This window comes from Alkalibacterium sp. AK22, assembly GCF_000585255.1.
Taxonomy (GTDB): domain Bacteria; phylum Bacillota; class Bacilli; order Lactobacillales; family Carnobacteriaceae_A; genus Alkalibacterium.
Genome location: NZ_JANL01000007.1, coordinates 1 through 48,330, shown reverse-complemented (window position 1 = coordinate 48,330; position 48,330 = coordinate 1). Strand labels below are relative to the sequence as shown.

The 48,330-nt window shown below is 46.3% G+C and carries 38 protein-coding genes; 14 read left to right on the top strand and 24 right to left on the bottom strand.

Going from position 1 to position 48,330, the window contains the following annotated elements:
• Positions 1–152: 152 nt before the first annotated feature.
• The 10 genes from ADIAL_RS01190 to rpsF form a co-directional block, all read right to left on the bottom strand.
• Entirely contained in the window at positions 153–1,448 is a 1,296-nt protein-coding gene (locus ADIAL_RS01190) for an adenylosuccinate synthase (RefSeq protein ID WP_034298943.1), read from the bottom strand.
• 194 nt (positions 1,449–1,642) lie between these two features.
• Positions 1,643–2,716, bottom strand: coding sequence for a PTS fructose transporter subunit IIC (locus ADIAL_RS01185; protein WP_197017736.1), 1,074 nt, complete (start codon positions 2,714–2,716; stop codon positions 1,643–1,645).
• Between the two features lie 52 nt (positions 2,717–2,768).
• Complete coding sequence (locus ADIAL_RS01180) at positions 2,769–3,080, bottom strand: PTS fructose transporter subunit IIB (protein ID WP_034298938.1); 312 nt, start codon at positions 3,078–3,080, stop codon at positions 2,769–2,771.
• A 15-nt stretch (positions 3,081–3,095) separates the two neighbouring features.
• Positions 3,096–3,560 carry a PTS sugar transporter subunit IIA gene (locus ADIAL_RS01175; protein WP_034298935.1) on the bottom strand — a complete coding sequence of 155 codons (465 nt, stop codon included), beginning with the start codon at positions 3,558–3,560 and terminating at the stop codon, positions 3,096–3,098.
• A gap of 474 nt (positions 3,561–4,034) precedes the next feature.
• Positions 4,035–5,399 carry a replicative DNA helicase gene (dnaB, locus tag ADIAL_RS01170; RefSeq protein ID WP_034298932.1) on the bottom strand — a complete coding sequence of 455 codons (1,365 nt, stop codon included), beginning with the start codon at positions 5,397–5,399 and terminating at the stop codon, positions 4,035–4,037.
• A 150-nt stretch (positions 5,400–5,549) separates the two neighbouring features.
• A complete protein-coding gene (gene rplI / locus ADIAL_RS01165) occupies positions 5,550–5,999 on the bottom strand; it encodes a 50S ribosomal protein L9 (protein ID WP_034298929.1) in 450 nt (149 codons plus the stop codon).
• 23 nt (positions 6,000–6,022) lie between these two features.
• Positions 6,023–8,017 carry a DHH family phosphoesterase gene (locus tag ADIAL_RS01160; RefSeq protein WP_034298926.1) on the bottom strand — a complete coding sequence of 665 codons (1,995 nt, stop codon included), beginning with the start codon at positions 8,015–8,017 and terminating at the stop codon, positions 6,023–6,025.
• Between the two features lie 177 nt (positions 8,018–8,194).
• Complete coding sequence (gene rpsR / locus ADIAL_RS01155; RefSeq protein ID WP_034298923.1) at positions 8,195–8,428, bottom strand: 30S ribosomal protein S18; 234 nt, start codon at positions 8,426–8,428, stop codon at positions 8,195–8,197.
• 25 nt (positions 8,429–8,453) lie between these two features.
• Positions 8,454–8,996 (bottom strand): single-stranded DNA-binding protein, encoded by a 543-nt coding sequence (gene ssb / locus ADIAL_RS01150; protein ID WP_034298920.1) that lies wholly within the window; start codon positions 8,994–8,996, stop codon positions 8,454–8,456.
• A gap of 56 nt (positions 8,997–9,052) precedes the next feature.
• Positions 9,053–9,352: a 30S ribosomal protein S6 gene (gene rpsF, locus ADIAL_RS01145; RefSeq protein ID WP_034298918.1), complete on the bottom strand. Its 300-nt coding sequence runs from the start codon at positions 9,350–9,352 to the stop codon at positions 9,053–9,055.
• A gap of 262 nt (positions 9,353–9,614) precedes the next feature.
• Between rpsF and ADIAL_RS01140 the strand changes: the two genes are divergently transcribed.
• Positions 9,615–11,102, top strand: a complete 1,488-nt coding sequence (locus tag ADIAL_RS01140) for a carbon starvation CstA family protein (RefSeq protein ID WP_034298912.1) — start codon at positions 9,615–9,617, stop codon at positions 11,100–11,102.
• 101 nt (positions 11,103–11,203) lie between these two features.
• Here ADIAL_RS01140 and gyrA read toward each other — a convergent pair whose 3' ends face one another.
• The 6 genes from gyrA to dnaA all read right to left on the bottom strand — a co-directional run bounded on the left by gyrA (position 11,204) and on the right by dnaA (position 20,502).
• Positions 11,204–13,726: a DNA gyrase subunit A gene (gyrA, locus tag ADIAL_RS01135; RefSeq protein WP_034298909.1), complete on the bottom strand. Its 2,523-nt coding sequence runs from the start codon at positions 13,724–13,726 to the stop codon at positions 11,204–11,206.
• A 45-nt stretch (positions 13,727–13,771) separates the two neighbouring features.
• Entirely contained in the window at positions 13,772–15,718 is a 1,947-nt protein-coding gene (gyrB, locus tag ADIAL_RS01130; RefSeq protein WP_034298906.1) for a DNA topoisomerase (ATP-hydrolyzing) subunit B, read from the bottom strand.
• 1 nt (position 15,719) lies between these two features.
• Positions 15,720–16,841, bottom strand: coding sequence for a DNA replication/repair protein RecF (gene recF, locus ADIAL_RS01125; RefSeq protein ID WP_034298903.1), 1,122 nt, complete (start codon positions 16,839–16,841; stop codon positions 15,720–15,722).
• Complete coding sequence (gene yaaA / locus ADIAL_RS01120) at positions 16,841–17,131, bottom strand: S4 domain-containing protein YaaA (RefSeq protein ID WP_442853019.1); 291 nt, start codon at positions 17,129–17,131, stop codon at positions 16,841–16,843. The genes recF and yaaA overlap by 1 nt, the downstream gene beginning before the upstream one ends.
• Before the next feature lie 710 nt (positions 17,132–17,841).
• Entirely contained in the window at positions 17,842–18,981 is a 1,140-nt protein-coding gene (gene dnaN, locus ADIAL_RS01115; protein WP_034298900.1) for a DNA polymerase III subunit beta, read from the bottom strand.
• A 186-nt stretch (positions 18,982–19,167) separates the two neighbouring features.
• Complete coding sequence (gene dnaA / locus ADIAL_RS01110) at positions 19,168–20,502, bottom strand: chromosomal replication initiator protein DnaA (RefSeq protein ID WP_034298897.1); 1,335 nt, start codon at positions 20,500–20,502, stop codon at positions 19,168–19,170.
• Positions 20,503–21,081: 579 nt separating this feature from the next.
• Between dnaA and rpmH the strand changes: the two genes are divergently transcribed.
• The 7 genes from rpmH to treC all read left to right on the top strand — a co-directional run bounded on the left by rpmH (position 21,082) and on the right by treC (position 28,975).
• Positions 21,082–21,222: a 50S ribosomal protein L34 gene (gene rpmH, locus ADIAL_RS01105; protein ID WP_034298896.1), complete on the top strand. Its 141-nt coding sequence runs from the start codon at positions 21,082–21,084 to the stop codon at positions 21,220–21,222.
• A 148-nt stretch (positions 21,223–21,370) separates the two neighbouring features.
• The gene (rnpA, locus tag ADIAL_RS01100) at positions 21,371–21,715 is read left to right on the top strand and encodes a ribonuclease P protein component (RefSeq protein ID WP_034298895.1); all 345 of its coding nucleotides are present in this window, start codon (positions 21,371–21,373) and stop codon (positions 21,713–21,715) included.
• Positions 21,716–21,800: 85 nt separating this feature from the next.
• Positions 21,801–22,646: a YidC/Oxa1 family membrane protein insertase gene (locus ADIAL_RS01095; RefSeq protein ID WP_034298894.1), complete on the top strand. Its 846-nt coding sequence runs from the start codon at positions 21,801–21,803 to the stop codon at positions 22,644–22,646.
• 75 nt (positions 22,647–22,721) lie between these two features.
• A complete protein-coding gene (jag, locus tag ADIAL_RS01090) occupies positions 22,722–23,645 on the top strand; it encodes an RNA-binding cell elongation regulator Jag/EloR (RefSeq protein WP_034298893.1) in 924 nt (307 codons plus the stop codon).
• Positions 23,646–24,182: 537 nt separating this feature from the next.
• Positions 24,183–25,457 (top strand): bifunctional folylpolyglutamate synthase/dihydrofolate synthase, encoded by a 1,275-nt coding sequence (locus ADIAL_RS01085; protein WP_081757602.1) that lies wholly within the window; start codon positions 24,183–24,185, stop codon positions 25,455–25,457.
• A gap of 238 nt (positions 25,458–25,695) precedes the next feature.
• Positions 25,696–27,153, top strand: coding sequence for a PTS system trehalose-specific EIIBC component (treP, locus tag ADIAL_RS01080; RefSeq protein WP_034298892.1), 1,458 nt, complete (start codon positions 25,696–25,698; stop codon positions 27,151–27,153).
• Between the two features lie 169 nt (positions 27,154–27,322).
• A complete protein-coding gene (gene treC, locus ADIAL_RS01075) occupies positions 27,323–28,975 on the top strand; it encodes an alpha,alpha-phosphotrehalase (protein WP_034298890.1) in 1,653 nt (550 codons plus the stop codon).
• Positions 28,976–29,275: 300 nt separating this feature from the next.
• Here the strand turns inward: treC and treR are convergent, their stop codons facing one another.
• The 6 genes from treR to ADIAL_RS01045 form a co-directional block, all read right to left on the bottom strand.
• Positions 29,276–30,001 carry a trehalose operon repressor gene (treR, locus tag ADIAL_RS01070; protein WP_034298888.1) on the bottom strand — a complete coding sequence of 242 codons (726 nt, stop codon included), beginning with the start codon at positions 29,999–30,001 and terminating at the stop codon, positions 29,276–29,278.
• 221 nt (positions 30,002–30,222) lie between these two features.
• Entirely contained in the window at positions 30,223–30,939 is a 717-nt protein-coding gene (locus ADIAL_RS01065) for an MIP/aquaporin family protein (RefSeq protein ID WP_034298886.1), read from the bottom strand.
• A complete protein-coding gene (glpO, locus tag ADIAL_RS01060; protein ID WP_034298883.1) occupies positions 30,936–32,774 on the bottom strand; it encodes a type 1 glycerol-3-phosphate oxidase in 1,839 nt (612 codons plus the stop codon). Before glpO ends, ADIAL_RS01065 begins: the two co-directional genes overlap by 4 nt.
• A 24-nt stretch (positions 32,775–32,798) precedes the next feature.
• Positions 32,799–34,304, bottom strand: a complete 1,506-nt coding sequence (glpK, locus tag ADIAL_RS01055) for a glycerol kinase GlpK (RefSeq protein ID WP_034298880.1) — start codon at positions 34,302–34,304, stop codon at positions 32,799–32,801.
• 182 nt (positions 34,305–34,486) lie between these two features.
• Positions 34,487–35,974, bottom strand: coding sequence for a helix-turn-helix domain-containing protein (locus ADIAL_RS01050; protein WP_034298877.1), 1,488 nt, complete (start codon positions 35,972–35,974; stop codon positions 34,487–34,489).
• A complete protein-coding gene (locus ADIAL_RS01045; protein ID WP_034298946.1) occupies positions 35,964–37,298 on the bottom strand; it encodes an NAD(P)/FAD-dependent oxidoreductase in 1,335 nt (444 codons plus the stop codon). The genes ADIAL_RS01050 and ADIAL_RS01045 overlap by 11 nt, the downstream gene beginning before the upstream one ends.
• A 279-nt stretch (positions 37,299–37,577) precedes the next feature.
• Between ADIAL_RS01045 and ADIAL_RS01040 the strand changes: the two genes are divergently transcribed.
• Positions 37,578–38,771, top strand: a complete 1,194-nt coding sequence (locus ADIAL_RS01040) for a hypothetical protein (protein ID WP_034298874.1) — start codon at positions 37,578–37,580, stop codon at positions 38,769–38,771.
• A gap of 159 nt (positions 38,772–38,930) precedes the next feature.
• Here the strand turns inward: ADIAL_RS01040 and ADIAL_RS01035 are convergent, their stop codons facing one another.
• Positions 38,931–39,983 (bottom strand): LysM peptidoglycan-binding domain-containing protein, encoded by a 1,053-nt coding sequence (locus ADIAL_RS01035; protein WP_034298871.1) that lies wholly within the window; start codon positions 39,981–39,983, stop codon positions 38,931–38,933.
• 167 nt (positions 39,984–40,150) lie between these two features.
• Positions 40,151–40,591: an aminoglycoside 6'-N-acetyltransferase gene (aac(6'), locus tag ADIAL_RS01030; protein ID WP_034298868.1), complete on the bottom strand. Its 441-nt coding sequence runs from the start codon at positions 40,589–40,591 to the stop codon at positions 40,151–40,153.
• A gap of 240 nt (positions 40,592–40,831) precedes the next feature.
• Here aac(6') and ADIAL_RS01025 point away from each other — a divergent pair, with 240 nt between their 5' ends.
• The 5 genes from ADIAL_RS01025 to mnmG all read left to right on the top strand — a co-directional run bounded on the left by ADIAL_RS01025 (position 40,832) and on the right by mnmG (position 48,024).
• The gene (locus tag ADIAL_RS01025) at positions 40,832–42,133 is read left to right on the top strand and encodes an ABC transporter substrate-binding protein (RefSeq protein ID WP_034298865.1); all 1,302 of its coding nucleotides are present in this window, start codon (positions 40,832–40,834) and stop codon (positions 42,131–42,133) included.
• A gap of 4 nt (positions 42,134–42,137) precedes the next feature.
• Complete coding sequence (locus tag ADIAL_RS01020; RefSeq protein WP_034298862.1) at positions 42,138–43,004, top strand: carbohydrate ABC transporter permease; 867 nt, start codon at positions 42,138–42,140, stop codon at positions 43,002–43,004.
• A gap of 1 nt (position 43,005) precedes the next feature.
• On the top strand, positions 43,006–43,830 hold the full coding sequence (locus tag ADIAL_RS01015) for a carbohydrate ABC transporter permease (protein WP_034298859.1): 825 nt from the start codon (positions 43,006–43,008) through the stop codon (positions 43,828–43,830).
• A gap of 771 nt (positions 43,831–44,601) precedes the next feature.
• Complete coding sequence (gene mnmE / locus ADIAL_RS01010; RefSeq protein WP_034298856.1) at positions 44,602–45,990, top strand: tRNA uridine-5-carboxymethylaminomethyl(34) synthesis GTPase MnmE; 1,389 nt, start codon at positions 44,602–44,604, stop codon at positions 45,988–45,990.
• Between the two features lie 141 nt (positions 45,991–46,131).
• Positions 46,132–48,024 (top strand): tRNA uridine-5-carboxymethylaminomethyl(34) synthesis enzyme MnmG, encoded by a 1,893-nt coding sequence (mnmG, locus tag ADIAL_RS01005; RefSeq protein WP_034298853.1) that lies wholly within the window; start codon positions 46,132–46,134, stop codon positions 48,022–48,024.
• The last annotated feature ends 306 nt before the right edge of the window (positions 48,025–48,330 follow it).

The following is a 48,330-nucleotide window of genomic DNA, read 5'->3' as shown; positions in this document are numbered from 1 at the left end:
ATTCTTTTAGACATGGCAAAAACTCCCTTTATAGTGTCAGAGAATTTTTATTATTTCTCTGTCTACTATAAGGGGAGCATATCAGGAAATACCGCCTCGGCCTTTTTTTGTGATCTCAAACCCTTGTGGGGTCTATCATGTCTGAAAATAAATCAGTTGATGGGTGCCCAGACATTTTCCAAAATATTGGTCTGATCGCGGTCCGGTCCAACAGAGAAAGTCGATACACGGACGCCTGTCAGTTCAGCTACCCGTCTGATGTAGTTGCGGGCATTTTCAGGCAGTTCCTCCAGCGTGCGACACTGAGTCACGTCTTCGCTCCAGCCTGGAAGTTCTTCATAGATAGGCGTGCATTCACTCAGTTCCTTCAAGCTTGCAGGATAATGCAGGATTTTCTCCCCATTACGCTCATAGGCTGTACAGATTTTGACCGTCTCCAGCCCGGAAAGAACATCGATCGAGTTCAGAGACAAGTTGGTTATGCCGGAAACACGCTTGGAATGGCGCATGACCACACTGTCAAACCAGCCGATCCGTCTTGGACGGCCCGTCGTCGTTCCGTATTCCTTCCCAGTATCCCGAATCTGCTGACCGATATCATCATGCAGTTCAGTTGGGAAAGGCCCGTCGCCTACACGTGATGTATAGGCTTTACACACACCGACTACTTTCTCAATTTTTGATGGACCCACGCCGCTTCCGATCGTTACTCCGCCAGCAACCGGGTTGGAAGACGTAACAAAAGGATACGTCCCTTGGTCGATATCCAGCATGACGCCCTGAGCCCCTTCAAACAAGACTCGCTTACCGCTGTCCAGCGCATCATTCAGCACAACCGATGTATCACAGACATACTGCTTGAACTGCTGGCCGAATGCATAATAGGTCTCGAAAATATCGTCAAAGTCCAAAGCCTCTGCGCCATACACATTCGTGAAGAACTTGTTTTTCTCCTCCAGATTGATGCGCAGACGTTCTCTGAAAATATCCTTATCCAGCAAATCAGCAATTCGAATACCGACACGTGACGCCTTGTCCATGTAAGCCGGTCCGATTCCTCTAATCGTGGTCCCGATTTTGTCGGCGCCTTTTGAGTCTTCCTGGAGTTGGTCCAGCTTAATGTGATACGGCAGGATCACGTGTGCGCGGTCCGAAACACGCAGATTCTCAGTTGAAACGCCTCTGTCATGAAGGTATTTCAGTTCCTTGACCAGTGATTTAGGGTTAATAACGACCCCGTTTCCGATCACACTGATTTTATCCTGGGCAAAAATCCCCGACGGGATCAGGTGCAGCTTATAAGTGACTCCATCAAAAATAATGGTATGTCCTGCATTATCTCCACCTTGATAGCGTGCAATTACTTCCGCACTTTCACTGAGAAAGTCCGTGATTTTACCTTTACCTTCGTCTCCCCATTGCGTACCAACTACTACGACCGATGTCATGTATCCACCTCTTCTATTTTTTTAACACAAAAGAGAATGCCCTGAACGTCTATACAAGTATACAAATAAGCGGAAACTCATTTGTTTACTTTTAAGTACAGACGGAGGCATTCTCCTAACATTGATTGGTTTTGTTTTAGCAACGTTCACTATTTTACCATAGATCAAGTATAAATGAAGGCTTTATTTGACATTTATAATGTGATTTCGAAATCCAGCTCGTCTTCTCCGGCTTCAACCGTTGGGATGGTCTCATCGACCGGCTTCTTGACCAGTACCTGTGTAGCTACCGAAATCCCTGTCCCAATGGCAATTGCAGCAATAAAGATGCCCAGATTACTTGCCATCGGCATGCCGAACACACCGGATACTCCCGCTGTTGAAACGCCAAAGCCCATCATAATGGCTCCGCCGATGGAGGCACCGAGCATATTGGCTCCGATGACGCGAATCGGATCACGGAAAGCATAAGGCAAGGTTGATTCAGTGATGCCGACTAGGCCGGACAAAATCGATGCCGGAGCCATCTCAATCTCAGACTTGGTAAATTTATTACGGGCAATCAGTGAAGCAATCCCCACCGATAGTGCTGGAACCATGATGCCCGGGAATACCGCTGCATTGACGACAAATCCCAGCCCACTCGGGTCATTCCATACGGCAAAGACAAAGGTAATAGCAATCTTTCCAATCGGTCCACCCATATCAAAAGCACACATAGCGCTGAGGATTGCTCCCAGAATGAAGGCATATTGAGGCGCCTGAGACAGAGCAATCAAGTTGTCGATGATAAAGTCATTGAGTGCCCCCACAATCAGTGCCACCGGATAAGCCATCAGCAGATACAATAAGCCCCCGACGAGTACAGGAATGAACAGCGTTTTCTTGATGGATTCCAGGAAATCCGGAACTTTGAGTTTTCTCATGTAGATGACTGCATAACCGGCAATCAGTCCAGCCAGGATAGCGCCTAGAAAGCCGCTAGCAGATGTTCCCTCGACAGGGGGGTGTGCGGCCACATAGCCGCCAATAAAGCCAGGTATAATAGCTGCCTTGTCTCCTATGGCGTAAGCCATGTAAGCTGCAAATACGGCCGGTACAAGGTTGATCATTGTCCAGGCAAAACCATTCAGAGTCGTGACTGCCGGTATTTCAGCAGAAGCCGACTGGGCAATCATACCCGTCAGAGCAATGGTCATACCAGAAAAGACGATGAGCGGCAGCATATAGGATACACCCGTCATCAGTGCTTGTTGAAATTTTTTCATGGTCTTTACCTCTATTCTGTTTTTGTTCAGGTTGGCCGACTGTTTCATGCTGTCAGCTTTCCAGTTTTTCCTCTATCCGTTTGATTACACCGTTCGCATTTTTTATAGCTGTAGAAACTGGGATGGTCACTTTCTTAACTTGATCGAACCGTTCCATTTTAGCAAGCTTGATGTCAGTCGCTAAAATTAAAATATCTGCTGCCTTGAGATCTTCAGGTGTCAAAGCATCTTCAATCCCCGTTGCTCCTTGCGTTTCCACTTTGATGTCGTGGCCACGCTTTTTTGCAGCATCCTCAATTGCGCGCTTGGCCATGAAGGTATGCGCAACTCCTGTAGCACAGGCTGTTACAGCAACAATGTTCATGCTATCCTCTCCTTTCTATCTGCCGCTGAAAATACCGGAGACCACTGATACAAGGTCTTCGTTTGATTCAGCCTTTCTCAGATAATTTTGAATCTCTTCGTCCATCAAGTTATATGACAGCTGAGAGAGCAGCTTCAAGTGACTCTGTGCACCACCTTCCTTAGGCACGATGAGCATTATGAGTATATCGACCTGTTCATCGTCCATCGCTTCCCACTCCACAGGATCAGCCAGTTTCACCACCGCTACTAACGGGTCACTCAGATCAGATGACTTGCCATGTGGAATAGCGAATCCGTTTCCAAAACCTGTCGTACTTAAAGCTTCACGTTCGAGCACTTCTTTCAGCACCTCTGAAGCATCAAATACGGATCCACTTTTGTCTCTCACTTCTTCAATCACTGTCTGCAAAACGTCTTTCTTGCTGCCTTTGACCTCCACTGCCACACTGGCATAAATGGACGGCTGGTTTAAATCCACATTGATCACCCCCTAATTCAATTTCTCTTATTATAACAGTTTAAAATTAGATTAAAAACTACTAATGTAAATTAATTAGCGGCTCTCTCTGTGAACTGAACGCTCAGATGTTGCTGATGTCCGGGTTTTAATCCACTCTTTTTATCCTACCGTGCAGCTGGGCAATCTGATTATACCTTTGCGTGCTGATAGGTTTTGTATCCCCTGACTACTGTATCTACGCACTCATAAAAACAGCATAGTCCTTGTTTCTTTCGCCTCCAGCTGCCTCCAGTCAGTCCAGCTTGCCTTCTTGTCCAGCAATGTAGCTGTTCATGCTGACCGTTATCTAAAGGACAACTTCTATCCAAAGTGTCTTCATTTTGCTTCATCCTTTTTCTGTAGTTCTTCTTTATGCTTATTTTATCCTAAGCAGCCAAAAAAGCAGCTGATTGACTCATCCTTTAGAAAAGAAGAGGGCATCAGCTGCTTATTTCAGGAAATTTGATTTTCAGGGTAGTAAGACAGGGAAGAGAATTTATTGAATTCTTTGATGAACAACAGCTTAGCTGTTCCTCTTGCCCCTGAACGGTTTTTCTCCAGAATGACTTCGACGACATTGTCTTCTGTCTCGTCGTCGTCTTCCTCATCTTCATTTCGGTAATAATCATCTCTGTAAAGAAACGCCACAATATCGGCATCCTGCTCAATCGAACCGGACTCCCGGAGGTCACTGAGGATTGGACGTTTGTCCTGTCTCTGTTCCACACCACGAGACAGCTGGGACAATGCTACGACTGGAACAGACAGTTCCTTTGCCAATTTTTTCAGCTGTCTGGAAATTTCAGATACTTCCTGCTGACGACTTTCCTTTCCCGAACCCTCAATCAGCTGTAGGTAATCAATCACGATCAGACCGAGCTTGCCTTTTTCCTGCTTAAGTTTTCGGCATTTGGCACGAATCTCTGCTGTCCGGATTCCTGGAGTATCATCAATATATATGCTGGCTTTCGATAAACTTCCCATCGCTACAAACAGTTTTTCAAACTCTTCTTCAGTCAATTGACCTGTCCTCAGATTGGACGCATTGATTGTTCCTTCAGCACAGAGCATTCGGTTGACCAGCTGCTCGGCACCCATCTCGAGACTGAAGATTGCGACCGTCTCGTCTGTCTTAGTCCCGATATTTTGAGCAACGTTCAAAGCAAAAGCTGTTTTACCCACACCAGGTCTGGCTGCGAGAATAATCAGCTCATCCTCGTGCAGGCCGGCAGTCATTTCATCCAGTGCTTTATAACCTGTTGAAATACCAGTGATATCATCATCGTTTTGAAACAGTTCATCGATATTGTTGATGGTGTCTCTCAAGACTGACTCAATCGATACAAAGCCACTGCGACTTCTTTTCTCAGAGACTTCAAGAATCTTACGCTCCGCTTCATCCAGCAAGTTGGGCACATCGTCTGCTTCCTGATAGCCTTTGGATGCAATATCTGTGGCTGTTTGAATAAGTTTGCGCAGGATCGACCGTTCTTCCACAATTTTTGCGTAATACTCGACATTGGAGGCAGTCGGAACCATACCGGCAATTTCCGCCAGATAAGGCGTTCCTCCAATATCTTCCAGTAGACTTTTCGATTCCAGACTGTTGGCGATAGTCACGACATCGATGGCTTCATTGCGTTCATTCAGCTCTGCCATGACCTGGAAAATCAGCTGATGAGCCCGTCGGTAAAAGTCACTAGACTCAATATACTCCATTGCCGGTATAAGGGCTTCGGGATCAAGCAAAATCGACCCCAGAACGGACTGTTCCGCTTCTATATTTTGTGGCGGCAAGCGGTCTCCTAACATTTCCATTTGTGTTGCTCCTTTGACTGTTTACTGTTCTCCTATTTTACATCATCTATCGGGCAATGTATATAAGGGAACACTTGTTCATTTTTTATTGTTTCACGTGAAACAACGAAGAGATGGTCCACATTCAGGACCATCTCTTCATCACCAGGCTTATTTAATTTCCAGCACTCTGACAATTAATTCTGCCGAAACTTCACGGTGCAATTTTACTTCAAGTTTCTGCGTCCCGACTGCTCGCATAGGCATGGACTGAACAATCTTACGCTTGTCCACTTTGATGCCCCACTGCTTTTCAAGTTCTTTGGCAATCTGCTTGGTTGTAACAGAGCCGAACAGGCGACCGTCTTCTGCCGCTTTTTCTCTAATCTCGAGCGGATTCTTTTCAATCAGTTCTTTCTGTTCCTTGGCTTCATCAAGAATTTCTTGCTCTTCACGCTTTTGCGCTCTTTTCTTCATGTTCAGTTCCTGTTTAGCTCCTGAGGTTGCTTCTTTGGCGAGCCCTTTTTTCAGCAGAAAATTGTTCGCATAGCCATCCGGCACGTTTTTGATTTCACCTTTTTTACCTGTTCCCTTAACGTCTTTTAATAGAATAACTTCCATCGTATCGTCTCCTTCTCTACAATTTAATCGAGTTGAGCTTGTATTACTTCTTTTAATTCTTCTATTATTTCCGAAACGGTCTTACCGTCAATCTGTGTCGCAGCATTGGACAGATGTCCGCCTCCCCCCATCTGTTCCATAATAACCTGTACATTGATTTTACCCAAGCTTCGGGCACTGATTCCCACCATATCTTCTGAGCGGCGGGTTACGACAAAGGCCGCCTCAATTCCCGACATGCCAAGCATCGTATCAGCAGTCTGCGCAGAGATGACGGGCGGATAAATCTCTTCTTCGTCTCCTCGGGCTATTGCTATGCCATTCTTGACAAAATCGATTGTTTCAATCAGCCGGCCTCGCTGCAAGTAATTTTCAGGGTCTTCTTTAAGCAAACGCTGAATCATAGTCGAGTTAGCTCCAACTGACTGCAAGTAACTGGCTGCATCAAATGTCCGTGAGCCGGTTCTCAGGCTGAAATTATTTGTATCAACCACAATTCCGCCCAGCATGGCTGTCGCTTCGATCCGGTTGATTGGATCACCGTCTGACGAAACATACTCAAAGAGCTCAGTAATTAGTTCAGCTGTAGATGAGGCATAAGGCTCAATATAAACAAGCAGCGGATTTTCTGTAAACTCTTCGCCTCTTCTGTGGTGATCAATGACAATATTCTTGCGTGTCTTTTTCAGCAGGTTGGGAGCAATGGAAAGGACGGGCTTGTGGTGATCGACCAGAATAACTAGGTCGTTCCCACTGATACGTTTTTCCGCTTCGGTGGGAGAAACGATATTCTTGTTCACTTGCTCGTACTTTTTGATTTCTTCCATCAGTTTGCTGACATCCGTACTGAGGTCCTCCTGGTCAACCACAACGCTGACTGTTTTCTTCAGCATCATGGCAATCCGTGCAATCCCCAGGGAGGAGCCTATGGCGTCCAGATCCGGATTCTTATGTCCCATGACAAACACCTGATCGCTGTCTTTGATCTGCTTCTGCAGCGCCTGACTGATCATTCTCGAACGTACCCGGGTACGTTTTTCCATGGGATTCGTCTTGCCTCCATAGTAACGCGGTTCCTCATTTACTGCCTTGACGATTGCCTGATCCCCACCTCGGCCTAAAGCCAAGTCAAGGTTATTCTGAGCCAGATCAGCCAGCTTATCAAAGGTTTCTTCACCGTAAGCCATGCCTAAGCTGATGGTCAGTGGCAGGTTGCGCTTGGATGTCCGCTCTCTTATATTGTCGATGATGTTGAATTTCTCTTTTTCCAGTCTCTCCAGCTCTTTACGGTTCAATAAAAGGAAATACTTGTCGCTGGTTACCCGCTTGTAGAAAATTCCATGCTGACGTCCCCAGTTAGAGAAATACGTAGTCAGCATGCTGTCAAAACCGGATACACCCCGGTCATCCAGTCCTGATGTAATTTCATCATAGTTGTCCAGAAATAGCCAGCCAACGACTGGTCGGGCTTCTTCATACTCTTCTTTGATGGTTGCATAGTCAGTAATATCCATCAAATAAAGAGCATAAATATCTTTCTGTACGGTAACCTGATAAATTTTTCCATGCCACTCAATCAGCGCATGGTCAGATTCGTCGGAGGCATAAATGTCTTGCAAGTCCGGCTGAATATCTTTTAGGTTCTCACCCAGTACATTATCTTCTTTGGAAAGCTGTGTCTGCATATAAGGATTGAGCCACTCGATGTTGCCTTCCTCACTTAACAGAAGGATTCCCATCGGCATCTTGATCAGTGCTTCCTGTTCTCCCCGCTTGATTCGGTAAGAAAGGTTCAGCACATAGCTGTTCAGCTCCCTGACATAAACATTGCCTAGCCGCCAGATAACAACAAGCGTGACAATGAAAAAGACCAGCATAACAAAGCCCAGCCAGAGATAGGCAGTAAAGCTCAGCACAGTCATGATCAACTGAGTGGACAAGGCCAAAATCAGCAGCAAGCGCAAAGAGGAATTATCCATAAATTTGGGAAGATTATCTTCCTGAAGTTTTATCTTCATAGGGTCTCCTTTTGACTCGATTTATTACTCTATTTTATCATTTTTGCAACCGGTATTCCACGATTCAAAAAGAAAACTGGGTAAAAGCTTACCTAACCATATACTTCCCAGCAAGCTGCTGTGAAAGTAAAAGAGCTGCGACAGTTATCCTGTCACAGCTCTGTGTAGTGTTTAAGTTTAGTCTTCAGTAACAAATGGCAACAAGCCCATGATACGTGCGCGCTTGATTGCTTTTGTCAGCTTACGTTGATTTTTTGCATACGTTCCTGTTACACGACGTGGTAAAATCTTACCTCTGTCTGAAATAAAACGTTTAAGCAAGTCGATATCTTTGTAATCGATGTACTCGATATGATTTGCTGCAAAGAAATCTACCTTACGGCGCTTCTTTCCGCCTCTGCGTCCAGCCATGTTATAGTCCTCCTTTTATCTTGAATCAAAATGGTAAATCATCATCTGAAATATCGATGGAGTCGTTATTGCTTTCAAACGGGTCTTCATCGAAATTGGCGTAATTGCTTTGTTTGTTTCTTGGAGCCTGATTCTGGTTGTTTTGTTGAGAATAATTACTGCTGCTGTTTTGAGAATAGTTTGATGAGTTGGAATATCCACTACCGCCAGTGTTCGCTCCCTCATTCTGTGCACGTTTTTCAGTGACAGACTTAGGTTCGAGCATTTGGAAGTTCTCACAAACGATTTCTGTTACATAGACTTTTCTGCCTTCGTTATTCGTGTAGTTACGGGTCTGGATACGACCAGTGACACCTACCAACGAACCCTTACGGGTAAAATTGGAGATGGTCTCCGCAGTCTTTCTCCAGGCAACGCAGTTGACAAAGTCTGTTTCACGTTCTCCTTGAGCATTGCTGAAGGGACGTTCTACAGCCACTGAAAACGTAGCGACTGCGATTCCGCTGCCAGTATAACGAAGTTCAGGATCTCTAGTTAATCTTCCCACTAAAACGACATTGTTAATCAATCAAAGGTCTCCTTTCATCAAACGAGCAATTACTTTGCTGTTTCACGTGAAACAAATTAGTCTTCCAAACGGACGATCATATGACGCAAAATGTCGTCATTGATACGTGCCAGACGTTCGAATTCATTGATTGCCGCTGCATCGTTAGACTGCAGGTTTACCAGACGGTAAGTACCTTCGCGGTATCCTTTGATTTCGTACGCAAAACGACGTTTCGCCCAGTCTTTTGATTCAGTTACTTCAGCACCGTTGTCTTTCAGGATGTTTTCGAAGCGCTCAACAAGAGCTTTCTTACCATCTTCATCCAGATCAGGACGGATAATATACAATAATTCGTACTTAGCTGTTTGACTCATCTTTGACTGTCACCTCCTTGTGGTCTTTGGCCCTTTACTGAAAAAGAGCAAGGAGAGTATTCTCTTATATAGAGTACTCACTCCGAAATAGTATAGCATAGAGATGATGACAAGGCAAGTTTCTTTTGACTTTAAACGACAATAGTCATTAAAATATAGCGAAAATTCGACAGAGCAAAGTAAACGCTTTCTTTTTGCGTATATTAAGCTATAATCGATTCTGTTCTTTTACATACACCATACACTTATTGGAGGGATGATCTTGCTTACATTTTTACTGGGAATTGCCACACTTGTTTTAGGCTATGTGTTTTACGGAAAGTTCATTGAACGAAATTTTGGGATCGAACACAAGAGACGAACACCTGCTTTCGAGCTGGCTGACGGAAACGATTTTGTGGTTTTAGGTACACGAAAAAATGCGCTGATTCAGCTACTAAACATTGCCGGAACGGGACCTATTTTTGGGCCCATTATGGGTGCTTTGTATGGGCCCGTCGCCTTTATTTGGATTATTTTTGGTAATATCTTTGCTGGAGCCGTACATGATTTCATGCTCGGCATGATTTCTTTAAGAAATGAAGGCGCTCATTTGCCGGAACTAGCAGGCCGTTATCTGGGCAAAGCCATGAAGCATGTTGTCAATGCCTTTGCAGCTTTACTGCTGCTTCTGGTTGGCACAGTTTTTGTAACGTCTCCCGCTAACTTACTGGCTAATCTAACTCCAGGCTGGCTGGGAGCCGGTGTCTTGACCCTGCTCATTTTTGGTTATTATATATTAAGCACTCTCCTGCCGATTGATAAACTAATTGGTAAAATCTATCCTTTCTTCGGTGCCTTATTAATCATTAGCACTTTTGCTATCTTTATCTCACTTATTGTCAGAGGGGAAGCGATACCTAACTTGACATTAGATAACGTACGTAATATGCATCCAGCTGGAGTGAGCTTGTTCCCGGGAATCTTATTTACGATTTCTTGTGGAGCGATGTCCGGTTTTCATGCTACGCAAACACCAATCATTTCACGCACACTTGATAGTGAATCCGATGCACGCTTTGTTTTCTACGGTATGATGACCACAGAAGGGGTAGTGGCTATGATCTGGGCTGCGGCTGCGATGGCATTATACGATGCTCCAGCTTTGAGTGGTGTCATTGCTGAAGGAACAGCCTCCTTGGCAGTAGAGCAGATTGCTCGTCATTACCTTGGTGCAATTGGTGGAACCTTTGCGATATTGGGCGTGATTATCCTGCCTATTACGTCCGGCGATACAGCTTTCAGAAGTCTGCGTATGATTATTGCTGACTACTTGAATATTGCTCAAAAAGCGGTATCCAAGCGTCTGCTGATTACTATTCCTATCTTTATGATTTCCATCGCCTTAACCTTTATGGATTTTAACATTTTATGGCGCTACTTCAACTGGGCAAATCAGTCGACAGCAGCAATTGCCCTGCTGGTTTCAACGCGTTACCTTTACCTGAAAGACAAAAATTATCTTGTCACTTTAGCGCCTGCATCGTTCATGCTGTATGCTGTAGTAGTTTATATTTTAAACGAACAAATTGGCTTTGGACTGAACTATAATCTGTCCCTGGCTGTTGGCCTTGCGATTACCACCGTTTTACTGTTGGTATTCTGGCAATCTGGCTTGAAGCAAAAAAATCAACTGCATGCACGGCACGTCTTGCTCAACGATCACTTGCCGATCAAAGAACTTCGAGCGATTCGTCAGCAGTCAAGGTAAGGCAGTAAAAAAAAAAAAAGATCCGCTGAAATCTATTTGAGATTTCAGCGGATCTTTTTTGGGAACTTGTGTGCTGGTTTCTTACACGTTGCCCTGCCTACTTAACTTTCTTCAGAAGGATCTGATTCATCTTGATTACTGGTTTCTTCACCGTTATCTTCTTCATTCAGCGGTTCATCCACTTCTATTTCATCGTCCACTTCAACTTTGGCTAAAGTAGACACAAAGTTTCCTTCTTCAAGCTTCATGAGGCGAACCCCTTGTGTCGCACGGCCAGTCTGGGAAATATTACTGGAGTTAAAGCGGATAATCACGCCACTCTTCGTAATCAGCATGATATCTTCCATGCCAGTCACTGTCTTCAGACCAATCAGTGGTCCATTTTTCTCTGTAATATTGGCTGTCTTGACTCCCTTACCGCCTCGTCCGCGGATAGCATATTCAGATGCCGGCGTACGCTTGCCGTAGCCGTTTTCTGTAATAATCAGCACTTCAGCATCCGCACTCAGCTTGTCCATGCCGACCACATAATCGCCCTCTCTCAAACGCATACCACGTACGCCGGAAGCTGAACGACCCATGCTTCGGACCTCATCCTCGTGGAAACTGACTGCATAGCCCTGTCTGGTCCCAATCACGATATGGTCTTCACCGTGAGTAACGGACACATCAATGAGCTCATCATCATCTCTGAGGACAATAGCTTTCAAACCATTATTTCTTATATTGTCAAATTCAGAAAAAGCTGTACGCTTAACGGTTCCCAGTCTGGTTGTGAAGAACAGCTGGTCCGTCTCTTTGCTTTCTCCTCTGGTATTGATGATAGCCTGAATCTTCTCATTGTTGTCGATACCAAGGAAGTTGATTGCCGGAATGCCTTTGGCTGTCCGGCCGTATTCCGGTATCTCATATCCTTTGGCCTTGTAGACCTTACCGGTATTAGTAAAGAACAGCAGCAAATCATGCGTGGAACAAGTCAGCAGGGTCTCAACAAAGTCGTCCGTATTGGTTCCCATACCTTTGACGCCGCGTCCACCCCGGTTCTGTGCCTTGAATTCACTGATTGCCATACGTTTCATGTAGCCATTGTGGGACAAAGTAATCGCAATTTCTTCTTCTTCAATCAGATCTTCGTCTTCGATGCTCAAAGACTCCCCGATTAGCAGCTCCGTGCGGCGGTCATCGCCATGCTTGTCGGCAATTTCCTGAAGCTCTTCTTCAATGATTTCGTTGACACGCTCAGGACGCGCTAAAATGTCCTTCAGGTCGCTTATCGTTTTCAGAAGGTCTTGATATTCTCCTTCGATTTTTTCACGCTCTAGGCCTGTTAAACGAACCATACGCATGTCCAGGATTGCCTGAGACTGTCGATCACTTAGACCAAACTGTTCGATCAGGGCCTGTTTGGCCAGATCAGCTGTCTGGGAGCCTCTGATAATGGCAATAATCTCGTCGATATGGTCCAGCGCAATCCGCAGCCCTTCCAGAATATGCGCCCTGGCTTCGGCTTTGCGTTTGTCGAACTCGGTACGTCTGCGAATAACAGTCCGCTGATGCTTCAGGTACTCGCGCAGGATGTCTTTCAAGCCCAGTGTTTTAGGAATACCGTCAACGATTGCCAACATGTTGAAGCCGAATGATGTCTGCATGGGTGTCATTTTGTACAGGTTGTTCAAAATAATGCTGGCAGACACATCTCGTCTGACATCGATAACGACACGCATGCCTTCTCGGTCTGATTCATCATTCAGATCTGTGATTCCTTCAATCCGTTTGTCTCGAGCCAGCTCGGCAATCCGCTCAACCAGTTTAGCCTTGTTGACCAGGTAAGGCAGTTCATCGACGATAATTCGCTCCTTGCCATTGGGCTGGACTTCGATACGGGCTTTGGCGCGGATTTTAATGGACCCGCGTCCGGTCTCATAAGCTTTTCGGATACCCGATTTACCCATGACCATGGCCCCGGTCGGGAAATCCGGTCCCGGGAGAGCTTCCATCAGATCAGCGATAGACGCTTCTTCGTCTTTCATCATGATGCGGCAGGCATTGATCACTTCTCTCAAGTTATGCGGTGGAATATTTGTGGCCATCCCGACTGCGATTCCGGAAGCCCCATTAACTAGCAGGTTGGGGAAGCGCGCCGGCAGAACATCTGGCTCCCTTTCCGACCCGTCATAGTTGTCATGATAATCGACCGTATCTTTGTTTATATCTCTAAGGATTTCCATTGATATTTTACTCATGCGGGCTTCTGTATAACGCATAGCCGCCGCACTGTCTCCGTCAATCGAACCAAAGTTTCCGTGACCGTCTACCAGCGGATTGCGGTAACTGAAATCCTGGGCCATTCGGACCATCGATTCGTAGATAGCCGAATCTCCGTGCGGGTGGTATTTACCCATAACGTCTCCGACGATACGGGCTGATTTCTTATAGGCTTTATCCGGGGTCATACCCAGTTCGTTCATACCGTAAAGGATACGGCGGTGTACAGGTTTCAATCCATCTCTGACATCCGGCAGAGCACGGGATACGATAACGCTCATCGCATAGTCCAGAAAGGACTTTCTCATTTCACTGGATAAATTGATCTTGTCAATACGTGCTTCTCTTTCTTCAGCCAAGTCGTGCTTCCTCCTTCAAACTCTTTCAATGCGTGATGGGTCTGATTAAATATCGATATTTTCAACGTACTGGGCGTTGTCCTCGATAAAGTCTCTTCTCGGTTCCACTTTTTCACCCATCAGCATGTCAAAGACCAGGTCGGCTTCGATCGCATCTTCGACCGTCACCTGCAGCAGGCGGCGATTTTCAGGGTTCATAGTCGTGCTCCACAGCTGCTCCGCATCCATCTCTCCCAGACCTTTATAACGCTGGATCGACGGCTTCGGTGTAGCCGGGATTTCCTTGAGATATTCGTCCAGTTCTCTGTCAGAGTCCAGATAAACCTCTTTTTTACCCTGCTTGACCTGATAAAGAGGCGGCTGGGCGATGTAGACAAAGCCGGCTTCAACCACTGGTCTCATATAGCGGAAAATCAGTGTCAGCAGCAGCGTGCGGATATGTGCTCCGTCCACGTCTGCATCTGTCATAATGATCAGTTTGTGGTAGCGGGCTTTGTCGATTTGGAATTCCTCACCAAAGCCGGTTCCCATTGCTGTAAAAAGCGAACGGATTTCCTCATTGGCCAGGATCCGGTCGATTGACGCTTTCTCAACGTTCAGGATTTTACCCCTGATTGGCAGAATCGCCTGAAACAATCGGGATCGTCCCTGCTTGGCGGAGCCTCCCGCTGAGTCTCCCTCAACAATAAAAATCTCAGACTGTGAAGGATCCTTGGATGAACAGTCAGCCAGTTTACCCGGCAGGTTGCTGATTTCCAGTCCACTCTTCTTGCGGGTCACCTCGCGGGCACGCTTGGCTGCCATTCTGGCTTTAGCGGCTAAGAGTGCCTTGTCAACAATTTTTTTGCTCGTTTTAGGATTCTCCATCAAAAAGCGATCAAAATGCTCGCTGAACAATCGGTCAGTGATTGTTCGAACTTCGGAGTTACCCAACTTGGTCTTAGTCTGCCCTTCAAACTGGGGATCGGGGTGCTTGATGCTCAAAACGACTGTCAGGCCTTCTCTGACATCTTCTCCGGTGACATTGTCTTCATTTTCCTTGATCAGTTTATTGCGGCGGCCATAGTCATTAACAATACGGGTCAGGGCTGTCTTGAAGCCTGATTCGTGCATGCCACCCTCATAGGTATGGATATTGTTGGCGAAACTCATAATATTCATGTGATAGCCATCGGTATGCTGCAAGGCCACTTCAACTGTGATCCCTTCCTGCTCGTCCTCCAGGTAGATCGGTTCGTCGTAAAGAGCCGTTTTACTCTGATTCAGGTACTCAACGTAGCTCTTGATTCCACCGTCATACTGGTAATCCAGACGGACAGGCTCTTCTTCTCGGCGGTCTTCAATTGAGATTGCCAAGCCGCGGTTCAAAAAGGCCAGCTCACGGACACGGGTGGCCAGCTTATTGAAGTCATAGACCGTTGTTTCCTGGAAGATTTCATCATCCGCCTTGAAGCGCACCTCAGTACCGGAAAGATCCGTCGTGCCAATTTCTTTCAGGTCATACATGACTGCTCCACGTTCATAGCGCTGATTGTAAATTTTGCCGTTTTTGTGGACATCCACTTCAAGATATTCAGACAGGGCATTGACGACTGAGGACCCTACGCCGTGCAGGCCTCCGGAGACCTTGTAGCCGCCTCCGCCAAATTTTCCTCCGGCGTGCAAGACGGTAAATACCGTCTCTACTGCCGGACGGCCCGTTTTAGCCTGGATATCAATCGGAATCCCCCGACCGTCGTCCTTGACGACGATGACATTGCCTGGTTCAATAATAACTTCGATGCTCTCAGCGTGCCCTGCCATGGCCTCATCGATGGAGTTGTCCACGATTTCCCATACCAAGTGGTGCAGGCCTTCCGAACTGGTCGAGCCGATGTACATTCCCGGACGCTTGCGGACGGCTTCCAGACCCTCAAGGACCTGAATCTGACTGGCGTCATATTCTTCTCTTAATTCCACTATTTCTTTAGGTGTCAACTGTTCATCTGCCACTCTATTCACTCTCCATTTCGATTTGACCACTGCGCACATTGAAGATACGCGGATGATGAAGCAACTCTTTCTTGATGCCGTCTAAACTCGTTGTTGTTAGGAAGGTCTGGACCTTGTCCTGAATCGTTTTCAGTAGATGGGTCTGCCTTTCGTCGTCCAGTTCGCTTAAGACATCGTCAAGCAGAAGGACAGGATACTCTCCTGTCATTTCGTGCATCAGATCGATCTCAGCCAGCTTCAGGCTCAAGGCGGTCGTTCGCTGCTGTCCCTGCGAACCATAAGTCTGGACATTCCGGTTATTGACGTAAAATTTGATATCGTCTCTGTGAGGGCCGTAAAGGGTCGTTCCCTGTTCATATTCCCTCTGCTTGTGCTTGTCGTACTGGTCCAGCAAATCCTGCATTAGCTGTTTCTTGTCTTCCTGCGAGGTCACAGAAAAAGAGGACGCATAATCCAGCGTCAACGTTTCTTTTCCCTGAGAAATATCAAAGTGGATCGGCTGAGCCCAGCTCTCCAGTCTTTTGATAAAAGAAAAACGCTGAGCCAGCAGTTCTGCGCCTTCTGCAGCCAGCTGCTCATTCAGTATGCTCAAGTAGGTCTCATCCAGCCTGCCGCCGCGGCGATTCTGCTTGAGATAAGCATTTCTCTGCTTGAGTATTTTCTGGTATTCCACTAGATGGTACAAATAAATCGTATTCATCTGGCCCATTTCCATGTCCAGAAACTTCCGCCTAACTGACGGTGATCCCTTGACCAGATTCAAATCTTCCGGAGCAAATAAAATAATGTTCAACGAGCCAATGTAGCGGCTCAGTTTTTTCTGCTCCAAGTGATTCAGCTTGGCTTTTTTCCCTTTTTTCGAAAGAATGATTTCCAGAGGATAGCTGCCACCCGATTTTTCTACCGAGCCCGCTACCCTGGCAAAATCCTGGTCCCAGCCAATCAGTTCCCGGTCATTGGCTGTTCGGTGACTTCTGGTCATGGCCAGGACATAGATACTTTCCATGATATTCGTCTTTCCCTGGGCATTTTCACCAAGAAAGACATTGATCTGTTCTGAAAAAGTGACGTCCGCTTCCGCATAATTTCGGTATCCTTTCAGGGACAACTTTTCTAGAAACATTACTCGTCTCCGGCTTCTGTCTGCTTGATGACGTAAGTGCCGAATCCTTCCACTTTAACAACGTCTCCTGGATATAATTTTCTGCCCCGTCGGTTGTCTGCTTCGTCATTTACCCAGACCGTATAATCCATGAGAAATGGCTTAGCCATACCTCCGCTGGATATGATCGTCGAGTGTTTCAAAAATTGTCCTAATGTGATGACTGACTTGTCGATTTCTATGATTTCAGACACTCTAATCGGCTCCTTTAAAAAATGAAAGACGTGGACAAAATCATCCACGTTCTGCATAGTTTCTCCTCTTATATTATACCTTATTTAAGAACCTTAAACAAATTTTTATCGTAAAATAGCCTTTCTCGTCGATTTTAGCTCTAAAATGACAAATCCTTCATAATGGTCCAAATCTGCTTTAAATCGTCAAATTTTGAATTTTCAGGTAGACAGTCCTTTTAAACAGCCGGCAGACAAATAGAAAAATAGCCAGTTACCGTAGACAACGTGGCTGTGAACTTAGATACTGTCCTTCTACCTTTCAATGGTGTGTAAGAAAAATGGTTTTGCCTGTTGTGTTGAAACGAAACAAAGTCCTGTAAATAATGAGCTGAATCACTGATTTTAAATCCGGGCATTCCTGACTCAGTAGCTTCTTCTCACCCAGCAAGTCGAATGGCTTCTGCTAAGCACAGTTAGTCGCTCCTTTATTTCAGTTAATCAGCAGATACTCTACAGGAACACTCACGCTCGACAAGCTAATGAGGGTGTCTGCTGCCTCCGTCAGAAGGACCGTCCGCTTAGGAATACTTTAACGCTCCCACATTTGCTTGCTTTACTTATCCACCTGTTTACATAAAGACCTCTTTCTTTTTACCGTGATAAACTTTCCACAGCTGCTTTAGCTACTGCCTAAAACTCCTTTTTTATCCACATAGCCTTTTTTATCTGCACAAAAAAAAGCTCCGGCACTCAGACCGGAGCTTTTTGCATAGTGATTGATTTGATCAGTTTGATGTTCGGATTGGCGTGATTAACTGGATAAACTCATTTTTATCTTCACTCGGTACCAGTACAAATGGGCGAAGCGTTGATATCAGTTTCAACTTGATGTCGACCGGTCCAAATGTGGTCAAGGCTGCTTTCAGATAGTCCGGATTAAAGGAAATCTCCATATCTTCTCCGTCAATTGACTGCGTAGATACCATTTCATTGACCCGTCCAACTTCAGGCGAGTTTCCAGTGATTTCCACTTGGCCGTCTTTGACGGTCAGCTTGACCACATTGTTTTTCCCTTCATGTGACAGCAGAGATGCACGTTCTACAGCACCTAACAGGACCTGTGCCTCCAAGGCTACCTCCGTTGACGAACTGTCCGGAATCAGACGGTCAGTATCCGGATAGTTTCCTTCCAAAAGTCGGGAATAAAACAGTGTATCTTCCGTTTTAAACAAAATCTGGTTTTCTGCAATGGCAACTTCAATCTCTTCCAAACTGTCATCTAAAAGTCGGGTCAGTTCCTGTAGACTCTTGCCTGGAATGACCAGATTATGAGACAGGCCCTGAGTCCCTTCGATGGGAATCACACGCTGACTGAGACGATGACTGTCAGTAGCAACAGCTTTCAGTTTACCTTCACTGATTGTCAGATGAATACCGGTCAGAATGGGACGGCTTTCATGCGTGGAAACCGCAATAACCGTCTGCTTGATGATTTTTTTCAATAAGTTGACCGGTAAGGTAAAGGACTGGTCTGTATCGATTTCAGGCAAATGCGGGTAGTTTCCTGCATCCAGTCCATTAATGATAAAGGAAGAGGACGCCGACGTGATTGCTGTCTGGACGTGGTCTTTCACTTCTACAGTAAAGGTTTCGTCAGGTAGCTTGTTTACGATATCGCTGAAAAAACGAGCCGGCTGAAGGACAATCTGTCCTTTGCCTGAGACTTCCAGATCCGCCTGCTCATCGTCTGTGCGTATAAATGTTTCTATGGAAATGTCTGAATTGCTTCCAGTCAGCTGTACACCGTCTTCAGATGCAATCAGTTTGATTCCCGTTAAAATGGGAATCGTCGAACGGGATGAAACAGCGAGCTGTACATCTTTTAATTTTTTCAAAAAAGCTTGTCGATTGACAGTAAATTTCATAAGCATCCTCCGTTGATTAAGTGAGTGACCTATTATAATTATATAGTATATAAATTCTTAGTAATAGTAGTAGGCCCTGTGTATAGTGTGGAAAACGGCAAAAACCTTTAGAAGCGATAGTTTTCCACTTGTGGACAAGTTGTGCATAAAGCTGTGCGCATCTTTGCTGCTTATCCACAGGTCGTCTTACAGACTTTTCTTTATTTCATCAATCTGGTCTCTGAGTTCACCGTCTGTTTCTGCATCCAGTGCCTTTTTTATTTTTTCATGAGCATGAATGACTGTGGTGTGATCTTTGCCACCAAATTCCTTTCCTATCTTAGGAAGAGATGTACTGGTCAGCTCTCTTGAAAGATACATGGCAATTTGTCTGGGGATCACAATCTGACGGACCCGTTTTTTACCCTTAAGGTCGGTCAGCGAGATCTGGTAATACTTGCAGACACGCTGCTGGATATCAGCAATCGAGATATTCTGCTTACCGTCATGTTTGATCATGCTTTTTAAAGCATCTGCAGCCAGACTGGTCGTGATATCATTTCTTTGGATCGCTGAATAGGCCTGTACACGGACAAGTGCGCCCTCCAGTTCACGAATGTTGGAGTCAATCTGTCCAGCAATGTAACTCAGTGTATCGTTAGGGATTTCAAGCCCTTCTGCATTGGCTTTTTTACGTAAAATAGCAATCCGAGTTTCTAGATCCGGAGGCGTGATATCAACAGACAATCCCCAGGCAAAGCGCGAAACCAGGCGCTCTTGCAGTTTAGGAATTTCGTTAGGCAGCCGGTCACTGGTCAAAACAATCTGCTTGCGGTCATCGTACAGGGCATTGAAGGTATGGAAAAATTCTTCCTGAGTCCCTTCCTTGTCTGCAAAAAACTGGATGTCATCGACCAGCAGCAAGTCGACATTACGATACTCTTGGCGGAATTTTTCCTGAGTCCGGTTTTGAATCGAGTTAATAAAATCATTGGCAAAATTTTCGCTGGACACATACTTTATTTTGGCATTGGGATTGATTTGAAGCATTTGATGGCCAATAGCATGCATCAAATGTGTTTTCCCTAATCCTACTCCTCCATAGAAGAAAAGTGGATTGTAAATAGTTCCTGGTTCTTCAGCTACAACCAGTGCAGCAGCGTGAGCCATCTGATTCCCTTTACCGATAACAAATGTATCAAAGGTATATTTGCTGTTGAGTGTGCTGGAAACAGGCTGGGTATCAAATGCTTGAATAGCCTGATGTTCTTCTTGCTCTTCGTGAACAGCCTGCTCTTCAGTGGTTACGAAGAGAGGTGAAATTTCTCTGCCGAGAAATTCATATAAAAATTCAACGACCCGGGTGGACAAGTTATTTTTCCAGTACTCCTTGTGTAGGGTCGACGGAACTTCGATTGTGACAGAACTGTCTGTGATGCGGACGAGGTTCGCACTCTGAATCCAAGTGTCAAAACTGACTTTTGACAGGGATTCTTTAAATTTTTCCTGTAGATAATTCCAAGCCGAATGTAGATCGTCCATTATTTTCCTCCTCGCCGATAAGATTCATTTTTCATTTTAGCACGTCTTCCAGCAGTTTTCCACAATAGGTTTTAGATGTTAATAAACTATCCTCAGGATGTAAAGAAGGTTATCCACAAGCTCGAATGAAATGTGAATTAATATAAAAAAAAGATGAATATAAACAAGTTCTGTGGATAACATTACCAAAACAGATGCGATAATGCCAGCTTTATATTGAGTTATGCACAGAACAAAAAAGGGTGTTGACAAGTTTTGCAAACAGCCTGTAGAGATGTGGAAAACTTGTTGATAGAGATGTGCACAAAGAATGAATATAATATCTTTATCAAAGGGGTGTGGATATCTTTTTGGGACAAGTCCAGCTGTTATATAATAGGTGAATCCCAGGATGGGAAGGGTGAAAAGACAAATTAAGAACAAAATGAGTCGAAAATAAAAGCAAAATATCCGGAAGCTCTTGACAAATCATCAAATGTTTTCTAAACTAATATAGTCTGTCTAGGTACAATCAAGCAGTCACTTATTTATGCTTATTTAAGTCAGAGGACTAAGGAAAGATTCAGGAGGTGTTTCTCAATGGCACAAGGACTAACATACCAACCAAAAAAACGTAAACGTCAAAAAGTACATGGATTCCGCAAACGTATGAGCACAAAAAACGGACGTAGAGTCTTAAAAAATAGACGTCGTAAGGGAAGAAAAAGAATTTCCGCTTAATGACGACAGGCGACGGCAGCTTCTTACTGAAAGCTATAGTGAGAGCACGTTGCCTTTTTTTTATAGTTTGAAATAAGGGATGCAATGAATTCAGGCTTTAAGCGAAGTCTGACAGCCGGTTGTAGACCACATAGAAAGATGGGTACGGATGAAAAAAGCTTATAGAGTCAAAAAAGAAGCGGATTTTCAAAAAGTCTTTCATGGAGGCCGCTCGATGGCCAACAGGCAATTTGTAATCTATGCCATTGAAAAAGAGGGACAGGCACATTTCCGTGTGGGTTTGTCGGTCGGTAAAAAGATAGGTAACGCAGTGAAGCGTAACGATATTAAACGTAAAATCAGACATGTGCTGATTGAGCTGGATCAGGAAGACAAAGTCAGAGAAGATATTGACTTTGTAGTGATTGCAAGAAAGCCGACGGGAAGTATGACTTTTCATGAAATGAAAAAAAGTCTGCTCCATGTGATGAACAAAGCCAAGCTGCTCAAATAAGGCGTTTGAACAGAAACATCTACAGGGGTCAATTCTTATAGGGCCTTTTAATGTAGAAACATAGTTTTAGAAAAGAGGAAAACACGTGAATGTATTAAAGAAACGTAAGCGATTGCTATTGACCCTGGCTATGCTCAGTCTGGTCGTATTTTTGTCTGCCTGCGGTACAGAGCCGGTCACATCAGATAGTACAGGTATTTGGGAAGGCGTCATTATTTATAATTTTGCCCGGGCAATCATCTGGGTGTCCAATCTCTTTGGAGAAAATTACGGAATAGGAATCATTGTGGTTACCGTCATCATCCGGGCAATGCTCATTCCATTCACCCATTTTCAGCAGAAAAATATGCAGCAGATGAATGAGATCAACCCGCAGATGGAAGAACTCAAGCAGAAATATTCTGCCAAGGATGCAGCTACTCAGGAGAAACTTAAAGAAGAGCAGCAGCGTCTGTACAGTGAGGCAGGCGTCAATCCCTATATGGGCTGCTTGCCGCTGCTGGTTCAGATGCCGGTCTTTATCGCACTTTACCAGTCAGTGAATCGTACGCCAATCCTGGCAACTGGAGATTTCCTCTGGGTCAATCTGGGACAGCCGGATCCCTACTTTATCCTGCCGGTCCTAGCGGGGCTGTTCACTTTTGGCCACTCAATGCTAATGAGCATGGGACGCGTTCAGGAAGGTAACAAAGTCATGACCTACATCATGCCGCTGTTTATCGTCTTTATTACGTTCCGCTTGTCTAGTGCTTTAGCGCTCTATTTTACTGTTTCCAACGGGTTCTCTGTTCTACAGACGCTGATTTTCCAGAATCCATATAAAATCAGAAAACAGCGTGCCGACAAAGAAGCTCAGGAACAGGAAGCGGAAAGACAGCGCAGGCGTGCCATTAAAAGAGCACAGAAATATGGACGCAATGTGAAAAAATAAAAATATTCTGACTTATTGTCCTGATTTTTGGTAGAATGTAAGCACAACAGAGATCGTGAATGGAGGATAGAGTTAATGAGAGACAAGTATACTGCCCAAGCAGCAACAACAGAAGAAGCCATTGAAAAAGGGCTAAAGGCCCTCAATATAAATAAGGCTGAAGCGAAGATTACTGTCAGCCAGGAATCGAAAAAAGGATTTCTGGGAATCGGCCAGCGGGATGCGGTCGTTGTGGTTGAAAGAAAGCATGCCAAAAGCCCTGTAGAAGAACTAATTTCCAAAGAAATACTTTTGGGAGAAACGGAAGGATCGACCATTCAGGCAGAAACAGAGCCGGAGGCCGAGGAAAAGATACCGGAACCGGCAGCAAAAGCTCCTGAAAAAGAAAAAGCACAGAGCCCATCGGTAAAATCAGATAAGGGAGCCTGTGAGACGGATAAGCCCTCAGAACAAGTGGAAGCAGTAGAGCCCAAGCCTGAAGCTGAGCAGCCTGAAGTGCAGGAGAAAAAGCCGTTCGTTGCTACAGAACAGGATGAACAGGCCATCGCGTATGTTGCAGACTATCTTGAAAATATCGCTGTTAAGATGGGAATCGAGGATGTATCAGTATCTGTGAACCGGACAGATAAGCGTGTGCAGTATGTGATTGATACCGAAGATGCTGGCCTGATCATCGGCCGACACGGAAAAGTATTGAACAGTCTTCAGACATTAGCTCAAATCCAGCTTCATCAGGAAGCAGACAGTAAGTTCTTTGCAAAAGTGGATGCGGAAAACTACCGGGATCGCCGTCAGAAAACGGTCGAGCAGCTGGCCAGCCGGACAGCTGAAAAAGTCAAGCGGACTAAACGTCCTGTGATTCTTGAGCCGATGCCGGCGCATGAACGCAAGCAGATTCACCGTTATCTCAACCAGCATAAAGGTGTGCAGACGCATTCTGAAGGAAAAGAGCCCCACCGTTACCTGGTCGTTGAACCGTCAGGCGAAGAGACTTTTTAAAAATCGAATAGCATCATAAAACGAGCCTGCGGTCCCAAACGCAGGCTCGTTCTTCACTATGTCGTTGATTAGGGTCAAAGCAAGCAAACAGAATATCAAACGTCTGCTTTAGACCAGGGTGTTCAGTCAAATACAGGGAGGCGGTCGAAAAAATGAAGGACTGCTCTTGTTTGGATGAAAGGCGTGCTGAAGAGGTTGAACTGTGGAGAGTCAGGCCTGAAAGATACAAAATAGGCTTAGGGTAAAGAGGGTAAAATAAAGAAGAGTAATACTGGTGTGAAAAATAAACTGGCCGTCATGAAACGTCAAGGGAAAGGTAAGTATAAGAGACTTCAGGATATAAATCAGGAAAAGGACTGCAGGAAAAAGAGTGGGTCACAGTGCGTGCGGGGGAAAAGTAAAAATGGTAGAAAGTATGATATGATTTAATGCAAGTATATATAACCGGACTGGATAATGCAATGGATATACTTGTCGACTGTCTGGCCGGTGTGCAAGTGACGGATGTCTTATAGAAAAAGAAGTCAGGAGAGTTGAATGATGGACATGAAGGGTGTCATTGAGTTAGTGAACACAAACAGAGGGACAGGGCAGAAGGAAGATCTCCACCGGATGCGCCTGCTGCTGGAGAAACTGGGTAATCCGCAGCAAGCACTGAGATGTGTGCACGTAGCAGGAACAAACGGAAAAGGATCAACGAGTGCCTTTTTGTCTCATATCCTCAGAGAAGCCGGAATCAGAACAGGGATCTATACCTCTCCCCATCTGGAAAAAATCAATGAGCGCATCATGATTGACGGCGTCCGGATTACCGATAAAGCATTTATCCAGACGACAAAAGCTGTCGCCAGACATGTGGAATCAGTAGAAGAGGAAACAGGGGAGCGCCTGTATTCCTTTGAGATTTTAACAGCTGTCTCCTTGCTGTATTTCAAAGAGCAAGAGTGTGAACTGGTGATTCTTGAGGCAGGGATCGGCGGCCGCTTGGATGCGACCAATGTCATTGAGCGGCCGGAAGTGGCCATCATCACTTCAATCGGTTACGATCACATGAAAGTGCTCGGGGAAACAATCGAGCAGATTGCCTCTGAAAAAGCGGGAATCATCAAAGAAGGTGGCACACTGATTTATTCTGAAATGACACCTTCAGTCCATGCGGTCATTGAAGGCAAGGCGAGAGAAAGTCAGGCAACCGTCCGCCGGATCAGAACAGAAGAATTAAAAGAAGTCCAGCTAAGTGATCAGGGTGGTCAGTTTTCTTTTAAAGGTCAAAAAGAGTTGTCGGTCAGACTCATAGGTCGGCATCAGCTGATGAATGCTGCATTGGCAGTGGAAGCAGCCTATGAGTTGAATAAAAAAGGCTTTGAAATCCAGGCAGCTCATATCAGAAGTGGACTAGTCAACACCGGCTGGCCGGGTAGAATGGAGAAAATCAGTGAGCAGCCAACCATAGTTATTGATGGCGCGCATAACCCGGAAGGTGTAGCGGTTTTAAAGAATAACCTGAAGGAACTTTATACGGATCAGTCACTGATTCTGGTATGTGGGATGATGAAAGATAAGGATTACATGAGCATGATTCGGCAGGTTCGGCCGCTGTGTAAAAAGGTGATGACGGTCTCTCCTGATCCTTACCGTGGCTTCAATCCGTTTGAGACTGCCCGACTGCTGTCTGATGAGGGGACTGAGGCAGAAGCTTTTGACTCGGTTACATCCGTTATAGATAAACTTAAACAAGAAAGCAGCTCAAAAGACACCGTTATTGTCATGGGCTCGCTTTACCTGATTGGGGCATTCAGAGCAAGCTGGTGACAAGGAAAGCCTTGAGAGCATAGTCCGCTTTCAAGGCTTTTGCTGTGTCCTAAAAAGGGTGAAATGGTAAACTATAGGTGTAAAAAATGAAAAAACAGTGCGAAAGAATTAAAAAATGGGGTGAGACATTAAAAAATAAAAACTTGTGTAAAACGCTTGCATTTTTGCTTTTCATGCAGTATATTAAAAACGCAGACAACTTGTATATACAAGTTAAAGTAAAAAGGAGGAAACAAAAGTGGCAGATTTCAAAAAAGATGCACAGGAGCTGCTGGACGCGATAGGCGGTAAGGAAAACGTCAATGCGGTCAGTCACTGTGCCACGCGTATGCGTTTTGTGTTGGATGACCCGTCAGCGGCAGACAAGGAACGAATCGAAGACATTCCCTCTGTAAAAGGAACCTTTACGCAGGCCGGACAATTTCAGGTCATCATCGGGAACAGGGTAGCTGACTTTTACAACGAATTTTCAGCAATATCCGGACTTGAAGGTGTTTCAAAGGATGAAACGAAAAAAGCCGGTCAGAAAAACATGAACAGCCTGCAGCGTATCATGGCTGCGTTGGCAGAAATATTTACCCCGTTAATTCCCGCAATTATTATTGGTGGTTTGATTTTAGGTTTCAGAAACGTCTTGGAAGCTGTTGAGTTTGGAGCATTAGGTGGACAGACCATTGTCGAGACTTCTCAGTTCTGGAGCGGAGTCAACGCCTTTCTCTGGCTGCCCGGTGAGGCGATTTTCCACTTCCTTCCGGTGGGTATCACTTGGAGTGTGACCCGTAAGATGGGAACCACACAGATACTCGGGATTGTATTAGGGATCACCCTGGTGTCTCCTCAGCTGATGAACGCTTATGGTGTAGAAGATATTCTAGCCGGGGACGTTAACCAGTGGAATTTTGGTTTCTTCCAGCTGGATATGATCGGTTATCAGGCGCAAGTTATTCCAGCCATGCTGGCCGGTTTCCTGCTGGTCTACCTTGAAAAATGGCTGCGGAAATTCATACCTGAAGCTATTTCAATGATTTTTGTTCCACTGTTTGCCCTTGTTCCGACTGTATTTGTAGCTCATGCGGTTATTGGACCAATCGGCTGGCAGCTGGGTATCTGGCTGTCTCAAGTCGTTCAGTGGGGACTGACCGGAACTTTCAACTGGGTATTTGGTTTCATCTTCGGCGGTCTTTATGCACCGCTGGTTATTACCGGTCTGCATCACATGACCAACGCAATCGACTTGCAGCTGGTGGCCGACTTTGATCAGACCATCCTGTGGCCGATGATTGCCCTGTCAAACATTGCTCAGGGATCTGCCGTATTGGGAATCATCTGGATGCACCGAGGAAACGAGAAAGAACAGCAGATCTCCATTCCTGCGATGATTTCCGCCTACCTGGGTGTTACAGAACCGGCCTTGTTCGGTATCAACATTAAATTCGTTTATCCTTTTGTAGCCGGTATGATTGGTTCCGCCTTTGCAGGTATGACCTCTGTGGCCTTGAACGTCGCATCCTTCAACATTGGTGTCGGCGGTTTGCCGGGAATCCTGTCCATTATTCCGGACTACTACCTGGGCTTCCTGCTGGCAATGAGCATTGCCATTGTGGTACCGTTCGTTCTTGTCATTGTATTTGAAAAGAATGGCATCATGACTAAATGGGAAAACGACCACCTGCCCGTGCCAAAACTAGGGAACTGATCTCCCTTTCAGTTTAAACAGGCAGTACAGATTTTAAAGCATTGACTATCAATGACTCCAAGGAGGAAGGGTATTTCTGGAAGTTCGGCTTTTCTAGTCCATAAAACTGGGAAAACCACTTCGCTGAAATACCCTTTTTCTTTTGGAATAAAGAGAAGGAGAGACATAAATGAGTAATTTTCATGACAAAGTAATCTATCAGGCGTATCCGAAATCATTCAAGGACACGAACGGAAACGGGGTAGGAGACCTGAACGGGGTAAGAGAAAAACTGGCTTATCTGGAAGATCTGGGAGTAGACATGCTGTGGTTGAACCCCTTCTACAAATCTCCGCAAAATGACAATGGCTATGATGTGGCGGACTACAAGTCCATCGATCCAATGTTTGGAGACTGGGATGATTTGGATGCACTGATCAGGGAAGCCAAAGCACATGGCATCGACTTGATGCTGGACATGGTCTTAAACCATACCTCAACAGATCACGAGTGGTTTCAGAAAGCACTGGCTGGAGACAAGAAATACCAGGACTTTTACATTTTAAGAGATCTACAGGAAGACGGCAGTCTGCCGACCAACTGGGAATCCAAGTTCGGCGGCAAAGCCTGGTCCAAATTCGGTGATACAGATAAGTACTACCTGCACCTGTATGACGTGACTCAGGCTGACTTGAACTGGCGCAATCCAGAGGTCCGCGAAGAACTCTACAAGGTAGTTAATTTCTGGCTTGAAAAAGGGGTCAAAGGCTTCCGTTTCGACGTGATTAACGTCATTGGTAAAGATGAACAACTGAAGGACGCTGAAGACGGGGTAGGCAAATCACACTATACAGATACACCCATTGTGCACGACTTTATTCAGGAGTTGAACAAAGAGACTTTCGGCCCTTATGGTGATATCGTGACAGTGGGCGAAATGAGCTCCACGACAGTCGAAAACGGCATCAAGTACTCTAATCCAGACCGTGAGGAGCTGTCGATGATCTTCAGTTTCCATCACCTGAAAGTCGACTACAAGGATGGCGAAAAGTGGACGCTACAGCCGTTTGACTTTATCGAACTGAAACGTATCCTGAATGAGTGGCAGGAAGGAATGGTAGAAGGGGGAGGCTGGAATGCGCTCTTCTGGAACAACCATGATCAGCCGCGTGCCAACAGCCGCTTTGGAGATGTCGTCAACTACCCGTTTGAAACCAGCACGATGCTGGCCCAGACGATTCACTTGCTGAGAGGGACACCTTATATTTATCAGGGTGAAGAAATTGGCATGACCAATCCAGGCTTTGAAGAGCTGGATCAGTATGTGGATATCGAAACCCATAATGCTTACAGAGAAATGAAGGAAAAAGGCCTGTCACATGATGAAGCAATGGAAATCATCCAGTTCAAGTCCCGTGACAATTCCCGTACACCAATGCAGTGGAACGACTCCAAGCATGCTGGCTTCACGGAAGGGACTCCGTGGCTTCAGGTTGCGGACAACCACACAACCATCAATGTGGAAAGCAGGGGCGACAGTACCCGGATTCGTGACTACTACAAGCAGCTGATTAAACTGCGCAAAAGCATGCCGATTATCCAGGAAGGTGCCTATGAAATGCTGGAACTGGAGCATCCAAGTATTTTCGCGTATGTCAGAGAACAGGACGGAGAGAAACTCCTGGTACTCAGTCACTTCTATGGTGAAGAGGCAACCTTTACGGTTCCGGACAACCTGCTGGAGCTGGAGGCGTCTTACCTGATTGGAAATGGCAAGGAGCGGTCCTTAGACAAGTCATTCCAGATGGGTCCTTATGAAACAGTCGCTTTTCTGCTTAAGTAACGAAATAGCAGAGAAGTAAAATGATGCATAAGAAGCGAAGCGGAGTCTCGAATAGAGGCTCCGCTTTTAGTTTACCGGCCGGGACAGCTTTTAAATCAAGATTTAAGTGAGTGCAAATGATCGTGCTAGATCTGTCTGCTGAAGAAGGCTTTATAGGCCCGTTTACGTTCGTTGACGGGTGTCTAGAGGCAGCAGGTGAGTCCATTATTGAAAGTTTATTTAGTGTAAAAAAAAAGCCCCTTGCATGTGAGTCTAGACTGGCTCTCCTGCTGGGGGCTAATTCGTATAATATGCTGTGTCTTAGTCGTAAGAAACAGGGCCACGACGTCTGGCAAATTCTACAAAGCGGAACTTGTCGAGACGGTGTCTGGATTCGGTATACTGGAAAAGTCGGGTATCTTCCAGATGCACTTCACTGCGGGTGACCACCACATGGGTATCATTATGCAGCGTCATCAGCTGGCGGTCTTCTTGTGTCGCCGGCTCGACAATAAACTCTTTCCGGGCAAAGCCGATAGCCAGACCCATTTTTTTCTCGATGTAATGATACAAAGAATGCCGAGCTTCTTCATCTGGAAGTTCAGGAATGACGGAGGTAAAAAGGTAATCCTTATCCAGAATAACCACTTCGCCGTCCACTTCGCGGGCCCGAATCACACAATGTACTTCGGTATCTTTGGATACCTTGAGAAAATCTGCAATCTGCTCGGGAATCCTTATTTTTTCATTTTGGACCAGCAGGGTTTTGCTGGAAATATTTTGTGCATCCTGCAGTTCCTTGTAGCTGGTTAGTCCCGAGATAGGAAAATCGAAGCGTTTGACATCAAGCACGATTGATCCTTTTCCTTGTTTCTTTTGGATGTATCCGCTCTCAAGTAGAAGAACCAGGGCTTTTCGGATTGTTTCGCGTGAAACATTGTACTTTTTAGACAACTGGTTTTCGCTCGGTAAAAGCTCTCCTGCTTTGTAATACTGCTTGAGGATATCTGATTCGATATCCAGAAAAATATCCTGAAATCTGCTCATATCTGCCATTCCTTTGATTAAAGTTCTTTGTCCAGTGTAATCAAATTTAAGGTAAAAGTGAAGTTAAATCCTGCTTATCGTTGCCATTTAAATAAGAAAAGGCGGTAGGTGTAGTGGTATGGATAGAATATCTGCACCTGCGTGCTGTTTTTGACTGCGCAGCAGAAAAAATAGAGCCTTCCATCTTTAATCTCAGACAGAAGGCTCTTTATACAGTGTGCTTAGATGATGACACTATACAATAAGGCGGCTACAACTGCTCCTATAAGCGGAGCAATGACCGGAATCCAGGAATATTCCCAGTTGGATGGTCCTTTATGCTTGATTGGCAGTATCTGGTGTGCAATTCGTGGACCGAGGTCACGGGCCGGGTTGATGGCATAGCCAGTGGATCCGCCAAGAGAAAGTCCGATAGACAAGACCAGAACACCCACAACCAATGGATTCAAACCTTCAGTGAAGGTGTTTTGACCAAAGGCAAGAATACCGAAGACAAGGACAAAGGTCCCAATAACTTCTGAAAGCACGTTGCTTGTGACATCGCGAATTTCTGCAGAGGTTGCAAAGGTGCCGAAAATGGCTCCCTGATCAGTTGTTTCACGGTAATGAGCCAGGTAAGTCAGCCAGACGAGCGTGCTGCCTAAAATGGCACCAAGTGTCTGAGCAAGCATGAATGGAAGGACCAGCCCCCATTCCAGATCTCCAGTGATGGCGAGACCTAGCGTCACTGCCGGGTTCAAGTGAGCTGGCCCCATGAAGCCGGCAATATAGACAGCCATGGTTACACCGGCTCCCCATCCCATGGTGATGGCTACCCAGCCAGCGCCTTCAGCCTTACTTTTAGTCAAGCTGACTGCAGCCACGACTCCATTGCCTAAAAGAATCAAAAACATCGTACCTAAAAATTCACTAAAGATCGATAATGTTGTCCCTGTCATTTTACCTTCGCCTCTTTCAAGTGTTTTAAGTCGGATTCATCCAAAGCTTTTTGCAGTTCATCTTTAAAGTAGCTACTTTGCTTTTCGGACCAGCCGTTGTAACGGGTCATTTCTCTGGTGACCGGTTCAATGATGCTGTCTAGCGTGTCACGCATAAAGAGCATGTGATTTGTCCGACGAATCAGAAAATCACTTGGTGTCAAAGCCATTTCTTCACGCATAGCATAATGCAGGCTTAAAGAATCGGCCAGGGAAAGGCCAGGGATTTGTGTAACATCATCAAGTAAGGACAGCACGGCAGGTGTATTTGATCCATAGAGATTTGCGAGGTATTCGGCATCTCTTTCAGCAAGTCCTTTATCGATGCCTGCCTGAGTCAGTTCAGCCAATGCGTTCTCGACGTTGTGGGGATCAAGACGCCCACCGGAAACAGGGTATTTGGCTGAATCGATTTGCTCAAAGTGTTCACCAAAGTCACTATTTAACCGGTCAATCACTGTTTTGACCGCGCCGATAGCCATCTTACGATAGTCTGTGATTTTACCGCCTGCGACCGTGATCAGGCCGTCAGAATCGATGTCTAGCGCGCTGCCTCGAGAGAGGGTGGAGGGGTTGTCGTCAGTTTCGCCTCCACTTTTCTCAATATTTTTCAGAACATCAGCGACTTCGAAGCGTTCGGCTTTTCCTTGCTGATACTGCTCTACAATCGCAAGTACCTCGTCGATACTGTCTTCTTCAATCTGCTGACTGCTCATGCCATTGTAGTCTGCACCTCCACTGCTGGCAATCAGCGGACGCAGGCCGACCCAGCTTGACTCGATATCATCGAGGGTAATCTGAGCGGAAGGGTAGCGTTCATTGATGATGTCTAGCAGATAATCGACATCTTCCTGTTCGACTGATGGATGGGTAAAGTCTCCTTTGTAGTCCGTGTCCGTTGTACCAAAGTAAGTTTTTCCTTCACGTGGAATGACAAAGACCATTCGTCCGTCCTGTTTGCCGGTATCAAAGTATGTCGGCTGCGGGACAAAGAGTCTGTCTTTGTCGACCGTCAGGTGTACGCCCTTGGTCGGACGCATTTGGGGCAGAGCTTCAATTTGGTCATCCATCTGGCGAATCGTATCTGACCATGGACCTGTGGTATTCAGTACGGTTTTTGCTTTGATCTGAATTATCTCACCAGTTAGTAGATCTTCTACTTCGGCTCCAGCTGCTTTGCCTTGTGCATCATGCAGAATTTTTTTAACTTTCATCCGGCTCAGCATGCGGCCACCGTCTGCGGCTGCTTGCTTGATGTTCTCAATGACCAGCCGGGCATCATTGTTTCGGTAATCGAGATAGACTCCGGCACCTAGCAGTCCTTCCCTTTTCAGTTGAGGTACCCGCTCGAGGGCTTCTTCGGGTGTCAGGGTGTAGTTGGCATACTGGGTTCCGGTCACATCAGCTAGTCGGTCATACAAGTCCATAGCCACTTTCAGTGAAAACATACTGAAAGTGGAGCCCGGCTCGTCGTAGACGGGTAGAATCATAGGATCGGGCTTTGGAATGTGGGGAGCAATCCTTTGGACTACTGCACGTTCCTGAACGGTTTCTGCAACCACTTCGACATCAAAGTTCTTGAGGTAGCGCAGACCGCCGTGAATCAGTTTAGTTGAGCGGGAGGACGTTCCTTCAGCAAAATCCTGCATTTCAACCAGACCGGTTTTTAGGCCGGAAGCACTGGCCTGTAAAGCACAGCCGGCACCTGTGATTCCTCCACCTATGATTAAAACATCCAGCGTTTCAGTTTTTAAAGCTTCTATATCGTTTGTTCTTCTTTCTAAAGAGAAAGCCATCGTGTATTCCTCCTAGTGTTGTTCCTAGTTTTCAGGCTTAAAGACTTGGGTAGCCTGAACAGCAAGTTTCCAGTTCTTGTAAAGTTTCTGACGTTCTTCTTCAGGCATCTGAGGTTCGAACAAGCCGCCTTCTTCATAAAGATCCTTGATCTCATCTGTATCTTTCCAAAAGCCGACAGCCAGTCCCGCCAAATAAGCTGCCCCCAGGGCGGTGGTTTCTAGGTTGTGTGCTCTTTGGACCTTGGTGCCTAAAATATCTGCCTGGAACTGCAGCAGCCAGTCGTTATGAGCTGCTCCTCCGTCTACTTTCAGTAAAGGAATATCAATACCAGCATCTTTGTTCATGGTGTCGATGACATCACGGGTCTGATAGGCAATAGACTGAAGGGTCGCTTTGACAAAGTCCTGTTTAGTTGTTCCACGAGTCAACCCAAACACAGCACCACGTGCATCCGAATCCCAGTAGGGTGCACCCAGGCCTGTAAAGGCTGGAACAACAATCACTTCATTATCATTTTTAGACTGCTTGGCCAAAGCTTCTGAATCTGCAGAGTTTTCGATCATCTGCAGGCCATCACGCAGCCACTGAATAGAAGAGCCGGCGACAAAAATACTTCCTTCCAGAGCGTAGTAAATTTTTCCATTGATACCATAACCAATGGTGGTGAGCAGGTTGTTTTCGGACAGTTGAGGCTTTTCTCCTGTGTTCATCACAATAAAGGAACCTGTCCCGTAGGTGTTTTTGACCATACCTGGTTCAAAGGCCATTTGTCCAAACAAAGCAGCCTGCTGGTCTCCAGCCATACCGGATATAGGGGTATTGGAGCCATAGAAGTGATAATTGGCTGTTTCCCCGTACACTTCGGAGTTGGAACGGACTTTTGGCATCATAGCCATAGGGATGTTTAAAAGATCCAGAATTTCCTGGTCCCACTCGAGTTTGTGAATATTGTAAAGCATGGTGCGGCTTGCGTTGGAGTAGTCTGTAACAAAGGATTCGCCGCCAGTAAGCTTCCATACAAGCCAGGTATCCACTGTTCCAAAGAGCAGTTCGCCCTTATCGGCACGTTCCTGTGCGCCTTCAACATGATCGAGTATCCAGCGGATCTTTGTAGCTGAGAAGTAGGAATCAATGACCAAGCCAGTTTTTTCATGGATCATATCTGAGTGGCCGGCATTATATAACTCATTGGCAATGCCGGCAGACTGACGGGACTGCCAGACTACAGCGTTATGGATAGGCAAGCCTGTTTCCTTGTCCCAGACAATGGTTGTTTCACGCTGGTTGGTGATGCCGATTCCAGCAATTTCATGCGGTTTGACACCGGACTCAATAAATGCCCCGGCAATGACCGACTGGACAGAATTCCAGATTTCATTTGGATTGTGCTCAACCCATCCGCTTTGCGGGAAAATTTGAGTAAATTCTTTTTGTGAACTGCCGATGGTATTGAGCTGCTTGTCATAGATGATAGCTCTCGAGCTGGTTGTTCCCTGGTCAATAGCCATAATGTATTTTGCTTCAGTCATAAATAATTCCTCCTGTTAGGGTCTGAGTGATGTAACCGATTTCTTTACGTTTTTATTGTAACCGTTTTTATTTAAGAACAACTGTCAGTTTTTTTGGATAACTTACATTTTTTGAAAGTTTTGCTGATACATGCTGATATAGTAGGGTTTTCAAGGCTGATAAAAAAGAGCAAGCAGCAGATTTAGCCTGTGCTTGCTCCCGTATTCAAGGTCTGAATGATTTGCCTGATATTAACTAGATCAAATGAAGAGAGGATTTCTGATAACACATAGACATGTGCGCCGGCGTACGTATCCTGTTGAACTGGTTCTATATTGGTTAAAATCAGATCGTAGTTTTTATCTTTCTGGTAATAGTCAACATGGATTCCGTTGATTGGCCGAAGTCTAAGCATCAGCAGCTCCGTTAGCGTCTCTTTGTAGAGCCTGTCCATTTTCAGGTCAATACCGATGGCAATCGATTTGGACATGTTCAGTGAAATCAGAATCAGCAGGCTGATGTACTTCAAACGTTCCATTTTAAGTAAACTGCTGCCTTCTGAGGAAACGGCTGGATATAGCGTACGGCTGCTGGTAGACAGCAGCGTTTTTGAAAAAGGAAGGAGATGTTCTTCAGTCAGCTGGTTTTTTTTGGCCAGGATATGTTCATAGTCATAGACTTCGATATCTCCGTGAAAAAAGTAGAGGCGGGCATGAATGGACGACAAGTGGTAGTACATCTCCCGCTCCAGCATGTAAGGGAGCTTTTTGAAATCAAAATAATTGATGATTGTTTCCGCTATATAAGTATCCATTGAAGCAACGGGGTTACGCCGGTTTCTCATCAGTCTGTATTCGTGAAAGTCAGGTTCGGTAAAAATAGGAAAAGCCAAGATAAAGGCAAAGAAAAGCATTGCTTCGGCCTCTTCTACTTCAATGGAGTAGCGGCTATAGTATCTTAAAATCATAGACTGCAGATCACGAAACAAGGGGTCGCTTGCATACGGCTGGATCAGTTTGCGCAAGGACTGATAGTTTTTTTTACTGTATCTTATTCTGGATTGGCTGATGATGACCCACAGAGTCAGCCGGTGCAGACTCTGCGGGACAACACTAAATTTGAGGGATTTTTCCATAAACTGAATCATATGCCTAGCGTCCGCCTCGGTATGCGGCTTGATCAGCAAAGAAGCGTCTGCAACATAGTTGTAAAACTGCAGGTAAAAATAACGAATCTGCAGCTCTTCTCCCTGGAGCTGACCATTTCTTATCTTTAGCTGGAACTCTTGTAAATAACGGTTCAGTTCTTTGATGCGCCGAAACAAAGAAGACTCGCTGATTAGCAGTTCCTGTGTGAGTTGAGCAATCGAAAATTCCTGGTGCTCAAACAGATAGTGAATGATCAGAACTTTAACAGATTCTTTCAGGTATAGCTGATAAATCTGCTGAAGAGAAAAGGTATCACTCATGTATAAAGTGATTGTTTTCCCGTCAAAGGAAATCTCGACTTCCTTGGCAAAGCCTGATATTTTGTCTGCAAGAGAGTTTAGATCATTTTCAAGCGAAGCTTTTGAAATGTGCAAATAATCGATCATTTCGGTATAAGAGAGCGTACCCGCATGCAGTACCAGCTGATTGAAAATCGTTATTTCCCTGACTTCGTTTTTTTCGAGAAAGTGTTCACGTTTCATTTTTTTCAGACTCCTCAGTGTTCCACGGCATCAAACTGGTGGTTGACGTCAGTTGCGAATAGGATGGATGAAAGAAATAATCTGTCTGCTGAATCTCATCGAGGGTCTGCCTTGTCTGAATGGCCAGTGCCAGGGTGTTGATTTTTTCTAAAATATTTGAAGTAGACACCATTTGGGCTCCCAGCAGCTCATGTGTCTGGGCATCATATACCCATTTCAACGTAACAGTATCCGAGTCAGGAAGGCTGTTCAGCTGGACGGTTTGTCGATGGCTATTTACTTGACGAGGTGTAAACAAACTGTCCGCTTCGGTCATACCGGTACTGGCAATATAATAACCGAAGACGCAGGTTCCAATGGTTTTTAAGGAGCCTTTGAATGGAGAAACAGGACTAATCAGGTTTCTGGCAGCAGTCATTCCGGAACGGACAGCGTTATTAATAAGCGGAAGATACCTGCTGTCTTCTTCAGGGCCAGTCAGCTGTATACAGTCTCCAGCCGCAAATACGTCTTCAACCGATGTTCTCAAGTACTGATCGACCGCGATGGTCTGGTCGCTGTTTAAACGGATAGATGCATCAAGAAAGGGCAGATAAGGCCGTACATTTACACCCATGACAGCCGCTTCTGTTTTTAAGGTATCCTCACCTAGGTGAAGCACAAGGTGTTCTTCCAGTGCGGTATCGATTGCGGAGACCGTCTGTTTCAGCCGTAAATCGATTCCCTCTGCCAACATTTTCTGCTGCACGGGTCTAGTCATGTCGCTGTCCAGGTATTTAAAAAGAATATAGTCCATGCTTTCGATCAGTGTCACTTGCTTCTGCTGTCTATTCAATAAATCGGCGGCTTCAACCCCTACATGGCCACCCCCGATGATGGTGATATGCTGACTGCGGTCTACTATGTCTATTGCTTTTTGAGCTTCTTCATATTGCTTGTACTTCAGGACCCGTTCATTTTCGCTTCCTTTTATTTTTTCAGACAGTTGTCTTGAACCGGCGGCGATAATCACTTTATCATAGTCTATCTGTTCTTCCTTACCCAGCAAGGAATAGGTCACTTTTTTTCCGGCTGTGTCCAGAGCTAAAACAGTAGCCCCAAGCTGACAGTGAATAGCATGCTGATCAAGTTTTTTTGGGGTAATAAAACGAATAGTATCCAGATGATCTATTTTTTTCTCCCAGTAGAGATGAAGAGAACCGGGCATATAGCCCAGTGTGGGCTGTTTTTCCAGCAAAGTAATGGTCGCCTGCTTGTCTCTGCTGCGAAGTTCCATAGCTGCAGAAACGCCGGCAAAGGACGCGCCAATAATGACTATGTTCATGATCTGATCCTCCGATTCAATAATGTTTACAGCAGTATAAGCTAAACTTGCATAATTAGCGGGGGGAGCGCTCAGGGCATCCGCTAAAACCTGACGCACTCAGTCGTATCCACCAAAAGGGCGGGACCGCTGATGCCTGTTGAGTCAATTCCCGGTCATTTATTCCAGTGTAATCAATTCGAGATGAAAAGGAAAGCAGCAGTTTATATCTATCTATCCGCTTTCATTCATTATATAATTGGATAACAGCACTTAGCTTACTAAGTCAGGAGTATGGACATGGATAATAAAAAACATTGGACGCATATAGTCAAGTTAATAGTGATCTACAGTTTATTTTTTGCCGGCCTGGCTCTGATTGGTTTTCAAATTGGACTGGAAAGTGCGGAGGTAGCCAGTGAGCTGACGCCTGTCGGCTTTGTTCTTGGCCTTATTTTGGTCATGATCATGGTTCCTTTATTTATGTATATCCAGGTTATCCTTCATGAAGGTGGACATCTGCTGGCAGGAGCCTTGTCAGGCTACCACTTCATGCTTTTTCGGATCGGCAGCTTTGGAGTCATCAAGGAAAAGGGGAAGTACCGGACAATTTCTTTTTCCATGAGCGGCACAATGGGGCAGTGCCTGATGAATCCACCGGAACATAAGGAGACAATCCCTTTCCGTTTTTACCTGCTGGGCGGGTGTTCAGCAAACTTTGTTAGTTCATTTGTGGCGCTGCTGATTCATCAGAACCGGCCCTCGGCATTCCTGCTACTTTTTGCCTTTTTGGGTCTAGCAGCGGGTCTCACCAACGCTATACCGTTTAGTTTCAATGATGGCGCGATCCTGAAAAAAATCAGTCAGAATCCGGTTGCCAGAAAGCAATTCTTTCAGCAACTCAAGTGGAATGCAGCCTTTATACTGGATCAGAAAACATACAGTGAAATGAGAGCTGATGAAGCAGTGATTGATCCCAGCGAGCCTTTAACCGAGCAGTTCAATGTGTATGCCAGTCTGATCCAAATCAATGGATATTTGGAACAGGAACATTTGGATACAGCCTACCAAGCGCTGCGGCCGCTGTTTGCAGCCAGAAAGCAAATCATCGCCCCTTACCGCAGTGAAGTGCTAAGGGAGATGCTGTATCTCTCGCTTTTGCTGGACAGGGGGACACCGGAGCAAGTTGAGAGCATCCGGTCGGACAAGCTATTTAAAGCACACCTGAACAACAGTCAGGTGGATGTTTTTCGGGTCAAATGCGTTATCGCCTATTTTCTGGATAATGACCGAAAGCAGGCCGAAAAAGAGTATAATGCAGCTTTAAAGGCTCTGGAGCGGTCACCGACGCATGCGGATCAGGCATTGAACCGCACGCTTCTGGCCCATCTAAACAGGACGCTGAATTTGAGCAGGAGCATAGGACAGGCTGAAAAAAGGGCAGTTGAGGGAGAGAAAAAGAGCACACAGAAACAGGAAGCAGACAATCAGTGAGTTCAGTGCTTTGAACGTATAGGGTCCAGCCACATGCCTATGCATTAATCAGATGTTACCAATAAAAACAGACCAGCTGCTCAAGGACGGCCTTTACACTTTCCACTCGTATGGAAAAGGTAAAACTGCTGCCTGTTCGGCTGGTCTGCTTGTTTTGTTTCAGCGAATTTCAAGGACCTGTCCCACACGAATGAGGTTCAGATTGGAAAGATTGTTGACGGAAGCAAGGCGCTGGACAGTGGTGTTGTATCTGCGCGCAATGAAATAAAGAGTGTCACCGGAGCGGACGGTATAGCGAGTGGTCGTGGCTGGTGGAGTAGGAGCGGGTGTGGAGGAGCTGCCAGATGGGATGATCAGGACCTGTCCGACACGAATCAGGTTTGGATTGGACAGGTTGTTGGCAGAGGCGATTTGCTGAACGGTCACATTGAAGCGTCTGGCGATAGCGTAAAGGGTATCGCCGGCGCGAACGGTATAGGTTGTGCTGCCGGGTGCCGGAGTAGAAGGCAGGTTCATCAGCTGTGGCAGGGTAACGAAGCGGTAGCCTTGAGCTTTCAGTCGAGTAATAATTGTAGGCAGAGCGGCAGGAGTACCGGATGCACCGGCTCCGGTATGCATGAGAATGATTGCTCCGGGGGTGATTCGGGTCATGACCCGGTTAACGATATCACCGGAAGAATTACCGGTCCAGTCGATGGTATCGATGGTCCACATAACGGAATAGCGCCAGCCGGCATCTCCAACATGCTGCAGAACGGTTGAGTTGTAGGCTCCATAAGGGGGTCTGAAGAATGGTTTGGTTGTTTTACCGGTCAGATTTCTGACAGCCTCTTCTGTTTGCTGCAGCTGACTGCGGATCTGTGTTCCTGAAATTTTGGTGAAGTCCGGATGGGTGTAGGAGTGGTTGCCGACCGCATGGCCCTGATTGACAATGTTTCTGATCGCCTGCGGATGGTTGTTGATGCCGGTGCCGGTCAGAAAGAAAGTGGCTTTGACATTATGAGAAGAGAGGGTATTGAGGATACGGTTGATATGGGTGCCGTCGGAGCCGTCGTCAAAGGTCAACGCAACGACTTTTTCAGTGGTCAAACCTCTGCTGATAGTCTGGGCCGGAGCGGCAGCGGCTGGAGCAGCAAGGGACAATATGAGGAAAACCCCTAATAGCATATAAACGACTCTTGCGATAAAGAATCGCATTTTGTTTGTGTTCATTTTTCTCACCTCTTTTCTGTCACACAAAAGGTGTTCATCATGGGTGATAGAGGTTATCACGTAGAAAAAAGCAAGTAAAAGAAGCCCTTTTCTTACTTTTATTATAATACTTAGGGCTGTTCATTTCATCACATATTACTTAAAAGACCACCTAATATATCCGCCTGTTACAGCTTCTTGCTGTAACAAATCAGTCTGCCGGCTTCTTTGAAGCCAACTCCTTCGTGGAAACGGGCGCTGGCCTGATTAGTCAGTTCTACATCACTGGCAAATTCAGTGGCATTCATAAAGCGGGCCCAGTCTTCACAGACCTTGACGAGCATCTTTCCAATTCCCCGGTGTCGGTTTTTTTCGGTCACATAAATGCCTTCAAGGTAGCCGACCGGAGCTGTTGTGGTGCCCTCAACATAATCATAGCGCAGTTGAACATGAGCGAAACCGATAATTTGACCGGCTTCTTCACAGACAAACAGTTCCGATGTACTGTCCTCCTGATAATGAGCGATTTCTTTTTTCAGGATATCCAGGTTATCTTCCGGCCAGAGCAAGTGGGCCAGATGCGTGATCTGCTCGGTATGCAGGCTGCTTGCTTTCATGATTTTATACATAATTTCCCCTCCGACTGACTGAATGGACAGCGTTTTCTCTTAGTGGATTTATAGTACCACAATCCGGCCGGAAAGACTCTTCACATCTTTGACGTCAGATTGGACAAAATCAAAAAATGTAACATTTTTTGAGTTAAAACATGCATTTAATTGAACATATGTACGTTATATTTTTGGAAAAAACGTATTTATGTTATAATTTACTCATATTATTTTGTACAAATTAAGGGGTGTCTAATATTGGATCAAAAAACAGTGTTTTCCCTAGTGGCCTTGAGCCTGTTGTTAAGCGCTTGCGGAACCGGCGACATGGAAGGTGGCGCACCACAATCTAACGGAGGGTCTTCAGCAGAGAGGGGCAGTATTTCATTAGATTTATTTAATCAGAAACCGGAAATTACCGCCCAGCTGGAGAATCTGGCAGAAAGATACAGCGAACAGTCTGAGAACGACACGACCATCAGCATCACTACCGTCGGGAGCGGGGAAGGATCAGCCGGTCTGCAGGCCCGTTTTTCTTCAGGGGACGAACCTTCATTGATGATGCTGGGGGGCTTACCTGAAGTTCAGCGGTATAGTCATACGCTAGTCGACGTCTCTGATATGGAAGTCAGCGCTCAAACAATTGATGGTCTGCTTGAAGGCGGAACAATTGATGAGGTGCCTCTGGGGATTCCGCTCAATATTGAAGGCTTCGGCTGGATGTACAACCGTGACATATTTGATCAGGCGGGAATCGATCCGGATACAATCAACAGCTTTAACGACTTTGTAGAGGCGGTGGAAACACTGGACAGCCAGAAAGAAGAGCTGGGGATCGACGAGGTCTTTGCTTTTAGTGGAGGAGAAAACTATATTGCCAATCAGTTCTCTGCCAACTTCACCAGTCCGGAATATAATCACAGCATTCTGGACGCCTACCAGGCAACCGAGCTGAACTGGGAGTACGGAGACCGGATGCAGATGTATACGGACCTGTTCAATGTCTATAATGTGCAGCCCATTCTGACAGTGGATTATAGCCGGTCAGTGGAAGAGCTGTTCGTTCATGACCGGGTAGCTATGGTCCATCAGGGTATCTGGATCGTTCCGACCTTAAACGACATCGATCCGGATTTTGCCAGTGAAAAACTGGGCATCCTGCCGGTCTTTGGTGAGAGCGATACGGAAGGCAAAATCGTTGCCGGCTCGCCTTGGTTTATCGGAATCAACAGCAACATGAGTGATGAAGAAATCGAAGAAGCCCAGAATTTCCTGGATTGGATGTATCTGTCTGAAGAAGGACAGGAGATAGTCACAGGGGATCTGGCTTTTGTACCGGCCCAGGAAGGATATGAGCCGGAGGATATCCAGGATCCGGTTTCAAGAGAGTTGTATGAAGCCCTGCTGGAAGGAGAAACAGCGGCGATGACGCATAATCAGTATCCGGACGGCTGGTTCCAACAGGTGCTGTACCCTCAGTTCCAGCGCTATCTGAGTGGGGATCGGAGCTGGGAAGAATTTGAGGAACATACTGCTGCTGAATTTGAGGATATGAGGTGACCGGATGAGAGGTAAACACAGCAAACTGTACTACTGGGCTTTTGTCCTGCCGTCTTTAGCTGCCATTTTCATTGTGATCCTGCTGCCGCTGATACTGGGGATCGGGACCTCACTGACTGATTCCGACGGCTATCAGGCCTCCTTTATTGGCCTGCAGAATTATACCCGCCTGCTCAGTGATGACCAGTTTCTCTACAGTCTGGGATTTACTTTGAGATTTTCGGCTGTGTCCGTCCTGCTAATCAATGCCATCGGTCTGGGACTGGCACTGATTGTGACTCAGAAGCTGGGTAAAATCAGTGTGCTTTTGCGGACCATTTTCTTTATGCCGAACCTGATCGGCGGAATCATTTTAGGTTTCATCTGGCAGTTTATTTTTGTCCGGGCCTTTGCATCCATCGGGACGGCCACGGGCCTTGCCTTTTTTAGCGGCTGGCTGGCCGATGCCACGACAGGCTTCTGGGGACTGGTGATTGTCTTTTTATGGCAGATGAGCGGCTACATCATGATTATTTATATTTCCTTTCTTGCCAATATACCAGGTGAGCTGATTGAAGCGGGAGAAATGGACGGAGCCAACAAGTGGCAGGCTTTCTGGAAGATCAAGTTCCCGCTACTGGCCCCGGCCTTCACCATCAGTCTCTTTCTGACCTTGGCCAATGCTTTTAAAATTTATGACATGAATCTAGCGCTGACCAATGGCGCGCCTTACGGCTCCACGGAAATGGTCGCCATGAATATTTACAATACGGCGTTCTTTCAATACCGGCAGGGCTATGCGCAGGCTAAAGCTATTATATTCCTGCTCCTTGTCGCTTTGATCTCTTTAACGCAGGTATTTCTGACTCGTAGAAAAGAGGTCGACGTGTAAAATGAGTGCAGTGAAAAGACATAACAGACTCGTTGCCTTGCTAGGGATCGTTTTGTCCCTATCCTGGCTTTATCCTTTTGTTATCATCTTGTTCGGTTCTTTCAAGAATCGGGCAGAAATTTTTACCAATACGCTCTGGTGGCCGCAGGAGCCAATTGCAGAAAATTATCCGCGGGCCTATGACGGGCTGGAATTTACCCGGAGTTTCTTTAACTCGGTTGTGATCACGTCCTTGAGTATAGGGATCATTGTCATCTTTTCATCGATGGCTGCCTATGCCTTATCCAGAAACAAAGGGAAAGTGAGCAGTTCGATTTACTTTCTCTGTGCCTTGACCATGCTGATTCCTTTCCAGTCAGTCATGATTCCGCTAGTCAGTATTTTTGGCCAGGTTAATTTTCTGAATAGGGCCGGTCTGATCTTCATGAACCTGGGTTTTGCCTCCAGCATGTCGATCTTTCTGTATTACGGAGCCATGCGGTCGATTTCGGCTTCGCTGGATGAAGCGGCCTACTTGGACGGCGGGAATCCATTTCAGATATTCTGGCGTGTCATTTTTCCGATTTTAAAACCAACGACCGTCACTGTGATTATCCTGAATGCGATCCGCCTGTGGAACGATTTCCTGCTGCCGTCTCTGGTGATTAATCAGGAGGGCATGCGGACGATTCCGCTTAGGATGTATTACTTCTTCGGCGAGTACACGATTCAGTGGGAACTGGCCCTAGCCGGTTTGGTCCTGGCGATCATCCCAATCATTATCCTGTATGTCTTCCTGCAGCGTCACATCGTTGAAGGGGTCACCGAAGGAGCGACCAAGTCCTGATTCAGTCCGATCGGGTTTCTTTGAGACGAAGTCGCGTGTCAGGCTACGCTTATTGATCGGCTGTGCATGCAGGGCCGAGCTGAAGGGGCTGACCTGCAGCTGAAAAGGGCCTTTTCTGTTTGGGATCAGCCATGCTGACCAAGGCAGGAGAGGTTTTTTGTTTGAATAGCAAGGCAGGTTTCAAAAATGAAGTTCAGGAGGATAAGCAGACCCCAAACGAAAGGAATCAGCTCAGCTGAAGACTTTAAGCTGAAGCGGGAAAGAGGAACGCTTCTTCTGCTGTGGCTGGTGCAGTTTACATCCCTATCCTTCACACCAACTGCAGTTTGCTCTCGAAACACGCGTCAGCAGACGGAGGCCCCAGCAGAAAAGCCCAACGTCCTTTGTTTTTTACTTTCAGGGCAACGCTTTTACTAATTGGGCAGTCTGTAAAGAAATGTTCACAAAAATACTAATAAAAAATAAGTAGTCAAGTTGACAAATCCCGTCATCCCGTATATTATTTAACTTGTCGAAACACATCAGTACCTAACATTTAAACAAGTGAGTCAAGGTAAAGTAGTGAAAGTGCTTTTCCGCCCAAGGCAGTCGTGTATGCTAAATTGGAGTGGACCAGGCGCTTTTTTTGTTGCGCTGAAGCCTTTTGACAGGTATTCAGCGGGGCATGGTTTTTATCCCGGACCCGGACTCACCCGCTTAGCAGACAAGTACACACCGGCAGGTCAGTACCTGCTTTAAACATACCTCAAGATAAAGAAAGGACAGGTCATCATGGCTATAGAATTTGACACAATTGCTGCTATTTCCACTCCACCAGGTGAAGGCGGGATTGGCATCATCCGGATCAGCGGGGACGAAGCCCTCGATATTGCAGACCGTGTGTATCAGCTCGGGTCTAAAAAGCTAGCTGAACAGCCAACCCACACACTGCATTACGGACGGGTAGTGAATCCGAAAACAGCGGAACCTATCGATGAAGTGATGGTTTCCATCATGCGGGCACCGAAGACCTACACCCGTGAAGATGTCGTCGAAATCAATACGCATGGTGGCATTGTTTCCGTGAACAAAGTACTGGAGACTGTACTGCAAAATGGAGCCCGCCTGGCTGAACCGGGTGAGTTTACTAAACGTGCCTTCCTAAACGGACGAATCGATCTGTCCCAGGCTGAAGCGGTCATGGACGTGATCCGAGCCAAAACAGATAAAGCCATGCACATGGCGGTCACCCAGCTGGACGGGAACCTGTCCCGGCTGATCCGGAATCTGAGGCAGGAAATCTTGAATACACTGGCTCAGGTCGAAGTGAATATCGACTATCCGGAGTATGACGACGTGGAGGAAATGACTTCCCGCCTGTTGGTCGAAAAGGCAGCGCAAGTCAAGGCGCAGGTAGAATCCTTGCTCGAAACAGCTAGTCAGGGGAAGATCTTGCGGGAAGGTCTGGCAACAGCCATCATCGGCCGGCCGAACGTCGGGAAATCGAGCCTGTTAAATGTTTTGCTGAAAGAAGAAAAGGCCATTGTCACTGAAATTGCCGGCACGACGCGTGACGTAATCGAAGAATACGTCAGTGTCAAGGGCGTGCCGCTCAGGCTGATTGATACGGCGGGTATTCGTGAAACGGAAGACATTGTGGAGCGGATTGGTGTGGAACGCAGCCGGAAAGCACTGGGTGAGGCGGACCTGATCCTGCTGGTGTTCAACCAAAGCGAGCCCCTGACAGATGAGGACAAGCTGCTGCTGGAAGCTACAGAGGGACATAACCGAATCATTATACTGAACAAGATGGACTTGAAAAATCAGCTGGACTTGAACGAGCTGAAAACACTGGTCGACCCTGAGAGCATCGTTTATACATCGATTGTGACGCAGGCTGGTCTGACTGAACTGGAAGGTAAGATTGCCGATCTGTTCTTTGCGGGCCAGACAGGGGAGAAGGATGCAACGTATGTGTCCAACATCCGGCATATTGCCCTGCTTAATGAGACAATTGAAGCGTTTGATGATGTGATTGATGGGATCGAGACCGGCATGCCGGTAGACCTGGTCCAAATCGACATGACCCGGGCCTGGGATCTGCTGGGGGAAATCACCGGTGACAGTGTCCAGGACGAACTGATTACGCAGCTCTTCAGCCAGTTCTGTCTGGGCAAATAAATAAGGGTGACTCTTAGTGAGTAAGCATGCTCATGGGGGATCAGCGTGTTTATAAAGGTCAAAAAGGGCATTCGTTAGAGACAAGTAGACACATTCACTTTTTTTAAACTGAAAGATTTTATAATAGAAAGGATTAAAGCGATGCAAACATATGAGGCAGGACATTATGATGTAGTGGTCGTTGGAGCGGGGCATGCCGGATCGGAAGCGGCACTGGCAGCAGCGAGAATGGGTGCGAGAACCCTGATGATCACGATCAATCTGGACATGATTGCTCACATGCCGTGTAATCCGTCGATTGGGGGACCGGCCAAGGGGATCGTGGTTCGAGAGATTGATGCTTTAGGCGGTGAGATGGGACGCAATACGGACAAGACGTACATTCAGATGCGCATGCTGAATACGGCCAAGGGACCGGCTGTCCGAGCGTTGAGAGCCCAGTCCGACAAATATCTGTATTCCAATGAAATGAAAAAGACGATTGAGCGGACGCCGAACCTGGATCTTAAGCAGGGGATTGTGGAAGAGCTGGTTGTTGAAGACAACAAGGTCAAAGGAGTCAAGACGAATGCCGGTGCGGTCTATACAGCGGACGCTGTCATTCTGACAGCCGGTACGTCTTCTCGTGGTGAGATCATTATCGGGGAACTGAAGTATTCTTCAGGGCCGAACAATACGCAGCCGTCGATCAAACTGTCTGAGAACTTGCTGGAGCTCGGTTTTGAGCTGGACCGCTTCAAGACGGGTACGCCGCCACGGATTCACAAGTCATCGATTGATTATTCCGTGACCGAAGAGCAGCCGGGTGATCTGGAGCCGCATCATTTCAGCTTCGAGACACCGGATGAGGACTATCTGGAGGAGCAGGTGTCCTGCTGGCTGACGTATACAAGCAATATCGCTCATGACATTATCCGCGAAAACCTGCACCGGGCGCCGATGTTCACCGGTATTGTGGAAGGAGTCGGCGCACGCTACTGTCCGTCTATCGAAGACAAGGTCGTCCGCTTCAGTGATAAGCCGCGCCATCAGCTGTTTCTGGAACCGGAAGGCGCCAATACGGATGAGATTTATGTACAGGGCCTGTCCTCATCCTTGCCGGAAGATGTACAGTTGGCTGTGCTCCGCTCCGTAGAAGGTCTGGAGAATGCCCAGATGATGCGGACTGGCTATGCAATTGAGTACGATGTCGTCAAGCCTTACCAGCTGAGACCGTCACTGGAAACCAAGCTGATCAGCGGTCTGTTCACTGCCGGTCAGATGAATGGAACGTCCGGCTATGAAGAAGCCGGCGGACAGGGTCTGATTGCCGGAATCAATGCGGCCCGTCTGGTCAAAGGAGAAGAACCTTTTGTCCTGAAGCGAAATGAAGCGTATATTGGGGTCATGATCGATGACCTGGTGACTAAAGGGACCAACGAACCTTACCGTCTGCTGACATCCCGGGCAGAATACCGCCTGCTTCTGCGTCACGACAATGCGGACTTCCGCCTGACTGAAAAAGGCTACGCGATTGGCCTGCAGTCTCAGGAACGCTATGAAGCCTTCATGCTGAAAAAGCAGCAGGTCGAAGATGAACTAGAACGCCTCAAGCAAATTCGACTGAAGCCAAGCGACGTGGCCGAGTATCTGGAAGAAAAAGGGGAGCCTCAGCTCAGAGACGGCATGCTGGTGTATGAATTCCTGAGACGGCCGTATGTCAAATACGACGATATTCTAGCGTTTGCCCCAACTGAGGAAAAGCTGCCTAAAGCTGTCCGAGAGCAGGTTGAAATCTTTATCCAGTATGAAGGCTATATCAACAAAGCTATCCGCAAAGCGGACAAAGTGAAGCGCATGGAGAACAAGCGTATTCCCGAAGGGATCGATTATTCAGCAATCAATGGCATCGCGACGGAAGCCAGAGAAAAGCTGACGAAAATCCAGCCTGAAACGATTGCCCAGGCCAGTCGTATTAGCGGAGTGAACCCTGCTGATATTTCTATCCTGATGGTTTATGTCGAGCAAGGCGATATTCAAAAAGTTAAAGCCTGATCAAACCTGTCCGTCAAGACAGAAAAGTAAAAAACAAACAGCCGCCTGTTTCCTTGTCTGATTGCCTTGGAAGCAGGCGCTTTTTGTGCCTGCCTCTTAAGATTTAAAAGGGTTTACCGCTCAAAAGTCACGGTATTAAAGGAGGAGCAATAAGAGCGTAGAAGCTGTTTAATTGAAGGAGAAGCGGCAAAAAGGTCTGGGAGCTTGAAACAACAGCTGTTTAATTGAAGGAGAAGCGGCAACAAGGTCTGGGAGTTTGAAACAACAGCTGTTTAATTGAAGGAGAAGCGGCAAAAAGGTCTGGGA

Bases quoted from the DNA above. Each gene is read 5' to 3' on its own strand.
- ADIAL_RS01190 (WP_034298943.1), bottom strand. From the start codon at position 1,448: ATGACATCGGTCGTAGTAGTTGGTACGCAATGGGGAGACGAAGGTAAA.
- ADIAL_RS01185 (WP_197017736.1), bottom strand. From the start codon at position 2,716: ATGAAAAAATTTCAACAAGCACTGATGACGGGTGTATCCTATATGCTG.
- ADIAL_RS01180 (WP_034298938.1), bottom strand. From the start codon at position 3,080: ATGAACATTGTTGCTGTAACAGCCTGTGCTACAGGAGTTGCGCATACC.
- dnaB (WP_034298932.1), bottom strand. From the start codon at position 5,399: ATGGAAATGTTAGGAGACCGCTTGCCGCCACAAAATATAGAAGCGGAA.
- rplI (WP_034298929.1), bottom strand. From the start codon at position 5,999: ATGGAAGTTATTCTATTAAAAGACGTTAAGGGAACAGGTAAAAAAGGT.
- ADIAL_RS01160 (WP_034298926.1), bottom strand. From the start codon at position 8,017: ATGAAGATAAAACTTCAGGAAGATAATCTTCCCAAATTTATGGATAAT.
- rpsR (WP_034298923.1), bottom strand. From the start codon at position 8,428: ATGGCTGGACGCAGAGGCGGAAAGAAGCGCCGTAAGGTAGATTTCTTT.
- rpsF (WP_034298918.1), bottom strand. From the start codon at position 9,352: ATGAGTCAAACAGCTAAGTACGAATTATTGTATATTATCCGTCCTGAT.
- recF (WP_034298903.1), bottom strand. From the start codon at position 16,841: ATGTTTCTAGAAAAGTTGTCCCTGAAAGGATACCGAAATTATGCGGAA.
- yaaA (WP_442853019.1), bottom strand. From the start codon at position 17,131: ATGCAGAACGTGGATGATTTTGTCCACGTCTTTCATTTTTTAAAGGAG.
- dnaN (WP_034298900.1), bottom strand. From the start codon at position 18,981: ATGAAATTTACTGTCAATCGACAAGCTTTTTTGAAAAAATTAAAAGAT.
- dnaA (WP_034298897.1), bottom strand. From the start codon at position 20,502: ATGGACGATCTACATTCGGCTTGGAATTATCTACAGGAAAAATTTAAA.
- rpmH (WP_034298896.1), top strand. From the start codon at position 21,082: ATGGCACAAGGACTAACATACCAACCAAAAAAACGTAAACGTCAAAAA.
- rnpA (WP_034298895.1), top strand. From the start codon at position 21,371: ATGAAAAAAGCTTATAGAGTCAAAAAAGAAGCGGATTTTCAAAAAGTC.
- jag (WP_034298893.1), top strand. From the start codon at position 22,722: ATGAGAGACAAGTATACTGCCCAAGCAGCAACAACAGAAGAAGCCATT.
- ADIAL_RS01085 (WP_081757602.1), top strand. From the start codon at position 24,183: ATGATGGACATGAAGGGTGTCATTGAGTTAGTGAACACAAACAGAGGG.
- treC (WP_034298890.1), top strand. From the start codon at position 27,323: ATGAGTAATTTTCATGACAAAGTAATCTATCAGGCGTATCCGAAATCA.
- treR (WP_034298888.1), bottom strand. From the start codon at position 30,001: ATGAGCAGATTTCAGGATATTTTTCTGGATATCGAATCAGATATCCTC.
- ADIAL_RS01065 (WP_034298886.1), bottom strand. From the start codon at position 30,939: ATGACAGGGACAACATTATCGATCTTTAGTGAATTTTTAGGTACGATG.
- glpO (WP_034298883.1), bottom strand. From the start codon at position 32,774: ATGGCTTTCTCTTTAGAAAGAAGAACAAACGATATAGAAGCTTTAAAA.
- glpK (WP_034298880.1), bottom strand. From the start codon at position 34,304: ATGACTGAAGCAAAATACATTATGGCTATTGACCAGGGAACAACCAGC.
- ADIAL_RS01050 (WP_034298877.1), bottom strand. From the start codon at position 35,974: ATGAAACGTGAACACTTTCTCGAAAAAAACGAAGTCAGGGAAATAACG.
- ADIAL_RS01045 (WP_034298946.1), bottom strand. From the start codon at position 37,298: ATGAACATAGTCATTATTGGCGCGTCCTTTGCCGGCGTTTCTGCAGCT.
- ADIAL_RS01040 (WP_034298874.1), top strand. From the start codon at position 37,578: ATGGATAATAAAAAACATTGGACGCATATAGTCAAGTTAATAGTGATC.
- ADIAL_RS01035 (WP_034298871.1), bottom strand. From the start codon at position 39,983: ATGAACACAAACAAAATGCGATTCTTTATCGCAAGAGTCGTTTATATG.
- ADIAL_RS01020 (WP_034298862.1), top strand. From the start codon at position 42,138: ATGAGAGGTAAACACAGCAAACTGTACTACTGGGCTTTTGTCCTGCCG.
- ADIAL_RS01015 (WP_034298859.1), top strand. From the start codon at position 43,006: ATGAGTGCAGTGAAAAGACATAACAGACTCGTTGCCTTGCTAGGGATC.
- mnmE (WP_034298856.1), top strand. From the start codon at position 44,602: ATGGCTATAGAATTTGACACAATTGCTGCTATTTCCACTCCACCAGGT.
- mnmG (WP_034298853.1), top strand. From the start codon at position 46,132: ATGCAAACATATGAGGCAGGACATTATGATGTAGTGGTCGTTGGAGCG.